This is a genomic window from Prauserella cavernicola, from assembly GCF_016595675.1.
GTDB classification, from domain to species: Bacteria; Actinomycetota; Actinomycetes; order Mycobacteriales; family Pseudonocardiaceae; genus Prauserella_A; species Prauserella_A cavernicola.
Window position 1 is genome coordinate 170,341 of sequence record NZ_JAENJH010000001.1, and the last position, 54,687, is coordinate 225,027.

Consider the following 54,687-nt stretch of genomic DNA (forward strand, 5'->3'; position numbering starts at 1 on the left):
TCGAGCATCACGCGCAGCCCCCGTGGTCGAAGATCCAGATCCACGGTGAGGGCAGGACGCCGTGGGCGGTAGGGCCGTTGGACCCGGCAGTTGCGGTGCCTCACCTGCCCGTGACCGAGGGCGGGAGCGCGAAGTGGACGGTCTCGGTGGTGAGCTCGCGTTCGGCGACGGTCACGGGGCCGAGCCCGCCGAGGGCGGTGAGCACGTCGTCCACGAGCTTCGGCGGCGCCGAGGCACCGGCCGTCACGCCCACGACGCCCGCACCGGCGAGCCAGGATGGCTCGACGTCGCCCGCGTCGTCGATCAGGTGCGCCCGCGTGCCGTGCCGCTGTGCCAGCTCGACGAGCCGGGCCGAGTTGGACGAGTTCGCCGAGCCCACCACGAGCACCAGATCGGACTCGCGGGCGATGGCGGCGAGCGCGCGCTGACGGTTGGTGGTGGCGTAACAGATGTCGTCGGAGACGGGGCCTCGCAGCGCGGGGAAGCGGGCCCGCAGCGCGTCGACGACCTCGGCGGTCTCGTCCACCGCGAGCGTGGTCTGCGTCAGGTACGACACGCGCTGCGGGTCGGGCACCTCGAGCCGGGTGGCCTCCTCGGCGTTCTGCACGAGCACGGTGCGCGACGGTGCCTCGCCGAGCGTGCCCTCCACCTCCTCGTGCCCGTCGTGCCCGACGAGCACCACCGTGTCGCCGCGCGCTGCGAAGCGCCGGGCCTCCGCGTGCACCTTCGTCACGAGCGGGCACGTCGCGTCGATGACGTCGAGGCGCCTGCGCGCGGCCTCGGCGCGCACCGCGGGGGACACGCCGTGCGCGGAGAACACCACCGTCGCCCCGTCCGGCACGCCGTCGAGCTCGTCCACGAACACCGCGCCGCGCCGCTCCAGGCCGTGCACGACATGACGGTTGTGGACGATCTGCTTGCGCACGTACACCGGTGCTCCCCGGTCGGCGAGCACACGCTCCACGATCTCGATCGCCCGTTCCACCCCGGCGCAGAACGAGCGGGGCGCGGCGAGCAGAACGGTGCGAGGGCCCGCGGCCGCCAGGCACGCCGCCATCGCCGCGCCCGCCGCCGACACCACCTCGGCGGGCACCCCGTTCTCACGGGTGGCTGCCAGGCCGAGCCCCGCGTGCCGCCCGTCCCGCGCGGGCAGAAGGGCGCACAGGATCAGCTCGTGGTCGCGGTGGCGGGACGTGTGGTCCAGCCACATCCGGTCGCGCACCGCCGGCACGCCGCGCCTGCGCAGCTCACCGGCCAGCAGCACAGAGGCGGGGCACGGCACCGGTGGACCTCCGGGGGTGAGCAGCTCGTCGGCCACGAGCACCTCGTCGGCGCCCGGCCCGCCGGGCCGGTTCGCCGCCATGATGCTCTGCGCTGCGGTGAAGGGCATCGGTTCGCGCTCCTCGGTGTCGTCGGCGCTGTCGTTCGCGGTGCGGTGTCAGTGGTCGCGCTGGGTGACGAGCCGGGCGAGCGCGCCCAGCTCGGCCGTGGCTCTCGGCACGACCCCGGCGGTGGTGAGGTCGCGCCACGCCTGGTCCAGCAGCGCGTCGGCCCGCGCCTGGCACCAGCCGCGCCCGCCGGCGGCGGCGATCAGCTCCGCCGCCCGCACCAGGTCGTCGCCCTCGATCGGGTCGGAGCCGGCGTAGAGCCGCGCCAGCTCGCCGCCCGCCGCCGTGCCGGAGGTCAGCGCGGCCACCACGGGCAGGGACTTCTTGCGGTTGCGCAGGTCCGAGTACGCGGGCTTGCCGGTGACGGCCTCCGTGCCCCAGATGCCCAGCAGGTCGTCGACGATCTGGAACGCCAGGCCCAGCCGCTGCCCGAAGCGGCCCACCAGCGACACCTGCTCGGCCGGGGCGCCGCCCGCGAGCGCACCGAGCGCGCAGGCGCAGCCCAGTAACGCGCCCGTCTTCTGCTCGGCCATGCGCGCGCACTCCGGCAGTGTGACGTCGGTGCGGTCCTCGAAGTCGAGGTCGGCGTGCTGGCCGGCCATCAGGTCCTGCACGGCCGCCCCCAGCGTCCGCGCGGCTTCGCTGCCCGCACCACCCGCGACCAGCACCTCGTAGGCCAGCGCCAGCAGTGAGTTTCCGGCCAGGACCGCCGGGCTGGCCCCGAAGACGCTCCACGCGGTGGCCCGGTGCCTGCGCGTGACGTCGCCGTCCATCACGTCGTCGTGCAGCAGCGAGAAGTTGTGCACCAGCTCCACGGCGACCGCAGAGGGCAGCGCGCGGCCCGCCCTGCCGCCGACGGCCTCGGCCGCCAGCAGCACCAGCGCGGGCCGCAGCGCCTTGCCAGCCGGTGCGGACGCCTCGGTGCCGTGCTCGTCCCACCAGCCGAGGTGGTAGCCGCCGAGATGCCGCATCGGGGGCGGCAGCGTGTTCACCGCGTCCCGCAATTCGGGGTCCACAGTGGACCTAGTGTCGGTCAGGATCTCCGTGGTGGTGCGGATGTGCACCGCCGTCGGGGTGGCCATGGCTCACCGTCCGATCTCGACGTGCTCGAGCACGCCCAGCGCGTCGGGGACCAGTACGGCGGCGGAGTAGTAGGCGCTGACGAGGTAGGACAGGATCGCCCTGTCGTCGATGCCGGTGAAGCGCACCGACAGCCCCGGCCGGTACTCGTCCGGGATTCCGGTCTGCCGCAGCCCGATCACGCCCTGGTCGTCGGCGCCGGTGCGCATCGCGATGATCGAGCTGGTGCCGGTGCGCGAGACGGGGATCTTGTCGCACGGAAGGAGCGGGACGCCGCGCCACGCGGCGACGGCCGTGCCCTCGATCGCCGCCGGTTCCGGGTAGACGCCGCGCCGGGTGCACTCCCGCCCGAACGCGGCGATCGCGCGCGGGTGGGCGAGCAGGTAGCGGGTCTTGCGGCGCCTGCTGATCAGCTCGTCCAGGTCGTCCGGCGTGGGCGGGCCGGTGCGGGTGTGAATGCGCTGGCGCAGGTCGGCGTTGTGCAGCAGGCCGAAGTCCGGGTTGGTGACCAGGTCGGCCTCCTGGCGCTCGCGCAGTGCCTCGATGGTGAGCCGCAGCTGCTGGTCGAGCTGGTTCATCGGCTGGTTGTAGAGGTCGGTGACGCGGCTGTGGACGCGCAGCACGGTCTGGGCCACGGCGAGCTCGTACTCGCGCGGGACGGTCTCGTAGTCGGCGAACGTACCCGGCAGCGCGATCTCGCCCTCGTGCCCGGAAGCCAGCTCGATCGAGGCCTCGCCCTGCTTGTTGTGCGCGGGCGGCTCCTGCTCGCGCACCGTGTCGAGGTGGGCCCGCAGCGCCGGAGCCGCGTCGGCGACCTCGGCCACCGCCTGTCGCGACAGCGCCAGCACGGTGCACGGCGTGACGGCCTTGACGGTGACGTCCCAGACGGCCGCCGGATCCGCGAGCGAGCGCTCGCCGACGACCTGGCCGTCGGCGAGCACGTCGAGCACGGTCTCGCCGCCGTACTCGCCGGTGCCGATGGTGCTGACCTTGCCGTGCGCGAGCACCAGCACCTCGCCGGTCTCGCGACCGGCCTCGGCGAGCACGTCGCCCCGCTGGTACTCGCGCTGGTCGAACCGGTTCGCGAGCGCGGCGAGCACCGCCTCGTCGGCGACCCCGCGCAGGGCGGGCAGCTCACGCAGCTCGGCCGCGATCACCGAGACCTCGGAGCCGGTGTTGACACACGTGAGCAGGCCGTCGCCGAGGGTGTAGGTGAGCCGCCGGTTGACCCGGTAGGCGCCGCCGGTGGCCTCCTCCCACGGCAGCACGCGCAGCAGCCAGCGCGGCGAGATGCCCTGCATCTGCGGCACGGACTTGGTGGTGGTGGCCAGGTTGCGCGCCGCGCGTGGCGCGAGGCTCTGGCGCGGGGCGGCCTCGTCGGTGATGGTCACCGGAGCTCCTCCTCGGGGTCGGTGGTGTGGCGGCTGGTCAGCTCTCCCGGCCGAACTCTGCGCCTTCGAGCACGCCGAGCGCGTCCGGCACGAGCACTGCGGCCGAGTAGTAGGCCGTGACGAGGTAGGACGTGACGGCCCGGTCGTCGACGCCCATGAAGCGCACGGACAAGCCGGGCCGGTACTCGTCGGGCAGCCCGGTCTGGTGCAGGCCGACCACTCCCTGGTTCTCCTCGCCGGCACGCACCAGCAGGATCGAGCTGGTGCGGGTGCGGCTCACCGGGATCTTGTTGCACGGGAAGATCGGCACGCCCCGCCACGCGGGCACGCTGTTGCCTGAGACGTCCACACTGGACGGATAGAGCCCCCGGCGGCTGCACTCCCTGCCGAACGCGGCGATCGCGCGCGGGTGGGCCAGGAAGAACGTGGGTTCCTTCCACACCAGGGCGAGCAGGTCGTCGAGGTCGTCGGGCGTCGGCGGTCCCGAGCGGGTCGGCCTGCGCATCGCGGGGTCGGCGTTGTGCAGCAGTCCGAAGCCGCGGTTGTTGACGACCTCGTTCTCCTGGCGCTCGCGCAGTGCCTCGATGGTGAGCCGCAGCTGCTGGTCGAGCTGGTTCATCGGCTGGTTGTAGAGGTCGGTGACGCGGGTGTGCACGCGCAGCACCGTCTGGGCGACACTCAGCTCGTACTCGCGCGGACGGAGCTCGTAGTCCACGAAGGTGCCCGCGAGGGCCACCTCGCCCTCGTGCCCCGAGGTCACCTCCACCGACGCCTCGCCGTGCTCGTTGGCCGCCGCGACGACGCCGTCCCGCACGCTCTCGACGTGGCCGCGCAGCTCGGGGGAGCGCTCCAGCAGCTCCTCGAACGCGGCCCGTGGCAGTGCCAGCGCCGTGCATGCCGTCACCGCCTTGGCCGTGAACTCCCACAGCGCGTCCGGCTCGGTCAGGCACTCCTCGCCGAAGTACTCGCCGCCGGCGAGCACGTCGAGCACCACATGGTCGCCGTACTCGCCAGGTCCGATCCGGTTCACCTTGCCGTGCGCGATCAGCACCACCTCGTCGGCGCTCGCGCCGAACTCGGCGATCACGTCGCCGGCCGCGTACTCGCGCTGCTCGAACCTGTCCGCCAGCGCGTCCAGCACGGCGCTGTCGGGACACTCCCGGAGCACGGCGAACTCCCGCAGCTCCGGAGTGACCACGCGCAGATCGCCCGCCGTGCCCGTGAAGGTCACGCGCCGGTTGCCGACCACGCACGTGAGCCGCCGGTTGACGCGGTACACCCCACCCGCGGCCTGCACCCAGGGCAGCAGGCGCAGCAGCCAGCGCGAGGAGATGCTCTGCATCTGCGGCTCGGTCTTGGTCGTGGTCGCCAGGTTGCGTGCCGCGGCCGTGCCGAGGCTGAGCTGGGCGTCCTGCTCGGCCCCGGGGCCGGGTTCTGTCACCGTCACAATTCACACCACCATTTCTGTGCGCAGTGAGGAAGGTTTCGTAATTGGGATTTCGCAACCGGCGTGAATGTCGAATCGAATGCCGATGGAAAAGACACTATCAGCGGGCGTCGCGGACCGTACAGTCGCCCGAAGGTGCAGTTACGAAACGCCCCGGATGAATCAACGGAAAAGATCGAAAATGCTCCCTCCGTTCGAGGGCTTGCGGTGCTGTGCTGAGTAGAGCCGCACCCCGGGTGGCGGCGTGTCGTCGCGCCGGATGCCAGATGGCTGGGCCGAGCGGGCGAGTTCCGATCGACGATCGGTGAGCGCGCTGGGCCGGGCGGGTCGCGCTCGGGGGTCTGTCAGGGCTTGTCACGCCGGGTGAGTGCACGTGCGGCACTGCGCTGTTCGGGTCCTCCCGTGCCCGGCTCGTCGCCGATTCGGCGGCTGTCGACTATTACCTACCGAGTTATTCCGGTTCGTTCTTGTGCTCCCGGGGTCCGGTAATTAGCCTTCGGATATCGCTTTCCGTTGAGGAAGGAAATCCGTGTTCAATGTGTACATCGCCGGTTTGCTGTGGGTCGCCGGTGCCGTCGCGCTCGGCGCGGGAATCGCATTTCTGGTGCGCCGGATCGGGCTGGACGAGGGCCGTCCCGACAACAACGAGGCGGCCGGGCAGGTGTTCACCATCGTCGGCGGGCTGCAGGCGGTGCTGGTGTCGTTCGTGCTGATCTCGCTGTTCGACGGCGTCACGCAGGCCGGTGAGGGCGCGAGCACGGAGTCGCACTCCCTGGTCGCGATGGCGTGGGCGGCGGACGCGCTGCCCGAGCCCGCGCGCTCCGAGGTGCTCGGGCTGGCCAGGGACTACACGGACACCGTGATCGAGCGGGAATGGCCGCAGTTGCAACGCGAACAGGAGGTGGACGGTCCCGGATGGACACAGCTCGACGAACTGCGGGCCGCGATCGCGGGAGCGCGCATCGACACCGGCGACGAATGGGAGGCGGGACGCAAGGCCGAGGCACAGACCCAGCTGGTGGCCGTGTACGAGGAGCGCGAGGCCAGGGTGGCCGAGTCCACCGACCGTGGGCTCGGGCCCGTGGTGTGGTTCGTACTCGGGCTCGGCAGCTTCATCACGGTGGTGCTGTCCAACCTCTTCGGCGGCACGAAGCTGATGACGCACATGATCCTCGTGACCACACTCGCGGGCATGATCATGCTGCTGCTGTTCGCGATCTACCAGCTGCAGAACCCGTTCGGCGAGGACGCGAAGCTGGGGCCGGAGGCGTTCGAGCTGGCCCGCGAGCGGCTGGGCTGACGGCGTGTCGAGCCGCTTGCCGCTCGGGCTCGCGGTGCTGGTCCTGCTGGGCGGGAGTGCGCCGCCGCTCGCGGGAGCCGGGCCCGATCCGGAGCCGTGGTGCCCGAGCCTGCGCGTGGAGAACCGGTGGACTGGCGGGCCCTCGCGGCTGAGCCGGGTCGACCTGCCCGGTGGTGAGGTGACGCCCCTTCGCGTGCTCGAGTACTCCGTCAACGCGATCGGCTACGCACGCGAGCAGGAGCTGGTCTACGGCGTGGCGGGGCGGCACGTGGTGGTGTTCGACCGGGTCGGCAGGCTCACCGTCGCCGGGCGGGCTCCGGTGGAGCAGTGGGGTGGCCTCGTCGCGCCCAGGGCCGCAACGGTCGTCGGAAACCGTTGGTACGTAGCAAAGAACCACACTCTGTACACAGTGGACGTCGATCGGGGTAGTCCGGGATTCCTGCGCGTGACCGGCGAGGTGCGGCTGTCCTCCCGAGCGGCGGGCGAGCTGGACGATCTCGACGCCGACCCGCGCACGGGACTGCTCTACGGCGTCGGACCCGGCTATCCGCGCAGTGTGGTGGTGCGCGTCGATCCCCGCACCGGAGCCACTGCGGTGGTGGACACGCCCGCACTGCCGCCGGGCACGTCGTGGGGTGCGGTCTCGTTCGGTCCCGACGGCGCGCTGTACGCACTGGCCAGCCTGGCGGGCGGGCGCGCCAGGCTCTACCGGATCCCGCTCACCGACGCCGGTCCGGTCGCCGAGGTGTCGTCGGGTCCTGCCCTGCGCGCCTCCGACGCCACGGGCTGTCTCCTGATCCCGGAGCCGGCCCCACCGCCTTCACCGCCCCCGCCGACCACTCCGCCGTCTCCGACCCCGACTCCGACTCGGACTCCGACGCCAGGCCCGAGCCGCACGCCGACACCCACCCCGACTCCCACGATGAGTCCGGCGCCGTCGGTGTCGCGGCCGCCGCCCGCGACACCACCCGAGACCCCGGAGCCGCCGCCCCCGGCTCCGGCGCCGCCTCCGGCGGGGGCCGCACCTCCTCCGCCCCCGCCGGAGGACACGGCGACCGACCTGCTCACGCCGACAGAGGAGAAACGCCGGTGGGCACTGACGATGCTGCTCATCGCGTTCGGTGCGGGAGCCGCCGCGCGCGGGCTGCGCCGCCGCTGAGCGCCGCGGCTCAGAACCGGCGCTTGGCCTCCGAGGCGGCGGCACCGGTCATGAGCTTCTGGAGCAGGCCGATGAGCGTCGTGCGTTCCTCGTGGCTCAGCGACTCGGCCCAGGCCTGCTCGCGTTCGTTGTGCGCCTGGTAGTCCTGGGTGATCGTGTCGTGGCCCGCCTCGGTGAGCTCCAGCAGCACGGCCCTGCGGTCGTGTTCGGCCTGCCGCCGCTCCACGAGCCCGCCCTTCTCGAGGGTGTTGACGAGTGCGGACACGGCCGCGCGGCTCATCCCGGAGAGCTGCGCGGCGCGTTTGGACTCCAGCGGGCCCGCCAGCCACAGCACGAACAGCACGCGGAAACCCGGCCAGCTCAGCCCGCGTGGCCGGTGCACGGCCGACTCGAGGTCGTAGACGAGCGCGCTCGTGAGCCGGTGCAGCGTGAGCACGAGTCGCATCGCCTCGGGATCCACGGCGCCCAGCTCGCGGGTCGTCTTCGCCACCGCGAAGTCCACGAACGACAGGAAGTCGAGCTCCTCGGCGCTTGCCGGGTTGGCGGTCATGGCGTTCAGGCTAGGCCCTTGCCGCGTCGTCGCGATCGGCGCTACGCTCGCCGACGAGCCGATAGTCAAAGCTTTGATCAAGGAGGCTCCGTGTCCCGGAAGGCATTCGCGTCGTCGGCGGACCTGGGGGAGAAGGAGCAGACTCTCGAGGTACTGGCCGACGGCGTGTACGCGCTCACGGCCGAGGGCGACCCCAATGTCGGAGCGATCGAGGGCGAGGACTTCCTCGTGTGCTTCGAGGCGCTCGCCACCCCCGTCGCCGCGAGGGACTGGCTCGCGACGCTGCGCGAGCACACCGGCAAACCCGTTCGCTATCTCGTGCTGTCGCACTACCACGCCGTGCGCGTGCTGGGGGCCTCCGCGTTCGACGCCGACGTGATCGTCGCGCACGAGAACACCCGGGCGCTCGTGGCCGAGCGCGGTAAGCAGGACTGGGAGAGCGAGTTCGGCCGCATGCCCCGGCTCGCCAAGCAGGCCGACTCCGTGCCCGGGCTCACGTGGCCCACGCTGACGTTCTCCGACCGGCTGACCATCGACCTCGGCGGCGATCGCGGGGACCTGGTGCTGCAGTACTGCGGGCGCGGGCACACCGAGGGCGACATCGTGGCGTGGCTGCCGAGGCATCGGATCCTGTTCGCGGGTGACCTCGTGGAGGCCCAGGCCGCGCTCTACACCGGCGACGCGTTCCACCGCGAGTGGGCGGAGGGCACGCTCGACCGGGTGCGGGCCTTCGGCGCCGACGCGCTGGTGGGCGGACGTGGCGCGGTCAGCCGCGGCCGCGAGGCCGTGGAGGAGGCGATCGAGCAGACCCGGCACTTCCTGCGGGTGATGATCGACGAGGTCGGCGCCGTGCACGCCCGGGGTGGCACCCTCAAGGACGCGTTCGAGCGCACGCACGCCGCGCTGCGCGGCCGTTACGGGCGCTGGCCGATCTTCGAACACTGCCTGCCCTTCGACGTCTCGCGCCTGTGGGACGAGCTCTCCGGTATCGAGCGCCCCGTCATCTGGACCGCCGCCCGCGACCGCGAGGTCTGGGACCAGCTGCAGGGCTGAGGCGATGGACCCGGTCGCGGTCGTCGGGAACGGGCCGGTCGGTCAGACGGCGGCCCTGCTGCTGGCGCGGTGGGGAATCCCGGTGCTGCTGCTGGACCGCAGGGCGCGCCGTGACCGGGCGGGGTCACGGGCGATCTGCCAGCAACGCGACGTGCTGGACGTGTGGGAGACGGTGGGCGCGGGAGCGCGCATCGCCGCCGAGGGCGTCACGTGGACCACGGCGCGCACGTTCTACCGCGACGCGGAGCTATTCGCCTACACGCTGCCCGACCACGGCCGGTCCCGCTTCCCACCGTTCGTGAACCTCTCGCAGGCCCGCACCGAGCAGATCCTCGACGAGTGCGTCGCGGCGCAGCCGCTGATCGACGTGCGCTGGTCCCACGAGGTCACCGGGCTGGCGCAGGACGAGCGCGGCGTCGACGTGCGGTGCGGCGATGAGGCATTGCGGGCGTCCTACGTGCTGGCCTGTGCCGGGGCACGCGGTGACGCGATCAGAAGTCTGCTCGGCGTCTCGTTCGCCGGGACGTCCTTCGCCGACCGCTTTCTCATCTGCGACATCCGCACCGACCTGCCGGACTGGCGCACCGAGCGCCGGTTCTACTTCGATCCACAGTGGAATCCGGGCAGGCAGGTACTGATCCACCCGTGCCCCGGCTCGACGTTCCGCATCGACTGGCAGGTGCCCGGCGACTACGACCTCGGCGCCGAGGAGGCCGGCGGCGCCCTCGAACGCAGGATCAGAGCGATCATCGGTGAACGGGACTTCGACCTGGTCTCCGGTCGGTGTACCGGTTCCAGTCGCGGGTCGCCGACCGGCTGCGCCGGGGCCGGGTGCTGCTCGCGGGCGACTGCGCGCACCTGCTGTCGCCGTTCGGGGCGCGCGGGCTGAACTCGGGTGTCGCCGACGCGGAGAACGCCGCGTGGAAGCTGGCGTTCGTGCTGCGTGGGTGGGCGCCCGAGTCGCTGCTCGAGTCCTACCACGTTGAACGGCACGCGGCGGCGCTGGAGAACCTCGACGTCACCGGCGCCACCATGCGGTTCCTCGTGCCCGGCACCGACGCCGAGCACGTCCGCAGACGCGCGGTGCTCGACCGGGCGGTCACCGACCGGGCCGCCTGGTCCGACGTGGACTCCGGCCGGCTCTCGGAGCCGTTCTGGTACGTGGACTCTCCGCTGACCACCCCGTGTGCCGCCCGGCCGTTCGCGGGCAGGCCACCTCGCGGGACGCTGCCCCGGCCGGGGCCGGGCGTCCTCGTGCCTGACGCACCGGTCCGCGCCGCGGACGCGCGGCGGTTCCGCGAGCTGGTGAGCTCGGGTGTGCTGGTCCTGACCACCGCGGGTGTGGACACCGCCGCGGTGACGGCGGCCGCCACGGAGCCGTGCGCGCCCGTGCGGGTGCTCGATCTCGCCGCGCTCGACCACACCGGTGCGCTCGGCGAGGCGCTCGACGCCCGGCCCGGCGAGGTGTGGGTGGTGCGTCCCGACGCCCACGTCGCGGCCGTGCTCACCGACCCGGCCGGGGTCGCCCCGGCGCTGCGCCGAGCGCTCGGCACGCCGGTCAGCGCGGCAGACGACGCCAGATCGGGCGCGGGAGCAGGCGCATGACCGCGAAGGCGGCCCGCAGGATCCCGGGCACCCACACCACACCGCGGCCCTTGCGCAGGGCGGCGACCGTCGCGTCGGCGACCTGGTCCGGCGTCGACGAGAACGGCGCGGGCGACATGCCCTCGGTCATCCGCCCGACCACGAACCCCGGACGCACGAGCAGCAGCCGCACGCCGCTGCCGTGCAGTGCGTCGGCGAGCCCGGAGGCGAACCCGTCGAGCCCCGCCTTGGCCGAGCCGTACACGTAGTTGGCACGCCGCACCCGGATGCCGGCGACGGAGGAGAACACCACGAGCTCACCGCTGCCCTGACGGCGCAGCAGGTTCGCCACGTGGGTCAGCACGCTCACGTGCGCGGTGTAGTCGGTGTGCACGATCGCCAGCGCGTGCTCGGGGTCCTGCTCGGCGCGCGCCTGGTCGCCGAGGATGCCGAACGCCGTCACCACCGTGTCCACGGGTCCGTGCGCGGTCACGAGGTCACCGAGTACCTCGCCGTGCCGGGAGACGTCGTCGGCGTCGAACTCGACCCGGGTCACCGTCGTGGCGCCCGCGTCCCGCACCGCCTGCTCCTCGGCGTCGAGGTCTCCGCTGCGCCGCGCCGCGAGCACGACGTGGCGCGCGCCCCGTGTCGCGAGCCTCGTCGCCACCGCCAGGCCGATCTCACTGCGTCCGCCGAGGACGACAACCGTTCCGCTCATGCCGTGCAGTCTGCTAGACGGGTGTCGGGATGGTGCACAGGACTTGCGCGAACCCGCTGGCGTCCTTGTCCTTCGCCGTCACCCGCGACACCACGGCGCCGTCCACGCGGATCTCGCACGTCACCGCCCTGCCCTTCGGCTCGGCGCTGGCCGCCGCGACGGTGATGCCGAGGTGCCCGTTGCCGCCCGCGGGTTCGGTGAACGCGTGCTCGAAGGGCTCGCCGCGCAACGCCACCTGCGTTTTCGCGCCACCGCGCGCGACGCGCATGAGCGTGTCGTCGGGACCCGACACCATGATCCGGATCTCGTGCGGTTGCTGCGGGGCGCGCTTCGGCGGTGCCACTGCCTGACGCCGCTGTGGCGGCGCGAAGGCCGCGCTCGCCGAACCGGTCGCCAGCAGGGCGACCGCGATCAGGATGGCGAGTGCCGCGCGCACCACGGGCGCGCTCCCTTCGCTCGGGTTCGGGTGCAGGGATTGTCGCATCCGCCGCGGCGGATTCAGCCGTGCCCCGTCAAGGATTCCACGTCAGGGTGACGATGTCGTCGCCGGAGGACCCGAGATCCTGTTCGGCCGTCGCGTTCGCCTCGCGCAGTGCGTCCGCGACCTCGCCGGCGCGCGCCCTCGGCAGGCACAGCCGTCGCCGCGTGATGTCGGTGAGCGTGGCGAAGTCGGGGTGGCCGGACGACGCCGAACGCTCCCGCCGCCACCGCCGGATCCGCGGCTCGATGCCGAGTTCGCGCAGCACCGCGACGGCGTCCTCGGCGGTGGGCCCCTCGGGCCGCACCATGCCGTGGAAACGCAGCCACAGCGGGTTGAGCGAGGTGAGCGGGTGCACGTCGGCCAGTTCCACCACCACGAGCCTGCGCGCGTGGCCGGTGAGCGCGGTGACGAACGGGACGACGTCGGGCACGTTGTAGAGCACGTGGTGGCACACCACGACGTCGGCGGGCTCGACCTCGCCCGCGACGTCGGGCCACGTGCCCGCGACCCGCAGGGCGGGCACGCCGAGCGCGGCGGCCCGGTTGGCGAACTCGGCCAGCAACGTCTCGTCGCCGTCGACGGCGGTGATGTGCCTGGCGCGCGCCGCGAGCGGCAGGCTCGCGGCACCGGCGGCGGCGCCGACGTCGAGCACCGAGCCGGGCGGGTCGAGCGCCGACCACGCCGCGGGGAACGACTCGCCCTCCGGCTCCGCGACGAGCACGTCCGCGCGCCGCGAGAACACGTGCCGAGGCAGCACCCACGGCGAGTCCTCGGCGGCGTCCATAATGGGTTGGGGAATCCGCCAGGCCTCGAGCTGCTCTCGCCAGCGTCGCGTCGCGTCCATCGTGGGCGTCACTGTAAGCCGTCTACGATCGGCGCATGTCCGACCGCCTCTACTTCCGGCAGCTGCTCGCGGGCCACGACTTCGCCGTGGGCGACCCGATCGCCACCCAGATGCGCAATTTCTCCTACCTGATCGGCGACCGCGAGACCGGCGAGGCGGTGGTGGTCGACCCCGCGTACGCGGTCGACGACCTGCTCGCCACGCTCGCCGCCGATGACATGCGGCTCACCGGCGTGCTCGCCACCCACCACCATCCCGACCACGTCGGCGGAGACCTGATGGGCTTCTCGCTGCCGGGGCTGGCCGAGCTGCTCGCCCGCCAGCAGGTTCCGGTGCACGTCAGTGGCGCCGAGTCGGAGTGGGTGCGGCGCACCACCGGAGTCTCCGACACCGACCTGGTGACACACGACCACGACGACCTGCTCGAGGTGGGCGCCGTCGGCATCCGCCTGCTGCACACCCCCGGCCACACGCCGGGCAGCCAGTGCTTTCTCGTGGGCGACCGGCTCGTCGCGGGCGACACGCTGTTCCTCGAGGGCTGCGGGCGCACCGACTTCCCCGGCGGCGACAACGACGCCATGTTCCGCAGCCTGCAGCAGCTCGCGGGGCTCGCGGGCGACCCGGTGGTCTACCCGGGGCATTTCTACGCGGCCGCGCCGTCGGCGCCGTTGTCGGACGTGCGGCGCGAGAACTTCGTGTTCAGGGCCAGCTCCCTGGAGCAGTGGCGGGCGATGTTCGGCTGAGGTTCGGCCGGGCCTCCGGGGGCTCAGCGCAGGCCGAGCACCCGGTCGATCGCGATCTCGATGACCACCCGCTGCGGGTTGACGCGCGGCGGCCGCTGGTAGCGCACCTCGAAACGCTCCTCGGCGTCCCGCACCGACTCGGCGTCGTCGCGGACCACGGCCAGCCCCTCGAGCGTCGACCAGCGCCTGCCGTCGACCTGGGTGACCGCCGCGCGGGCACCCTCCTGCGCCGCCCTGCGGACGTTGCGCGCCTTCACGCTGCCGCGCGAGCACGTGACCCTGGCGATCTCCAGCGTCTCGTCCACGGTCACGCAGACGGGCACGACGTGCGGGCTGCCGTCCGCGCGCAGGGTGGTCAGGGTGCCCAGGTGGCGTTCCCGCCAGAAGTCGATGAGGTCGTCGCTCGGCATGCGCTCAGCTAAGCACGCCCGCTCGCGGCGATGAACGTGTCGGGGTCGGCGACGATCGTGCGCACGGCCGACGCGGCCGCACCGCGCACGGCGGCCTCGGTGCCCAGCGGCGAGCACAGGACGTCAATGGGCGACCACGGCGCGCCGAGCACGCGGCGCGTGAGCTCCTCCCGCAGCGGTTCGGCCAGCCACGGGTGCAGCCGGGCGTAGGTGCCGCCGAGCACCACGGCGGGCACGTCGAGGAGGTTGAGCACGCTCGACAGCGCCGTGCCGAGCGGGCGAGCCGCCGCACGCACCGCCGCGACGGCCTTGCGCTCGCCCGACTCCAGCGCGCCCAGCAGCGACGGAAGATCCGGTGCCGCGGCGCGCTCGAGGATCGCCTCCTGCGCCGCCAGCCGCTCCAGGCAGCCGCGCGCGCCGCACGAGCACTCCGGCCCGCGCGAGCTCACGGGGAAGTGCCCGAGTTCGCCGCCGAAGCCTCGGGTGCCGTCGTAGAGTTCGCCGCCGAGCACCAGGCCCGCGCCAATGCCGATCTCGCCGGAGACGTGCACGAAGTCGCGGACGCCGTCGTGTCCACCGGCCTGCAGTTCGGCGTACGCGGCGAGATTGGCCTCGTTGCCGACCAGCACCTCCACCGACTCGAGCCCGGCCCGCGCGCGCAGTTCGGCAGGCACGTCCACGTCCTGCCAGCCGAGGTTCGGCGCGCGGCGCAGCAGCCCGGTCGAGGCCTCCACGAGCCCGGGCACGGCCACCCCGGCGCCGCCCACCACGACGCCGCGCCGCGCCGCCTCGGCCAGCGCGGCCGCGACGGCCTTCGCCACGCGTCCGAGCACGCGGCCGGGGGACTGGGCGCGGTTGGCGGCGGGGGAGACCCGGGACCACCGGACCTGGCCGGTGAGGTCCACCAGGCACGTCGCCACGTGGTCGACGGCGATCTCGACGCCCAGCCCGTGCGGCCCGTCCGGATTCAGCGATAGCGAGGTGCCGCGCCGGCCGGGTCCGTCGCGGCGCTGCGGCCCCTCGTCTCGTACGAGCGAGGCCGCGGCGAGTCGATCGACGAGCGTGGAGACGGTGGCCTTGGTCAGCCCGGTGCTCGCGGCGACGCCGGCGCGGGACAGCCCGGATGACTCGGCGATGGCGCCGAGCACGAGGGCGCAGTTGTGCCTGCGGACGGTGTGCTGACCTGCGGGCCGGGGGTGGATCACCAGCCGATCATAATAGTTCAGCCGGTGAACGAAAGTCTTGACCCGTCACGTTCGTGCTCGATAAGTTCAGTCGCCAAACTATTGGGCTGCTCTGGAGGACAACGTGGTCGTGCGACCGGTTCGCGAGGACAAGTTCAGCTTCGGGCTCTGGACGGTCGGCTGGCAGGCCGTCGACCCGTTCGGCGGCGCCACGCGGGGTCCGCTCGACCCGGTGGAGGCCGTGCACAAACTCTCGGAGCTCGGCGCGTGGGGCATCACCTTCCACGACGACGACCTGATCCCGTTCGGCAGTAGCGACTCCGCGCGCGAGGCGCAGATCAAGCGGTTCCGCGCCGCCCTCGACGACACCGGGCTCGTGGTGCCGATGGTGACCACGAACCTGTTCGGTCAGCCGGTGTTCAAGGACGGCGCGCTCACCAACAACGACCGCGACATCCGTCGGTACGCATTGCGCAAGGTGATGCGCAACATGGACCTCGCCGCCGAACTGGGCGCCTCGACCTATGTGCTGTGGGGCGGCCGGGAAGGCTCCGAGACCGATGCGGCGAAGGACGTGCGCGCGGCGTACGACCGCTACCGCGAGGGCATCGACACGCTCGCGCAGTACGTCCTCGACCAGGGCTACGGCCTGCGGCTGGCCCTCGAGCCCAAGCCGAACGAGCCGCGCGGCGACATCTTCCTGCCCACGATCGGCCACGCGCTGGCGTTCATCTCGCAGCTGGAGCACCACGAGATGGTGGGGCTCAACCCTGAGGTGGGGCACGAGCAGATGGCCGGGCTGAACTTCGTGCACGGCATCGGGCAGGCGCTGTGGCAGGACAAGCTGTTCCACATCGACCTCAACGGCCAGCGCGGGCCGCGCTACGACCAGGACCTGATCTTCGGCCACGGCGACCTGCTGTCGGCGTTCTTCCTCGTGGACCTGCTCGAGAACGGTGGCTACGACGGTCCCCGGCACTTCGACTACAAGCCGCTGCGGACCGAGGACGCCGACGGTGTCTGGGCGAGCGCGGCCGCGAACATGAGCAGCTACCTGCTCCTGCGCGAGCGGGCGCGCGCCTACCGTGCCGACCCGCGGGTGCGGGAGGCGCTGGCGGCGTCGCGCGTGCCAGAGCTGGCGACGTCCACGCTCGCGCCGGGCGAGACGCCCGCGGACCTCAAGGCCGACCGCTCCGCGTTCGAGGACTTCGACGCCGAGGCGGCGGGCCGCCGCGGCTACGGCTTCGCCGCCCTCTCGCAACTGGCCTTCGAACACGCGGTAGGCGCCGCCTAACCCGCGAGTCCCCCGCCCAGGCGCGCGAGTCCCCCGCTCGGGTGCGTGAGTTGCCCGCTCGGGGTGCGTGAGTTGCCCGCCCAGGCGCGCATTCCCCGCTCGGGCGCGCGAGTTGCCCGCTCGGGCGCGCGAGTTGCCCGCTCGGGCGCGCGAGTCATGCACTCGGGTGCGCGAGTCATGCGTTCTGGACGCCGAGTAGTGCGGTGGGGACGCGAGTCGTGAGCCAAGCCTCGCTAGTCGTGCACTCAGGCCCGCAGTCGTGCACTCAGGCCCGCAGTTGTGCGCTCAGACCCGCGAGTTGTGCGCTCCGGCCCGCGCGGTGCGCTCGCGCTGCCGCCAGCACCCACCCGGCTCACGCGCGTTCATGCTGTGACCGGATGCCCAGTTGTGCCGTTGTCGGCCCGCTGCGGATCCTCCACCGCGGGCGGGAGCCAGCCATCGGGCTCGAGACAGCGGCTCAGGGGGCCGCGCCGATCGCCCCGAGCCGCGGAACCCGTCGGCGAGAGCAGCGAATTCGCGTGCCAGAAAGGGGAACTCGCACACGGGAGCGGGGGACTCGCGGTCTGGAGCGGGGGACTCGCGCACAGGAGCGGGGGACTCGCGGGTCGGGTGGGCGGCGCGCGGCGGCCTGGGGGTTACGGGAGGGTGCGGGAGAGGGCCAGGGCCGCCGTGCGGACCGCCGGGGCGACCCGGTCGGGTCGCAGGCGGCTCGTCCAGCCCGACAGCGAGATCGCGGCGCGTGCCGCGCCGTCGGCGCCCCGCAGCGGGCTCGCCACGCACACCACCCCGGCGCCGGACTCCTCGCGGTCGTAGGCGAGCCCCTCCTCGCGGACCCGGGCGAGCTGCCTGCGCAGGATCCCCGGCCCTGACACGGTCCGCTCACTCACCCGAGCCAGCCCCGCCCCCAGCACCGAGTCCACAGTGGACTCCGGGGAGAACGCCAGTATCGCCTTGCCCACGGCCGTCGCGTGCGCCGGGAACCGGCCGCCCACCCGCGAGGGCAGGGCGGGCGCGTCGGGGCCGCGCAGGATGTCGAGGTAGACCACCTCGGTGCCCTCCAGCACCGCGAGGTGCACGGTGTTGCGCGTGGCCTCCCGCAGGTCCTCCAGGTACGGTCGCGCCGCGTCCACCAGCCCGCGCTGCCGCACCGCGAGCTGCCCGATCTCGAACAGTTTCAGCGCGAGCCGCACGCCGGAGCCCTGGCGTTCGAGCAGTCCGGTCGTCACGAGGTGCCCTGTGAGCCGGTGGACGCTCGACTTGGGCAGGCCCGTCCTGCGCGCCAGTTCGGACACGCCGAGCGCGTCGTCGCCGGGGGCGAACGCGGTGAGCAGCGCCGCGAGGCGTGCGGCGGTGGAGGCGTCGGAGGAATCGGAGGCGATGGCGGCGTTCCGGTCAGCGGGACACATACATTGATAATCCCTCATGCCGTGGAGGAGCGTCCCAGGCCATGAGCGAAGCCAGAGCGGTGGCCGCGATCGTCGGCCCCGGCAACATCGGCACCGACCTGCTCGCGAAGCTGCGCCGCAGCGAGCGGATCGACGTGCGGTACATGGTCGGCATCGACCCGGACTCCGACGGTCTCACCCGCGCCGAGGCACAGGGCGTGCGCGCCTCGTCGGGCGGCGTCGACTGGTTGCTCGCCCAGGACGAGCTGCCCGACCTGGTCTTCGAGGCGACGTCGGCGAAGGCCCATCTCGCCAGCGCGCCGCGCTACGCCGAGGCCGGCATCCAGGCGATCGACCTGACGCCCGCCGCGGTCGGCCCGTTCACGTGCCCCGTCGTGAACCTGCCAGAGCAGCTCGACGCGACCAACCTCAACATGATCACCTGCGGTGGCCAGGCCACGATCCCGATCGTGCACGCGGTCTCGTCGGTCACTCCGGTTCCCTACGCCGAGATCGTCGCCTCGGTCTCGTCGCGCTCCGCGGGCCCCGGCACGCGCGCCAACATCGACGAGTTCACCGAGACCACCGCGCATGGTCTGGAACAGGTCGGCGGCGCGGCCAAGGGCAAGGCGATCATCATCATCAACCCGATGGACCCGCCGATGATCATGCGCGACACGGTGTTCTGCGCGATCGACCCCGACGCCGACCGCGACGCGATCAGCGAGTCGATCCACCGCACGGTCCGCACGGTCCAGACCTACGTGCCCGGCTACACGCTCAAGGCCGACCCACAGTTCGACGACCCTCGCCCTGACTGGAACGGCAGGGCGAGGGTCGCGGTGTTCCTCGAGGTGGCGGGCAACGGCGACTACCTGCCGACCTACGCGGGCAACCTCGACATCATGACGGCCGCGGCCGCGCAGGTGGGCGAGCTGCTCGCCGGCCGGGTCATCGAGAACAGGGCGGTGCGGGCATGAGCGAGCGGGTCCGGCTGGTCGACACCACCCTGCGCGACGGCAGCCACGCGATGGCTCACCAGTTCACCGAGCGGCAGGTGCGCGACACCGTGCGCGCGCTCGACGACGCGGGCATCTCGCTGATCGAGGTGACCCACGGCGACGGGCTCGGCGGCTCGACGTTCAACTACGGCTTCTCGCGCGTCGACGAACGGGAGCTCATCGCCGCGGCCGTGGACGAGGCGACGCGCGCGACGATCGCCGTGCTGCTGCTGCCGGGGCTGGGCACGGTCACCGATCTCAAGGCCGCGGCCGACCTGGGTGCGGGCGCCGTGCGCATCGCGACGCACTGCACCGAGGCCGACGTCTCCATCCAGCATTTCACGGCGGCGCGCGACCTCGGCCTGGAGACCGTGGGCTTTCTGATGCTGGCGCACATGTCCGAGCCGGAGGCGCTCGCGAAGCAGGCCAGGATCATGGTCGACGCGGGCTGTGAGTGCGTGTACGTGGTGGACTCGGCGGGCGCGCTGATCCTGGAGGACGCCTCCGACCGCGTCGCCGCACTGGTGGCCGAGGTCGGCGACCAGGCGCAGGTCGGCTACCACGGCCACCAGAACCTGAGCTTCGGCGTGGCCAACTCGGTGCTCGCCTACCGTGCGGGTGCCCGGCAGATCGACGGCTCGCTGGCGGCGCTGGGCGCGGGGGCGGGCAACTCGCCGACCGAGGTGCTCGCGGCCTCGTTCGAGCGGCTCGGCATCGAGACGGGCGTCGACAAGGACGTGCTCATGAACGCCGCCGAGACCGTGGTGAAGCCCTACATCACGCGGCTGCCGGTGATGGACCGCTCGTCGATCGTGCAAGGCTTCGCCGGGGTGTACTCCAGCTTCCTGCTGCACGCCGAGCGCGCCGCGCAGCGCTACGGGGTTCCCGCCCACGAGATCCTGTACCGGGTGGGGGAGCGGCGTTTCGTCGGCGGCCAGGAGGACATGATCATCGACATCGCGTTGCAGCTGGCCGAAGAGAACGCGTGATCAGCTGTGCAGGGCGTCGGCTCCGAGCACCAGGCGCACGCAGTGCGCGACCAGGCGCTCGCGGCTGACGTCCAGACCACCGCCGAGGTAGGCGGTGAAGAGGTTGGCGAGCCCGCCGACGAGGGCGGTCGCGGTCATCGCGCGGTCGCCCTCGTCGACCGTGGCGGAGAGCTGGTCGCGGACGAGCTCGGCGAACATCGGGATCCGTTCGACCCCGCGCCGGGTGAGGGCGGGATCGGCGAGCGGGGCCAGCAGCAGGACGTGGCCCTTGCGGGGGTCGTCGATGATGAGCGAGACGAACGCGGTGACGGCGGCCTCGGCCCTGGTCGCCGTGTCGGACGCGGCGGTGCCGACGGCGTCGACGAGCGCCAGGTGCGCCTCGGCGACGACGCTCTCGTAGACGGCGAGGATGAACTCGTCGCGGTCGCCGAAGTTCTCGTAGAAGTAGCGCTCGGTGAGCCTGGCCCGGCGGCACACCGCCCGCACGCTCACCGCGCCGCTGCCCTCGGCGCCCAGCAGGTCGAGCCCCGCGTCGAGCAGCTGCCGGTGCCGGGTTGCCCTGCGATCGGTCAGCGTGGTCCCGGCCCAGGTGCGGCCCTCGACGGTCATCGCGACGTCCCTCAATTGACTACGTGTGTTGTCAATCCTAACCTGACAACATATGTAGTCACTTTGGGGGTGGAACATGACGCGGCCCGAGCCACTGGGACCCGACTCGTTGACCTGGCGTTATTTCGGCGACTGGCGCGGGCTGCTCATCGCGCTGTGGGCGGGATCCATGCAGAACATGCATCCCGAACTCGGTGCGGGCGTGGAGGAGCACTCGCGGTTCTTCGCCGAACGCTGGGAGCGGCTCTTCCGGTCGCTGTACCCGATCGGCGGCGTGATCTACGACGGCGACCGCGCGCAGGAGACCGCGCTGAAGGTCCGCGGCTACCACGACACGATCAAGGGCGTCGACAAACACGGCCGCCGCTACCACGCGCTGAACCCGGACACGTTCTACTGGGCCCACGCCACGTTCTTCGTCAGCACCCTGCTGATCGCCGAGAACTTCATGGGCGGGCTCACCGAGCGGCAGAAGCGCACGCTGTTCGACGAGCACGTGCGCTGGTACCGGATGTACGACATGTCCATGCGCCCGGTCCCGAAGACGTGGGAGGAGTTCGGCGAGTACTGGGACCGCATGTGCCGCGAGGTGCTGGAGGACAACAAGGCCACCCGCGACGTGCTCGACATCAAGGCGATCGCCAAGCCCGCGGCGGTGTCGTGGCTGCCGGATCCGCTGTGGCGCGTGGTCCGGATCCCGGTGACGCGCGGCTTCGTGTGGCTCACCGTCGGCCTGTACGACGAGCCCGTGCGCGACCTGCTCGGCTACCGGTGGAGCGCCCGCGACGAACGGCTGCACCGGCTGGCGGGCAAGGCGATCAACGCGGTGTTCTCGCTGGTGCCGTTCGAACGCCGCTACCACCCGAGGGCCCGCGCGGGCTGGCGGCGCGCGCTCGGCAAGGACCCCGCCGGCACGCCGCTGGTGGAGACACCGGCGCGTAACCTACCGCCTGTCGAGGAACGCGACTCGCCGACGCACTATTCGCCGGCCTGACTGTCGAAGGAGACGACGTGAAACTGGGCTACCACATCGGTTACTGGTCCTCGGGACCGCCGGAGGGCGCGCTGGAAGCGATCCGCACGGCGGAGGACCTGGGTTTCGACTCGGTGTGGACGGCCGAGGGCTACGGCTCCGACGCGCTCACCCCGCTCGCGTGGTGGGGAGCGTCGACCTCGCGGGTCACGCTCGGTACCAACATCGTGCAGATGTCGGCGCGCACGCCCACCGCCACCGCGATGGCGGCGATGACGCTCGACCACCTCAGCGGTGGCCGGTTCGTGCTCGGCCTCGGGGCGTCCGGCCCGCAGGTGGTGGAGGGCTGGTACGGCCAGCCGTACCCCCGGCCGCTGGCCCGCACGCGCGAGTACGTCGACATCGTGCGCAAGGTCGTCGCCCGCGAGGCGCCCGTGACCCACGACGGCAGGCAGTACCAGTTGCCACTGGACGGCGGCACCGGGCTCGGCAAGCCGCTCAAGGCCACCGTGCACCCACTGCGCACGCACATCCCGATCTACCTCGCTGCGGAGGGCCCGAAGAACGTCGCGCTGTCGGCCGAGATCTGCGACGGCTGGCTGCCACTGTTCTTCTCCCCGCGTACCAACGAGTTCTACCGCGCGGCGCTGGACGAGGGCTTCGCCCGGCGCGCGGAACCGGCCAGTGAGTTCGAGGTGGCCGCGTCGGTGCCAGTGATCGTGCACGACGACGTCGAAGTGGCGGCGCAGGCCATCAAACCCGCCCTCGCGCTCTACATCGGCGGCATGGGCGCGAAGTCGGTGAACTTCCACCACGACGTCTTCGCGCGCATGGGATACGGGGACGTGGCCGACAAGGTCCAGGACCTCTACCTCGCCGGCCGCAAGGACGAGGCGACCGCGGCGATCCCGACGCGGCTCGTGGAGGACACGGCGCTGATCGGCCCGCCCGCGAAGATCCGCGACGAGCTGGCCGAATGGGAGGAGTCCGTGGTGACGACCCTGCTGGTGCGCGGCGACGCGAGGACGTTGCGCCGGGTGGCCGACGTGCTGTCCTGAACCGGCCCGCCTCACCGGCGTTCACCCAGGAGTGGAACGATTCCCCCACCTGACCCGCTGGCGAGGAGGACCATGTCGGCCCTGGGGACGCGGACCCGTCTCGGGTACTCGCTCGGCTCGTTCGTCACCGGCGCGTTCGGCACGGTGCCCGGACTGCTGTTGCTGCCGTACCTGACCGACACGATGGCGGTGCCCGCGGCGGCCGCGGGTGCGATCGTGCTCCTGCCCAAGGCGTGGGACGTGCTGTTCAACCCCGTCGCGGGCCGCATCTCCGACGCCGGGCTCGCGAAGCGGGGCCACCGGCGGCGCGGGCTGTTGATCGGCGGACTGGTGCTGGCGGTGTTCTTCGCGGCTCTGTTCGCTCACCCCGGATTCTCTAACGTGGGCCTGGACTCCGCCTACGTGGTGCTGATGTTCTTCGTGTGCGCCACGGCGTTCGCCTTCTTCCAGGTGCCGTTCAACGCGCTGCCCGCAGAGCTGACCGAGGGCTACCACGAGCGCACCAGGATCACGACGTGGCGCATCGGGGTGCTGGCGCTGGCGATCCTCGTGTCGGGTGCCGTGGCGCCCGCGATCGCGAGTTCGATCGGCGGGATCGACGGCTACCGCGTGATGGGCGTGTTCGTCGGCGTGCTCATCGTCGCGGGCACGCTCGCGGTCTACTTCGGGACGAAGAACGCGCCGGCGGGCAAGCTGCTGCGGCCGAGCCCGACGTGGCGCGAGCTGTTCGCCACAATGCGGGTGTGGAAGCCGTTCCGCTGGCTGCTGGGCGTCTACTTCGTCCAGTCGCTGGGCGTGGCGACCCTGCTGGCCGGAGTGAGTTACGTGGCCCGCTACGTGCTCGGCGACCCCGGGCTGCAGTCGATGTTGTTCGCGGGTTTCGTGGGCCCGGCACTGCTCGTGATGCCGCTGTGGGACCGGCTGGGCCGCTCCGGTGGCAAGCTGCTCGGCTTCCGGGTCGCCACGGTCGCGTTCGCCGTCGCGTTGCTGGGCCTGGTGTTCGCGCAGACGCTGCCCACGGCCGTGGTGTTCGTGTTCGTCGCGCTCGCGGGCGTCGGCTACGCGGGCATCCAGGTGTTCCCGCTCGCGATCCTGCCCGACCTCATCTCGGCCGAGGAGGAGCGCACCGGCGCCACGCGGGCCGGGGTGACGGCGGGAGTATGGACGGCGGCGGAGACGCTCGGGCTCGCACTCGGGCCCGGCCTGTTCGGGCTCGTGCTGGCCTCCGGCGGTTATCTGTCCAGTGTGGACTCCTCGGCCGCGCAGCCGGACAGCGCGGTCACCGCGATCACCTTCGGCTTCTCCGCCCTGCCCGCGGTGCTCATCCTGCTCGGTATCCCGTTGCTGCGGCGCAGCGTGCTCGACACCGACCGCCGCCGGGGCGCGGAGTCGGCGTCGTGAGCGGGTGGGACGTGCTCGCCGAACTGGCGGCCCTGCGTGAGGCGGACCTGCCGACCCACGGCGGGCGCACGCTCGCCTACGTCTACGACAGCGGGATCGCGGGGCTCGGCGACCTCGGCGCGCGGGCCCACGCGCTCGCGTCGTCGGCCAACGGGCTCGATCCCACCGCGTTCCCGAGCCTGCTGCGCCTGGAGAACGACCTCGTGGCCGCCACGGCGCGGCTGCTCGGCGGCACCGCCGACACCGTGGGGTCGGTGACCTCGGGCGGGACCGAGTCGTGCCTGCTGGCGGTGCTCGCCGCGCGCGAGGGCCGGTGGGACGTCGCCGCGCCCACCATGGTCCTGCCCACCACCGCGCACGCCGCGTTCCACAAGGCCGCGCACCTGTTCGGCGTCCGCACGGTGGACGTGCCGGTGGATCCGGAGACCTTCCGTGCCGATCCCGCCGCGATGGGCGCGGCGATCGGCGACGACACCGTGCTCGTGGTGGCGAGCGCCCCGTCCTACGCCCACGGCGTGGTGGACCCGGTCGCCGAGATCGCCGCGGCGGCCTCGGCCAGGGGAGTCCGCATGCACGTGGACGCGTGCATCGGCGGCTGGGTGCTGCCGTACCTGCGCCGACTCGGCGCCGAGGTGCCGCCGTTCGACTTCGCCGTCGACGGCGTCACCAGCATCTCGGTGGACCTGCACAAGTACGCCTACTGCCCCAAGGGCGTGTCCGTGCTGCTGCACGCCGACGCGAGCCTGCGCCGGGGCCACTACTTCGCGAGCGCGGACTGGCCCGGCTACACGATGCTCAACACCACGCTGCAGTCCACGCGCTCCGGTGGCCCGCTCGCCGCGGCGTGGGCGGTGCTGCGTCACGTCGGCGACGAGGGCTACGAACGCCTCGCGCGCGACACGCTCGCCGCCGTCGCCGAGATCCGCGCGGGGGTGTACGAGATCGAGGGCCTGCGTGTGCTCGGCTCGCCGGACTCGACGCTGCTGGCGCTCGCGCGCGACACCGGGCGGGCGTTCGACCTGTTCACCGTCGCCGACGAGATGACGGCCCGCGGCTGGTACGTCCAGCCGCAGTTCGCCCACGGCCCGTCGCCGGTGAACCTGCACCTGACCATCACCGCCGCCAACCGGGGCAGCGAGCCGGAGTTCCTCGCCGACCTCGCCGCCTCGGTCGCCGCGGCACGGGAGGCGGGCCCGGTCGTGGTCGGCGAGGACCTGGAGCGCCTGATCGCCGAGCTCGACCCGGACCAGCTGACCCCCGAGCAGTTCGAGGGCCTGCTCGCCGGAGCCGGGCTGACCGGCGGCACCGGGCTGCCCACCCGGATGGCGCCGATCAACTCGCTGCTCGCCGCGGCGCCCGCCCCCTTGCGGGAACGCCTGTTGCTCGAGTTCCTCGGCCTGCTCTACACGCCCGGCCGGTAACCGGTCCCGATCAGCGAGGTCGCGTCGAGCTCGTCGATCCCGGCCTCGCGCAGACCATCGAGGAACCTGACGCGCACCCGCTCCAGCGCATCGGGTTCGAGCCCCGCCACGAAGCCGCGCATCGCGGCACCGAGCAGGAACGTCCACGCGTCGTCGGGATGCAGCGGCTGGGTGTAGCGCACCTGCCGCACCGTGACCTCGTCCAGCCCGAGCGAGGACAGCCACCCGGTGAGCTTGTCCGCGGTGTCCACCCGCTCGCTCGCGTTCGGCCTGCCCTCCTGCCCGGCCAGCTCGGGGCGTTCCGGCAGCGCGGCCGCCCGGCCCACGGGCACGATCCGCGACATGCCACCGGCCAGCCAGCTGCTGACCACGAACCGACCACCCGGCCGCAGTTTCCCGACCAGCGTGCGCGCGCCCTCGTCCAGGTCGGGGAAGAAGAACACGCCGTAGGCCGACTGCACCACGTCGTAGGGCCCGCCGTCGTGGGCGAGCACGTCACCGGTGGTGAACTGCGCCTGGGCCAGGCCCAGCGCCTCGGCCTCGCGGGCGCCCTGCTCCACGAGCCGCTCTGCCAGGTCCACTGCGTGCACGACGCCGGCGGGGCCGACGGCGCGCGCCGCGGGCAGGGCCGAGGCGCCCGCACCGCAGCACGCGTCGAGCACCCGCTCGCCGGGCTCCGGTCGCGACACCGTCGTCAGGATCTCGCCGAGCGGGCGCCACAACCTGCCCGACCACAGGGCGAACTCGTCGTGGGCGGCGCTGAACACCGCCCCGACCGATCCGGCGCTCACCGGCCGAACCGCTGGAAGTGATTGACGAGGTTGCGCGGCACGAGCATGCGCTCGCCGTCGACGACGATCGGGACGAGATCGGGTGGCGTGGCCTTCCACCGGGCCCGGCGCGAGCGGGTGTTGGAGCGCGAGGTCTTGCGCTTGGGAACGGCCATCAGCGCCTGCCCTCCCGCGTGCCGTAGCGGCGGTGGAACTTCTCGACCTGGCCCGCGGAGTCCATGATCCGGCGGGTGCCGGTCCAGAACGGGTGCGACCACGCGCTGACCTCGACGACCACGAGCGGGTACGTGTTGCCGTCGCTCCACCGCACGGTGCGCTCGGAGGTGATGGTGGAGCGGGTCAGAAACGCGTCGCCGGTGGCGGAGTCCTGGAAGACCACGGGATGGTAGTCGGGGTGGATGCCGGGTTTCACGGTGTGTCGTCCTTTCCGGAGTTGGTGTTGACGTCGAATCGCCCGGGGTCGGGTTCGGTGTCCTCGCACGGCTCGGAGTGCCACTGGCCGAACGGGTCGGGGTAGCGCGCCCACGCCTGCCTGCCCTCGGCGAGCTCGGCGTCGGTGAGCAGCGCGGAGCGCAGGGCGTGCTCGATCTCCTCGGGATCGGCCTGGTGCGTCACGATCACGAGCTCCTGCGCGCGATCACCCCAGACCGGATCCCAGCGCAGGGACGCGAGCGTGCGCCGCTCGGGCGAGACCTCGTCCCACGCGGGGCCGTCGGGGGAGTCCAGCCACGGCCCGGCGTGGCCGATGCCGAGACCACCGCCGGCCGACTCCAGCCAGAACGCCACGTCCGGCTGGCTCGCCACCCACGCGCGGCCCCGGGTGCGCACGACTCCGTCGAGCAGGAGGTCGATCGCGTCGTGCAGCCGTTCGGGATGGAACGGGCGCTGTGCGGTGAAGGTCAGCACGCTGACGCCGCAGTCCGGGTGCAGCGGCGGTTCTCCGTGTACGAGGGCGTCGTGCGGATCGGCTGGCACGCCGCGCCGGGCGTGGGCGGGCACGGCGTCGAGGAGCGTCAAATCGTCCACTGCGGACAGTTCGAGCAGCGGCGCGGAGGGTGCGACGCGTTCGAGGACGGCGCCGGTCTTGGCGGCGGTCCACGCGTCGGGTGGGCTGCCCGCGAGCACGAGCACGTCGGCGAACTCCACCTGGGCCAGTGCCAGCTGGGCGAGGGTGCGCTCGTCGTCGGGAGCGCCTCGCAGCCCGCGTTCCTCGAGCGTGTCGTCGCCGGTGGCGTCGGCGAGCCAGGTCGCCAGGTCCACGGTGGCGAGCACGGCGCGCACGTCGACGTCCTCGACGACGGGCCGGTCGCCGACGAGCACGTGGTGCAGCTCCCAGCAGACCCGTTCCGGCTCCATCGCCTCGTCGAGGCGCACGACGATCCGCCGCACGCCGGGCGTGGCGGAGAGCTTGCGCAGCAAGGGAAGCAGGTCGTGGCGCAGCGTGCAGGACACGCAGCCGTGGTCGAGCTCGAGTGTCACCAGCTGGTCGCGGGGGCCGAACTGCAGCCGCCGGTGCACGATCCCGGCCGCGACGTTGCGCAGGTCGTGGTGCACCACGGCGGTGCCGCGGTCGGCGCGGAACTTCTCCGCGACGTGCCTGCCCGCCGAGGGGGACAGGCCACTGATCAGGACGAGGGGCACGCGGTGCTTGTCGGTCACGTGTTGTACTGTAAATGACAATCATTTTCGATAACAACAGGGAGGGCATGTGTCGGCGATCTGCCAGGTCACCGGACGGACACCGGGCTTCGGCAAACAGGTCTCGCACTCGCACCGCCGCACGTCGCGGCGCTGGAACGTCAACGTGCAGACGCGCAGGTACTGGGTGCCGAGCGAGAACCGCTGGGTCCGCCTGCGCGTGTCGGTCAAGGGCATGAAGACGATCGACAAGCGCGGCATCGACGCCGTGGTGGCGCAGCTGCGCGCGCGGGGGGTGACGCTCTGACATGGCCCGCAACGACGTCCGGCCGATCATCAAGCTCCGCTCCACCGCCGGAACCGGCTACACGTACGTGACGAGGAAAAACCGGCGCAACGACCCCGATCGCATGGTGCTGCGCAAGTACGACCCGGTGGCCCGGCGCCACGTCGACTTCCGGGAGGAGCGCTGATGGCCAAGAAGTCCAAGATCGCGCGCAACGAGCAGCGCAAGGTGATCGCCGCCCGCCACGCCGAGCGCAGGGCTGAGCTCAAGGCCACGATCCGCTCGCCTCGGGTCACCGCGCAGGACAAGGCGGCCGCGGTCTCGGCACTGCAGGCGATGCCGCGCGACGCGAGCCGCACCCGCATCCGCAACCGCGATGCCGTCGACGGCAGGCCTCGCGGCTACTTCCGCGCGTTCGGCCTGTCCCGGATCCGGCTGCGGGAGATGGCGCACCGGGGTGAGCTGCCCGGCGTGAGCAAGTCCAGCTGGTGACCGGCGAGAGGATTCCGATGGCGAAGTACGACCGGGCCCGTCCGCTCAAGCGCAAGCGGAACCTGCTGCGGGCCGAGCGAGTGGAGCGCGTCGACTGGAAGGACGTCGACCTGCTGCGCAAGTTCATCTCCGACCGGGGCAAGATCCGCGCGCGCCGCGTCACGGGCCTGACCCCGCAGGAGCAGAACGAGGTGGCCACGGCGATCAAGAACGCCAGGGAGATGGCGTTGCTGCCGTATCCCTCGTCCCGGCGAGGGTGAGCCGTCCGCCCTGTGATGTTGGCCGCGTGGCCCCGGTGCGGCCGGTGGCGGGACGGCGCCGTGGAGGCGACGTCCCGCCACCGGTGACGGCCCCGGTGCGGCGTGCCGGGACCAGGAAAGGCCTGTTCGCGGCCAGGCACGGTGCCGTCGAGACACGTCGTCACGGCGGGTCCGGCGCCCGGCGGCGTGCCTCAACCCTGCGCGCGCGGCCGCCCGCGCCGCGCGGCATGCTGTGCGCATGGCGGACGAGCAGCACTACCTGGTCGGGCTCGACCTCGCGGGACGCCGCGTGGTCGTCATTGGCGGCGGCACGGTCGCGCAGCGACGGCTGCCGCGCCTGACCAGCGCGGGTGCCGTGGTGGAGCTGATCTCGCCGGAGACCACCCCGTCGGTGAGCGCGATGGCCGACGCGGGCGAGGTCACGTGGCACCGCCGCGGCTACCGCGACGGCGACCTCGACGGCGCCTGGTACGCGCTCGCGCTCACCGACGACCCCGAGGTCAACGCCGCGGTGTGCGCGGAGGCCGAACGTTCGCGGGTGTTCTGTGTGCGCGCCGACGCCGGGCCCGAGGGCAGCGCCGTCACTCCCGCCTCCGGAGGCCACGACGGGCTGCTGGTCGGCGTCCTCTCGGGCGGCAACCCGCGCCGGTCGGCCGCGGTGCGCGACAACCTGCTCGACGGACTGCGTGCGGGCACTGTCGCCGACCCCGGTGACGACGTCGAGACCGAACCCGGCGGTGTGGCGCTGGTGGGTGGCGGCCCGGGCGATCCGGAGCTGATCACGGTCCGGGGCAGGCGGCTGCTGGCCAGGGCCGACGTCGTCGTGGTCGACCGCCTCGCGCCGCGCGAGCTGCTGGACGAGCTGGCCCCGCACGTCGAGGTGATCGACGCGGCCAAGATCCCGTACGGCCGGGCGGCCAGCCAGGACGTGATCAACCGGGCGCTCGTGGACAACGCCAAGGCGGGCAGGTTCGTCGTCCGGCTCAAGGGCGGCGACCCCTACGTCTTCGGCCGCGGCTACGAGGAGGTCCTCGCCTGCGCCGAGGCCGGCGTGCCCGTCACGGTCGTTCCGGGTATCACCAGCGCGTTCGCCGTGCCCGCCGTCGCCGACGTGCCCGTGACCCACCGTGGTGTCGCGCACGAGGTCGTGGTGGTGTCCGGGCACGTACCGCCGGGCCACGAGAAGTCGCTCGTCGACTGGGACGCGCTGGGCAGGCTCACCGGCACCATCGTGCTGATGATGGGCGTCGAGCGGATCGAGCTGTTCGCGAACGCGCTGATGGAGGCGGGCAGGCCCGCCGACACGCCGGTGGCGATGATCCAGGACGGCACGATGCGCACGCAGAAGGTGGTGCGCTCGACGCTGAAGGAGATCGCCGCCGACGCCGCGGCGGCGGGGATCGCGCCGCCCGCGGTGACCGTGATCGGCCCGGTGGCCGACGTCGGTCAGCGCGCGTAGCGGCCGCGGACGAACCCGGTGATCGCCTCGGTGAGGCGGGCCGGGTCGGAGCGCAGCTCCACCGGGCTGCGCGCCCGGACGAACTCCGCGTTCGGCAGGTCGTCGGCGAGTGTGTCGGCGTCGCCGAAGGGGTGGATCGGGTCGCCCTGGTGCCCGATCACCAGTGCGGGCACCAGGATCTCCCCTCGGACCGAGCGAGGTGGCGCGATGCGCCCGAAGAACACCCCGTGCAGCAGCGCCGCCATTCCGGCCGGCTGCTGCTCGAGCGTGTCGGTGACGACGTCGACCCACTGGCTGCCGTGCGGGACGCAGCGGGCCAGCGCGTTCACGGCCCGCACCGTCACCGGAAGGAACCGCGCGGCGAACAACAGGGGCCCGAACGTGAGCAGCCCCGCCACGATGGCATTGTCCAGCACCGGCATCTCGACGATCAGCCCTCGGGACCGCTCCGGCGCCGCGACGGCCACCTCGAGCGCGACGTTCGCGCCCAGCGACGTGCCGCCGATGACCGCGTCGTCGACCCCGAGGTGGTCGAGCAGCGCGAGGGTCTGTTCGGCGAACGCGGGCATCGAGTAGAGCCACGAGTCGCCGGGCCGGTCGGAGTCGCCGTGGCCGAGCAGGTCGAGCGTGACCACCCGAAACCCGTCGGCGGCGAGCTCGCGGGCGAGCGGGGCGTGCATCCGTCTGCTGAACAGGATCCCGTGGCTGAGGACCACCACCTCGGTTCCCGAGCCGAACTCGGTGTAGGCGAGACGATGGCCGCCGTACTCGAAAGAACCCACCAGCTCGATCGGGCGGGTGGGCCGTGGGCGGCGAAGGGGCGGCGACTCGTCGACTGCCGTGACGCTGCTCATGACCTCAGGCTAACGCGACTGGCCGCCTCACCACGGCGTGCGTCAGGATGACAATCATGACCGATTCCGCTGAGATCCCGCAGAACCTGGTGTCGCTCAAGGTCGAACGCGCAGGGCACGTCGCCGAGGTGACGCTGCTCGGGCCGTCGAAGGGCAACGCCATGGGTCCCGACTTCTGGCGGGAGCTGCCGCTGGTGTTCGGTGCGCTGGACGCCGACCCCGAGGTCAGGGCGATCGTGCTCACGGGCAGCGGCCCGCACTTCTCGTACGGTCTCGACCTGCCCGCGATGCTGCCCGGCTGGGCCGAGTATCTAGCGGGTGATGCGCAGGCCGGCCCGAGGACGAAGTTCCTCGCCGAGATCCGCAGGCTGCAGGACGCCGTCAGCTCGGTGGCCGCCACGCGCAAGCCGGTCATCGCCGCGATCGCGGGCTGGTGCATCGGCGGGGGCGTCGACGTCATCGCGTCCGCCGACATCCGGCTGGCCAGCGCGGACGCCAAGTTCAGCGTGCGCGAGGTGAAGGTCGCGATCGTGGCCGACCTCGGCAGCCTGCAACGGCTCGCCGGGATCGTCGGTGAGGGCCACCTGCGGGAGCTCGCCCTCACCGGCCGCGACATCGACGCCGCTCGCGCCGAGAAGATCGGCCTGGTCAACGACGTCTACGCCGACCAGGACGCGATGCTCGCCGCCGCCCGCGAGCTGGCCGCCGAGATCGCGGCCAATCCTCCGCTGGTCGTGCAGGGGGTCAAGGACGTACTGTCCGTCAGCACCGACCAGCGGGTCGAGGCCGGTCTGCGGTACGTCGCGGCGTGGAACTCCGCGTTCCTGCCCAGCAAGGACCTCGCCGAGGCGGTACAGGCATTCATGGAACGGCGGGCTCCTCGGTTCCGGGGCGAGTAGAGGGAGAGAGATCGTGGGCAACGACGCTGCGACGGTTCACCAGCGCTTCCGCGAGGCGCGGGACTACCTCGTCGCGCATCGCGAGGACTACGACACGGCCTATGAGGGCTTCGCCTGGCCGGAGTTCACCGAGTTCAACTGGGCGCTCGACTGGTTCGACGTCGTCGCGGCCGATCCCGTCAACGCCGAGCGCTACGCCCTGTGGATCGTCGAGGAGGACGGCACCGAGGGCCGCTGGACCTATCCGGAGCTGGCGCGGCGCTCGAACCAGGTGGCCAACTGGCTCCGTGAGCAGGGCGTGCGCCGCGGCGACCGCCTGATCCTCATGCTGGGCAACCAGGTCGAGCTGTGGGAGACCATCCTCGCCTCGATCAAGCTCGGCGCCGTGATCATCCCGGCCTCGACGCTGCTCGGTCCCGCGGACCTGCGCGACCGGGTCGACCGGGGCGCCGCGCGGCACGTCGTGATCCGCTCCGCCGACGCGGAGAAGTTCGCCGACGTCGCCGGGGACTACACGCGCATCGCGGTGGGGGAGCCGGTGCACGGCTGGCTCGCCTACGCCGACGCCTACGCCGCGGGCGGCGACTTCGCCCCGGACGCCCCGACCGCCGCGACCGACCCGCTGCTGCTGTACTTCACCTCCGGTACGACCGCGCAGCCGAAGCTGGTGCAGCACACGCAGGTGTCCTACCCCGTGGGGCATTTGTCCACGATGTACTGGATCGGTCTCGAGCCCGGCGACGTACACCTCAACATCTCCTCGCCCGGCTGGGCCAAGCACGCGTGGAGCAACGTCTTCGCGCCGTGGAACGCCGAGGCCACCGTGTTCCTCTACAACTACACGCGCTTCGACGCGGGCGCGCTGATGGCGCAGATGGACCGGTGCGGCATCACCAGCTTCTGCGCGCCGCCCACCGTGTGGCGCATGCTGATCCAGGCCGACCTCACCGCGCTGCGGACGCCGCCGGCCAAGGTCGTGGGCGCGGGCGAGCCGCTCAACCCCGAGGTGATCGAGCAGGTCCGCACGTCGTGGGGCGTCACCATCCGCGACGGGTTCGGCCAGACCGAGACGAGCGTGCAGATCGCGAACTCGCCCGGCCAGGAGGTCACACCGGGCTCGATGGGCCGCGCGGTGCCGGGCTTCTCCGTGGTGCTGGTCGACCCGGTGAGCGGGCAGCCCGCCGACGAGGGCGAGATCTGCCTCGACCTCTCGCAGCGGCCTGCCGGGCTGATGGTGGGCTACGCCGACGACGAACAGCGCACCGCCACCGCGTTCGACGGCGGGTACTACCACACCGGCGACGTCGGCTCGATCGACGAGAACGGCTACATCACCTACGTGGGCCGGACCGACGACGTCTTCAAGGCCTCGGACTACCGGATCTCGCCGTTCGAACTGGAGAGCGTTCTGCTCGAACACGACGCGGTGGCCGAGGCGGCCGTGGTGCCGTCGCCGGACCCCATCCGGCTCGCGGTGCCGAAGGCCTATGTCGTGCTCGCGGACGGGCACGTCCCAGATGCCGCCACGGCCGAGGCCATTCTCACCTTCTGCCGCGAGCAACTGGCTCCGTACAAGCGAATCCGCAGGCTGCAGTTCGCCGAGTTGCCCAAGACCATCTCCGGCAAGATCCGGCGCGTCGAGCTGCGCGGCAAGGAGGACGAGGCAGGGCAGGACCGTCCCGAGGGAGAGTTCCGCGAGGAGGACTTCCCGGGCCTGAAAAACTGATGTACTCACGCACCGTAGTCATCGACTGCTCCGGGCTGCTCCTGTGTGGACGGTCGATGACCAGGGGTTCCGGAACGGCACGGTCTGACCGGGTGAAGATTCGCCTTACCGGCTAACGGATCGCGCGGACGTGCCGATGAAGTGGGGGAGAGACGAACCGGCGGGTTTGACACCAGCGGCCCACCGGTTACCCCCGGCTCGACCCCGAAACCGAGTACAGAGAGCGATGAGTACCGAGAACGCGAACGAGACCACGGGCTCGACACTGACGGAGACCACGCGGACCGGCGCTCCGCCGACCACCCCTTGCACGGTGGTCTGGAGTCACGGCCGCCCCTACGTCCTCGAGAGCGGCCCCGGCAGGCCCCGCTGGATGGGCACCGACCGGCACGGCAGGCCTCAGGTGCTGACCAGGGACGACCTGTGCCGACGGGGCTGGAGTTACCGCCGCTCCTCCTGATCGGCGTGCCGCGGCAACCGATACGGTGAGCGAGTGACCGAGTCGGCGAAAGCCCGCGACCGTGCGGACGTGACGGTGCCGGCCGAGCAGGCCCCCGAGCCGTCGCTGGCCCGCCAGGCGCTGACCATCCCCAACCTGCTGTCCATCCTGCGGCTCGCCGGTGTGCCGGTGTTCCTCTGGCTCCTGCTGGGGCCGCAGGAGGACGGCTGGGCGCTGTCCATCCTCATCGCGGGCGCGTTCACCGACTGGCTCGACGGCAAGCTCGCGCGGTGGCTGAACCAGCAGAGTAGGCTCGGCCAGCTGCTCGACCCCGCGGCCGACCGCCTCTACATCGTCGCCACACTCGTGGCCTTCCTCGTACGCGACATCATCCCGTGGTGGTTCGTCGCCGCGCTGGTCGCTCGCGAACTGATCGTCGGAGTGGCCCTGGTGATCCTGCGGCGCAACGGATTCGCCCCGCCCGAGGTCACCTACGTCGGCAAGGGCGCCACGTTCTGCCTGATGTACGCCCTGCCGTTGCTGCTGCTGATCCAGGGCGACTCGCAGGTCGCCGACATCGTGGGGCCCATCGCCTACGCCTTCACGATCTGGGGCGGCCTGCTCTATCTCTGGTCCGGTGCCCTGTACGTCGTGCAGACCGTCAAGGCCATTTCGCAACGCCACTCCCAGCAGGTTTCCGGGTCCTGACCGTCACGCCGGAGCCACTTCGCCCGTTTATTGCTGTGGAGCCGGCGCAACATCGCGTCCCGGCCTCGGTGCCGTGCGACGATGGCGTCCCACGCTGGAGCGGGAAAGGGGAACGGGGTTGTCGACTCCGGAAGAGCTGCGCTACACCGAAGACCATGAGTGGGTCGCCGCCGGGGAAGGCGAGACGGTGCGTGTGGGGATCACCGAGTACGCGCAGGACCAGCTGGGCGATGTCGTGTTCGTCGACCTGCCCGAGGTCGGTCGCCAGGTGGACGCGGGCGACGCCTTCGGTGAGGTGGAGTCCACCAAGAGCGTCTCCGAGCTGTTCGCCCCTCTCGACGGCGAGGTCGTCGCTGTGAACAACGCGGTTTCCGAGTCGCCCGAGCTGATCAACAGCGACCCCTACGGTGAGGGCTGGCTCATCGAGCTCAGAGTCGATGACGCGAGCAGTCTCGACAGTCTCCTCGACGCCGATGCCTACCAGCGGGTGACCGGAAGCTGATCAGGGGAGCCCCGGCGCCCGCGAGCGGCCAGGCACGGTACGTTGGCAACACCACGTTTTCGAACGACGTCGAAGACGACGACGACACTTCAGTGCGTAAGGAGAGCTCAGGTGAGCACGAACGACGGGCCCGGCGTTCCCCCGGAGCAGTCTCCGGAGCGGACCTCCGTTTTCCGGGCCGACTTCCTGTCGGAGATGGAGGGACAGGAGGCGCCTGCGGCCGAGCCGCAGGACACGGGCGTCGACGCCCTGCCGTCGGGCTCCGCACTGCTGGTGGTCAAGCGCGGCCCCAACGCCGGTTCCCGCTTCCTGCTCGACCGCGACACCACGAGCGCGGGCCGCCACCCCGACAGCGACATCTTCCTCGACGACGTCACCGTCTCGCGGCGGCACGCGGAGTTCCGCCGCGAGGGCGGCGAGTTCGTGGTGATCGACGTCGGCAGCCTCAACGGCACCTACGTCAACCGTGAGCCGGTCGACCAGGCGGTGCTCGCGGGCGGCGACGAGGTCCAGATCGGCAAGTTCCGCCTCGTCTTCCTGACCGGTCCCGGACACGGGGGTCAGGGGGCACAGTGACGGCTGCCGGGCGGCCACAGCGTGACGGGTTGAGCATCGGGGTCGTGCTCGCGCAGCTGCGCAAGGACTTCCCCGACGTCACCATCTCGAAGATCCGGTTCCTCGAGTCCGAGGGACTGGTTCAGCCTGGTCGCACGCCGTCCGGTTACCGCCAGTTCACCGCTCCCGACGTGGAGCGGCTCCGCTTCGTCCTGGCCGCGCAGCGTGATCACTACCTGCCACTCAAGGTGATCAAAGAGCAGCTGGACGCCGCCGACCGCGGGCTCGAGCCCGTGTCACCGGCGCCGAGGATGCCCCGCAAGCTCGTGCCGCTGGGATCACCCGGTCCCGGCGTCGACGTGTCGTCGTTGCCGAGCGCCGGGGACTTCACCACCGAGCGCGAGGTCCGGCTGACCCAGGAGGAACTGCTCGCCGAGGCGGGCATCGGCGCCGGAATGCTGGACGAACTCCAGCAGTACGGGCTGATCCGGCCGGGTCCCGCGGGGTTCTACGACACCGACGCGGTGCAGATCGCGACGACCGTCAAGACCATGACGGAGTTCGGTATCGAGCCGAGGCACCTGCGTGCGTTCCGGTCGTCCGCCGACCGCGAGGTCGGACTGGTCGAGCAGATCGTGGCGCCGGTGTACCGGCATCACGACGCCGACGCCAAGGCTCGCGCCGACGAGCTCGTGCGGGAGCTGGCCGCACTCTCGGTCACGCTCCACACGTTGCTGGTCAAGGCGGGCATCCGGGGTGTGACGGGCGGATAGTCGCCTGACGCTGGGCGGATGTGGTCAACCGCGTTCCGCGTGACGCGCCTGTTACGCCACAGCACGAAGTCTCAACGTTCCCACGCGGATGCCGTACGGTTGGTGCAAGGTTCGCGAAACTGAGCCTGGCAGAAGAAGTTCGTAGCGAGCACAGTGCCTTCAGGACGGGTAGCGTCGACGGTGTCGATGCGAGATCCTCGTGACAGCGCTGCAGGCCGCGCGCAGGAGAGGGAGGCGAAGCCCGATGAGCGAGATGCGCGTCGTCGGCGTACGGGTCGAGCTACCCGCCAATCAGCCGATTCTGTTGCTGCGGGAGACCGAGGGCGAGCGATACCTGCCAATCTGGATCGGCTCGGTCGAGGCCACCGCGATCGCGTTGGAGCAGCAGGGCGTTCGCCCCGCCCGCCCACTGACGCACGACCTGTTGAAGGAAGTCATCGGCGCGCTCGGCCGTGAGCTTCAGCAGGTGATCATCACCGACCTCCGGGAAGGCACCTTCTTCGCCGAGCTCGTGTTCGACGGCGACATCCGGGTGTCCGCGAGGCCCAGCGACTCCGTGGCGCTGGCGCTGCGGGTCGGCGTCCCGATCCATGCCGAGGAAGGCGTGCTCGAGGAAGCCGGTCTGATCATTCCGGATGAGCAGGAGGACGAAGTCGAGAAGTTCCGCGAGTTCCTCGACTCCGTCTCGCCCGAGGACTTCCGGGGCGCCGACACCTGAGTCCTGGGCCGTCCCGTCACGGCCCTGTGGCCTTGGTGAACAGCTCCGCGAGTTCCGCACCGTAGGCCTCGAGATCCAGTTGCGGGTCCCGGCCGAGTCTGGCGGTGACGCCGTTGATGGCCTGACGGATCGCCATCGACATCACCTCGATGTCGAAGTCGCCGAACGCTCCTTCGTTCTGCCCCTGCTTCAGCTGCCGTTCGATACGACCTGTCTCAACTCCTTTCAGCACCAGTTGCAGCAGTGACTGACCATCGCCGGCCTTGGTGCTGATCTCCAGCAGCGCCCGCGCGTGCCGAGGGTGCGTGCCGAGGAACGCGACCTCCGAGCGGATGTAGGCGCGCAGCATCGCGGCCCGTTCCGTGTCGCCGCCCATCCGTTCGTCGAGGAACCGGTCCTGCCGGTCCACGATCGCGCCGATCGTGGCCATGATCAGTTCGTCCTTGGTGCCGAAGTGGTACGAGATCATCCGCGTGCTGCTGAGCCCCGCCCGTTCGACGATCCGCGCGAACGACGTCTTGCCGTAGCCGAGTTCGGCCATCGTCTCGATGGTCGCGTCGATGATCTGTGCCCGGCGGGCCTCTTCCGTGACGGTGAGCCCGAGGCCGCCGCCGAACTCCGTCGATTCGTTGTTTACCTGCATGAGTAAAAAATAACACGGGTGAGTAAATGGAACAAGGAGCAGGGTAAGTCTCGATATCGACTTGAGGGTCCCGCGCGTCGCGTTGACCGACCCCCCGGGCAGGCATACCGTCGAGGAGACGTTGAATCGCGTTGGTGTTATTCGCTCTGACTGGGGCAGGCGGCACTGGCGCGAGTGTCGTACCGGTCGGTCCCGCCCCGGGATCGGCGGTCTTGTTTCGCCGGCTGCCAGGCCGGGCGAGAGGAGGCATGCGTGGTCGAGGAGAGTCCGATCAGAGCCGCCGACGGCGAGCAGGGAGAGTTGTTCCCTGACGCGTCGCTGCCGGACGAGCTGGTTGGCTATCGTGGACCCGCTGCGTGCCAGATCGCCGGCATCACCTACCGGCAGCTCGACTACTGGGCCCGCACCAAGCTGGTGCTGCCCAGCATCCGCACCGCACATGGTTCGGGATCGCAGCGGCTCTACTCCTTCAAGGACATTCTGGTCCTCAAGATCGTGAAGCGTCTGCTCGACACCGGTGTTTCACTGCAGAACATCCGGGTCGCGGTGGAGCATCTGCGGGAGCGCGGCGTGCGCGATCTCGCGAGAGTCACGCTCTTCTCCGACGGCACCACGGTGTACGAGTGCACCTCGCCCGAGGAGATCGTTGATTTACTGCAGGGTGGCCAGGGGGTCTTCGGGATCGCCGTGAGCGGAGCCATGCAGGAGATCAGCGGGACCATCCACGAGTTCCCCGCCGAGCGGGCCGACGGCGGGGAGATCGAGCCCGTGGTCCCCGACGAGCTCTCCGAACGGCGCAAGGCTCGCCGCACGGGCTGACCTGCCGGGGCCACCGCGGTGGCCCCGGACCCGGTCGGTTCAGCCGGGAACCTTGTCGAGGAAGCCGTAGATCCTGCTGATCCGGTCCTCGTCCTCGGTGACGATCACGTCGAAGCCGATCACCACGGGCTCGGCACCGTCCTGACCGAGGTGCCAGGTGAAGCGGGCCGTGTCGTGGTGGCCGTCGACGGCCCCACCGAGGCTGAACGTCAGTCCCGCGAACTGTTCCTGTGCCCCGGCGACGAACGTGTCGACGCCGTCCCAGCCCCGGACGCTGCCGAGTGGATCGGTGTAGGTGGCGTCCTCGGTGAACAGTCGCTCGATCAGTGCCCGTCGCGTGCCGGGCTCGGTGGCGTTCCAGACGTCGAGGTAGCGCTCGGCGAGTGTGCGGTACTCGGGCATGTCGGTGCCTTTCTCGAAACGGGTGACGGTGCGGCCTGCAGGCCGTGTGCCGGCGACAGTGCCGTGGCGCGTGCGGCCCGTCGATTACCTCCTACGTCATGGCCCGAGTGCGGGGCCGACCGTAATCTGACGATCGTGACCACCGTGACGACACTGACCACCCCGCCGACGGCGCGCAGGCGCCCGGTCGGCGAGCTCCTGCGGGAGTGGCGCGACCGGCGTCGCATCAGCCAGCTCGACCTGTCGATCGCGGCCGAGATCTCGACGCGGCACCTGAGTTTCGTCGAGACCGGCAGGGCGAAGCCGAGCCGCGACATGGTGGTGCGCCTCGGTGAGCACCTCGACGTGCCGCTACGCGAGCGCAACCAGCTGCTGCTGGCAGCGGGGTTCGCGCCCGTGTACCCGGAGAGTTCCCTGGACGACCCGGACCTGGCCATCGTGCGTGAGGCGGTGCGCAGGCTGCTGGCCGGGCACGAGCCGTTTCCGGCCGTCGTGATCGACCGTCGCTGGAACCTCGTCGAGGGCAACGCGGGCGTCGCGCTGCTGCTCGCCGGGGTGGATTCGCGACTGCTGAAGTCACCGGCCAACGTGCTGCGCGTGACCCTGCATCCCGACGGCATGGCGCCGAACATCGTGAACCTGGGGGAGTGGCGGGCTCACCTGCTGGGCAGGCTACGGCGCGAGGTCGCCGCCACCGCCGATCCGGAGCTGGCCGCGCTGCTCGACGAGCTGCGCGGGTATCCGTGCGACGACGCGGTGCCCGAGGTCGAGATCCCCGGGCCCGGCGACTTCCTGGTGCCGCTGCGGTTCCGGCACGACGGGGCCGAGCTCTCGTTCTTCAGCACCGTGGCCACGTTCGGGACGCCGTTGGACGTGACACTGGCGGAGCTGTCGATCGAGTCGTTCTACCCGGCCGACGCCGCCACGGCCGAGGTGCTGCGCGGGTTCACGGCTGAGTCAGGCCCGCGGCGGTGAAGTCCCCGCGCTGCTCGGGGGCGAGCAGATAGGCGCGGAAGGACTGGGCGGCGCGCTGCTGGATCGAGTCGATGCCGTCGCCGGCGAGGCTCACGTACGGGAACTCGCCCCGGTCGTTGGTGGCCACCACCTCGGCGCTCGAGCCGACCAGGTCGGGGCGTTCGTCACTGAGCTTGTCGGCCCATGCGGCCGACTCCGGCAGCCACGCCGCGGGCGCGCTGCCACCGAGCGAGGAGTCGTCGCCCTGTCCGAGCAGCGCGTCGAACACGCGGTCGGACTTGGCGGCGTGGACGTCGACGACGATGCAGTGCCCGTGCACCACGGTCCTGGCTTCGTTCCACCGCATGGCGGCCTTGGTCACCGGCTCCGCTGCGGCGGGCGCCACCACGACGCTGAGGTCGGCGTCGCCCTCCTGGCAGTCGGAGGCCTGGGCCTCGGCGCGGGTCGCGAGCGCTCCGTCGGCCCAGTTCCAGCCGAACCAACCCGCGACGAGCAGTCCCACCAGCACCACGCACGCGATCGGCCACGCGGCGACGCGACGTCGCGGGCCCTTGCCGATCACCCGGTGGGTACCGGTGGTGATCCGTGGATCAGGACGTTCGCTAGCGGGTTCCTCGACCCTGCTGTGCCGCCCCATCGCTGTCCTTTCGCGTGCGGGAGCGCTTGACACGCTCCGTGTACGAAGCCAAAACGTTATCACTCTAACAGGTGAGTACCGATGATTCGTGTGATCTCGTCCGCGCGCGCACGATTGGTAGCCCAAGCCGTCCGTGGTCCGGTCAGGACCGGTGAAGCCTGTCGACGTTAACGCAGGTGAGTGATCGAAGTAGGGAGCACACGCGGCCGGTCGCGCGTCAGTGGTCCGGTGGGATCGTGCGCGCCCCGGCCTGGCACCCCCGCGTCGATCGCCGGCCGCGAGTCTAGTCAGCGTGACTACCGACCGTGCTGGCCCCTGCGCTTTTCCGTCATATCCGCTGGGCCATACGTGCTCAGCACGAGCCGGTACCGCTCGATGAGCCGGGCGCGCAGCGGTGCCGCCCGGCGTGCGAACGCGGCCTGGGCGCGCGCGTACTCGGCGCGGCCCTCAGAGGTCTCGATGGCCACGGGGGAGTGCCCGAGCGACGAGAGGTCGTACGGGCTCGCCCGCATGTCGAGCAGCCGGATGTCGGCGGCGAGCGCGAAGCAGTCGCCGAGCAGTTCCGACGGCACGAACGGACCGAGCTTGTACGCCCACTTGTAGAGATCCATGCCGACGTGCAGGCAGCCCGGCTGGTCGAGGTCGCGCTGGGTGTCCCGGGTCGGCTGCAGCTCATTGCGCGGCCGGGCCTCGTCGGTGAAGAACCGGAACGCGTCGAAGTGCCCGCAGCGCACGCCCAGCGACTCCACCACCGCGTCGGTGCCCTGCGATCCGAGTCGCAGCGGCAGTTGCGCGTGCCGCACGTCGCCCGCGGGCAGCCGGTAGACCATGGCCCACTCGTGCAGGCCGAAGCAACTCAGCCGCGGCGCCCTGCTCGCCGTGGCCTCCAGCAGCGACAACACGTACCGCGCCGTGTCGGCGAGTCTGCCGCTGAACGCGCGCGGGTCGACCTCGATGCCCTCGGCCACCTCCTGGTAGCCCTTGCGGTCGAGGAACCGGCGCGCCGACGGCCCGCCGAGCACCACGCCTGGCCCCGGCTGCCACCGCTCCAGGTGCGAGGGCGGGTGCGAGTAGTACGTGAAGAGGAAGTCCAGCACCGGGTGCTTCTCGCCGTGCGAACGGCGGTGCTGGTGCGGCCGCGTCCACGCGCGCATCCTGGCGACGTGCGCGTCCTCGCGCGCACGCCACTCCTGCTCGGCAAGCCACATGGGTTACATGGTGACGTGCGTGCCGTCGCGGACGGTACCCACGTACTCCTCGACGAGATCCTCCAGCGCCACGATGCCCACCACGGCGCCCGCCGCGTCGATCGCCTTCGCCAGGTGACTGCCCTCGCGGCGCATGGCCGAGAGCGCCTTGTCGAGCCTGGCGTAGTGCGGCAGCGCGGTCAGCTTGCGCATCTTGGACTGCGGCACCCGGGTTCCCGGGTCGTCGCCGTCCTGGTCGAGCATGTCCTTGACGTGGACGTAGCTGGACAGCTCGCCCGTGTCCGTGCGCACCGGGTACCGGGAGAATCCCGTGCCGGAGACGGCCTGCTCGACGTCGCCCAGCGTCGGGGACGGTGGCAGGGTGGTGAGCTCGGCCATCGGCACCAGGACGTCGGCGACGGTCTTGTCCGCCGACGACAGCGTCTGGCTGAGCCTGCGGTGCTCGGACTGCTCCAGCAGTCCCTCCCGTCGCGACTCGCTCAGCAGCTCGGCGAGCTCGGCCGAGGTGTAACTCGAGTCGATCTCGTCCTTGGGCTCCACCCGCATCACCCGGAGCACGCCGTTGGCGACGCCGTTGAGCAGCCACAGGAACGGCTTGACCAGCCGCACCCAGGCGACGTGCACGGGAACGAGCCACAGCGCGAGCCGCTCCGGTTCGGCGATGGCGATGTTCTTCGGCACCATCTCGCCGATCAGCACGTGCAGCAACGTGATCGCCACGAGCGTCACGGCGAACGCGACGCCGTGCACGAGGTAGACCGGCAGGGGAATGCCGAGCGCCGCCACCGCGGCCTCCAGCTGGTGGGCGACGGCGGGCTCACCGAACTGCAACAGCAGCAGCGAGCAGACCGTGATGCCCAGTTGTGCGCCCGCGAGCATGATCGAGACGTGCTTGCTCGCGTTGATGACGATCCTGGCGCGGCCCTTGCCCTGCTCCAGCAGCGCCTCGAGCCGGTCGCGTCGCGAGGAGATCAGGGAGAACTCGGCGCCGACGAAGAAGGCGTTGCACAGCAGCAGGACACCGATGAGCGAGATCGCGACCCAGTCGTTCACGGGGTCACCTCCTCGCGGTGCCGCACGCTGACCTCGGCGATGCGGTGCCGGTCCATCGCGGCGACGGCGAGCCGCCAGTCGTCGACGTCGATCGCGTCTCCCGCGTCGGGAATCCGGCCGAGACGTTCCAGGATCAGGCCCGCGATCGTCTCGTAGTCGCCCTCGGGCATGCGGAAACCGGTGACGTCGAGCACCTCGTCGTCGCGCAGCTGCCCGGACACCATCCAGCTGTCGGCGGTGAGTTGCTGCGACGCGGGCTGTTCGCGCACGTCGTGCTCGTCGCGGACGTCGCCGATGATCTCCTCGACGACGTCCTCGAGCGTGACCAGCCCCGCGCTGCCGCCGTACTCGTCGACGACGATCGCGAGCTGGAACCGCGAGTCCCGGAGCCGGTTGAGCAGGGTGTCGCCCGGCAGCGACTCGGGCACGGTCGGCATCGGCCGCATCACCGACGAGATGGTGACGGTGCCGCGTTGGGCGGCGGGGACGGTGAACGCCTGCTTGACGTGTACCGCGCCCTGCACGTCGTCGAGATCCTCGCGGTAGACCGGAAAGCGCGAGAACCCGGTGCGGCGCGAGACCTCGACCAGGTCGTGGATGGTCTCGTCCATGCGCAGCGACTCGACGCGCACGCGCGGGGTCATCAGCTCGCCGGCGGTGCGCTCGCCGAAGCGCAGCGACCGGTCGAGCAGCTGCGCCGTGGAGACGTCGAGCGTGCCGGTCTGCGCACTCGTGCGCACGATCGAGCCCAGCTCCTGCGGCGACCGGGCCGACCGCAGTTCCTCCTGCGGTTCGATGCCCAGCTTGCGCACGACCCAGTTGGCGCTGTTGTTCATGAGAGTGATGAGCCAGCGGAACAGCGCTGAAAAACGCGAGTGGTAGCCGGCGACGGCGCGCGCGGTCTGCAACGGACGTGCCACCGCGAGGTTCTTCGGCACCATTTCGCCGATGACCATCGACAGTGTGGTCGCGAGGAGCAGCGCGAGAACCAGTGAGGCTCCGGACGCCGCGCCCTCGGACACGCCGATGCCGGCGAGCACGGGCTGGATGATGCGGCCCAGCAGTGGTTCGGCGACGTAACCGGTGACCAGCGTGGTCAGCGTGATCGCCACCTGCGCGCCGGAGAGCTGGAACGACAGCGTGCGATGGGCCTTCAGCAGTGTCTTCGACCTGCGGTCGCCGACCTGCCTGACGTTGGACTCGATGGTGCTGCGCTCGAGCGTGGTGAGAGAGAACTCGGCGGCGACGGCGAGACCGGTGCCCACCGTCAACAACACGACAAAAAGGACACCGAGTACGGTGAACAGAACTTCCATCAGCGCGCACCGCTCTCGGCGAGGCGGGCGGGAGAAAGGTAAATCAGGCAGCCGGGTCGCTCACCCGGCCGACTACTGTCACCAGGTGACTGCGCATCGCGCACGAAAGTCGTCACTCCTCATAGGAAACTGCCGAAAAGGGAAAGTGGCGTCATCTTAACCGGGTGAAACACCGGACGTACGGCGGATGTTCCAGCCCGCTCACGACACGGGGACGCCCCGGTGCCGCCGCACGCTCTCCTCGACGAGGTCGAGCACGGGCTCCAGGTCGTCGGCGGGCAGGCCCATCGCGAGGTGCGACACCAGGCCCTCCAGTACGAGTTCCAGATACGCGGCGAGCACGTCGATGCTGATGTCGTCGCGCAGGTTGCCCGCCTGGCGCTGCCACGAGAGCCGCTTGCGGGTGGCGGTGGTGAGCTGTTCCGAGCGCTCGGCCCAGCGGGCGCGGAACTCCGGGTCGGTCCGTAGCCTGCGCGACACCTCGAGCCGGGTGCCGAGCCAGTCGGCGGGGTGCTGGCTGCGGCCCGAGAGCAGATCGCGCATCACCTGCACCAGGCCCTGCTCGGCCACGACGTCGCCCATCCGCGCCGCGTCGTCTTCCGCGAGGGCCAGGAACAGCGATTCCTTGTCGCGGAAGTGGTGGAAGATCGCGCCCCGGGACAGCTGGGTGGCTTCCTCGAGCCGCCGGACCGTGGCACCCTCGTATCCGTGGCGCCCGAAACACGCGCGTGCGCCGTCGAGGATCTGTCGCCTGCGCGCGTCGAGGTGGTCCTGGCTGACCCGTGGCATCCCCCGATCTTGACACCTGGGGGACGGGTTATGCAATCCGTACGTACGTACTGAGAGTCCGGGAAGGGCCCACGAGAATCCTGCGATTGTCGTACCCCGCGTGTAGCGTCGCCAAGGCATGGTCGGTGCGAGTTGATGGCTGGTGATCCGATGACTGCCGTTCGCGTTCCTCCCCATTCCAGACGACACAGACACGACGGTGCCGCCGCGGCCGATGTGGCCGCCCGGAAGGTGGCCAGTCGTGCCGAGGGCGAAGCCTACGTGGCGTCCGTCTGTTTCAAGCACGGTCCGCCACGACTGCTCGGAGTGGAGCTGGAATACCTCGTCCACGACACGGGCGACCCGAGCCGTCCCCTCGAACCCGACCGACTCGCCGCCGCTCTCGGCCCGCATACCCCGCGCACGTTGCGCCAGGACAGCCCGGCACTTCCCTTACCGGGCGGATCGTCCCTCACTCTCGAACCCGGTTGCCAGGTGGAGATTTCCACCGCGCCGCAACCTTCTCTCCGTGACCTGGCCTCGGTGGCCGGTCTGGATCTCGCCTACGTCACCGATCTCCTCGCCCTCGGGGGCCTGCGCCTGCATCCGCACGCGATCGACGCTCACCGCGAGCCGCGCAGAGTGCTCCAGACGGAGCGCTACGCCGCGATGGAGCGCCGCTTCACGCCGATCGGACCGGGCGGGCTCACGATGATGTGCAGCACCGCCGCCGTGCAGGTGTGCCTCGACGCGGGGGAGGCGTCCGACATCCCGGCCAGGTGGGCGGCGGTCCACGCGCTGGGTCCGGTGCTCATGGCCCTGTTCGCCAACTCCCGCGTCCACGCCGGAGCCGACACCGGGCACGCGTCGGCGCGGATGCGCGCGGTGCTGGACACCGAGAACGCGCGCACCTATGCGGCGGGCCCGGACCGCGATCCCGCCGCGGCGTGGGCCACACGGGTGCTCGACACCCCGCTCATGGTCGTGCCGAGGGCCGACGGTCCGTGGGACGCCCCCGACGGCCTCACCTTCGCGGACTGGATCGAGGGACACGGCCCCGCCGACGTCCTGGGTCCGCCGACCACGGCCGACCTCGACTACCACCTGAGCACGATGTTCACCCCCGTGCGGCCGCACGGGTACCTCGAGATTCGCTACCTCGACGCGCAGCCGCCCGCGACGTGGCTGCACCCGGTGGCGCTGCTGACCGCGCTGCTGCATCGTCCATCCACAGTGGACAAGGTGCTGGAGCTCTGCGAGCCCGTCGCCGCGTGCTGGTCCGAGGCCGCGTGCCACGGGCTCGCCGACCCGCGACTGCTGCGCGCCGCCCGTGCGGTGGCCGACCTCGGCTGCGCGGAGCTGACCGCCTTCGACCTGTCCGCCGACACCATCGCCGACATCGCCTACGCCGTGCAGAGGCGCGTGCGCAGGCGGGGAGGGGACCGAGCATGAGCGTGACCAACGAGCCGCCCCACCCGGTGCGGGACCTGAGCCCCGAGGCGCTGCGCGAGCACACCGCGACCGCGCTCGGCCGCGCCCGCGAGCGCAGCGTGGCTCTCACCGACGCCGTCGACGACGGTGAGCTGACCCGCCAGCACTCGAAGCTGATGTCTCCGCTGGTGTGGGATCTCGCCCACATCGGCAGCCAGGAGGAGCTCTGGCTCGTCCGCGACGTCGGCGGGCGGGAACCGCTGCGGCCCGACATCGACGACCTCTACGACGCCTTCCAGCACGCGAGGGCGGACCGGCCGGCGCTGCCGCTGCTGGGTCCCGCCGAGGCGAGGGCCTACGTGAGCGAGGTGCGGGAGAAGTCGTTCGACGTGCTGGAGCGTGCCCCGCTGGAGGGCAGCAGGCTCACCGAGGCGGCGTTCGCTTTCGGCATGATCGCCCAGCACGAGCAGCAGCACGACGAGACCATGCTTGCCACGCACCAGCTGCGCCGCGGCGAGCCGGTGCTGCACGCGCCGGAGCCGCCGCCGCGCCGGATGGGCGCGGTCGCGCCCGAGGTGCTGGTGCCCGCCGGGTCGTTCTCGATGGGCACCTCGGTGGAGCCGTGGGCGCTCGACAACGAACGACCCGCTCACGAGGTCCACGTCGACGCGTTCGCGCTCGACGTGTTCCCGGTCACCAACGGGCAGTACGTGGCGTTCCTCGATGGGGGCGGCTACTCCGATCCGCGGTGGTGGAGCGAGGCGGGCTGGGCCTATCGCAGCGAGCACGACATCAGCGCCCCCCGGTTCTGGCGGCGCGAACCCGGTGGCTGGTGGCGGACCCGGTTCGGCGTCCACGAGCCGGTGCCCGAGGACGAGCCCGTGGTCCACGTGTCGTTCTACGAGGCCGAGGCCTATGCCGCGTGGGCCGGCAAGCGGCTGCCGACCGAACCGGAGTGGGAGAAGGCCGCCCGGTACGACCCCGCGACGGGCCGGTCGCTGCGCTACCCGTGGGGCGACGACGAGCCGGGCGTGGAACACGCGAACCTCGGCCAGCGGCACCTGCGGACCGCCGTCGTGGGCGCCTACCCCGCCGGTGCGTCACCGCTGGGAGTGCACCAGCTGATCGGCGACGTGTGGGAGTGGACGAGCAGCGACTTCAGCGCCTATCCCGGGTTCGCGGCGTTCCCGTACCGCGAGTACTCGGAGGTGTTCTTCGGGCCGGAGTACAAGATGCTGCGCGGCGGTTCGTTCGGCACCGACGCCGTGGCGATCAGGGGAACGTTTCGCAACTGGGACTACCCCATTCGCAGGCAGATCTTCGCCGGCTTCCGGTGCGCCCGCGACCTCCGGCCCGACGAGCGGTCCTGACGGTGTGCAGGCATCTGGCCTATCTGGGGCAGGAGTGCTCGCCCTCGGAGGCGGTGTTCACCGCGCCCCACTCGCTGCTGGTGCAGTCGTACGCGCCGAAGGACATGCGCTACGGCGGCACGGTCAACGCCGACGGGTTCGGCCTCGGCTGGTTCGCCGGCGACGGCGTCCCGGTCCGCTACCGGCGGTCGAGTCCGTTGTGGACCGACACTGATCTGCCGCGGATCGCCGAGACGGTACGGGCGAGGACGTTCGTCGCGGCGGTGCGCTCGGGCACCACGGGAATGCCGGTGACCGACGCCGCGTGCGCACCCTTCGCGGACGAGCGCTGGCTCTTCAGCCACAACGGAGTGGTCCGGGGCTGGCCGGGCTCCGTGGCCGGGCTCGCGGAGAAGCTCGCCGTCACCGATCTGCTGGGCCTCGAGGCACCCACCGACTCGGCGCTGCTGTGGGCGCTGGTGCGCGACCGCCTGCGGGGCGGCGCGGATCCCGTCGACGTCGTGGCCGGACTGGTCACCGACGTGGCCAGAGCGGCGCCCGGCTCGCGGCTCAACCTCCTGCTGGCGGGCGAGGACCTGCTCGTCGGCACGGCGTGGACCCACGCGCTGTCGGTGCGCGCCACCGCGGGATCGGTGCTGCTCGCCTCGGAGCCACCGGACGACACCGCGGGGTGGCGGCCGGTTCCGGACCGCCACCTGGTGGTCGCACGGCGCGGTGATCCGCCCACCGTGGACATCACCCCACTCGACACCCCACACGACAGCGCTGGGGACAGCGCGAGCGACGACGATCGGAGTCAGGCGTGAGCGACGTGGATCTCGACGTCCACCGCAGCGGCGAGGACATCACCGAGGCGCTGCGGCGCGACGTGCGCGAGGGACTCTCGGCGCCGCAGAAGTGGTTGCCCTCCAAGTGGTTCTACGACGCCAGGGGAAGTGAGCTGTTCGAACGGATCACCGAGCTGGACGAGTACTACCCGACCCGGTGCGAGCGCGAGATCCTGCGCCGCGAGGCGGGCGAGATCGCCGCGGTGACGGGAGCGCGCACCCTCGTGGAGCTCGGCTCCGGTTCGAGTGAGAAGACGCGACTGCTGCTGGACGCGCTGAGCGCGCACGGCACGCTGCGCGAGTTCGTGCCACTGGACGTGTCGGAGTCGGCGCTGGCAGAGGCCGCCGAGGCGATCGCGGGCGACTACCCGGACCTGACCGTCCGCGGTGTCGTCGGCGACTTCACCGAGCACCTGGGACTGCTGCCCGGTGAGCGGCCGAGGATCGTGGCGTTCCTCGGCGGCACCATCGGCAACTTCCTGCCCGCCGACCGGGCGAAGTTCCTGCGCTCGGTGCGCGACGTGCTCACCGAGGGGGAGTGGCTACTGCTCGGCACCGACCTGGTCAAGGATCCCGGCACGCTCGTGCGGGCCTACGACGACGCACAGGGCGTGACGGCCGAGTTCAACCGCAACGTGCTGCGGGTGCTCAACGAACGGCTCGGCGCCGATGCCGACCCGGCCGCCTTCGAGCACGTGGCCCACTGGGACGCCGAGCACGAGTGGATCGAGATGCGCCTGCGCGCGACGAGCGACACCCGCGTGCGCATCCCCGGCGCCGACCTGGAGGTGACGTTCACGGCGGGCGAGCACGTGCGCACCGAGATCTCCGCGAAGTTCCGGCCCTCCGGTGTGCGCGCCGAACTGGCCGAGGCCGGGCTGTCACTGGAGCGCTGGTGGACCGACGAGCGCGACCGGTTCGGCGTGTCGCTGTCGCGGGCGGTGGCCTGAGCCCGCCCCGTGATCGAATGAGCGGATGCGCAACCCCCTACCGGCGCTGGCCCGTGCGCTGGGCACGCGTCCGTGGTTGATGAAGCTGGCCGCCGCGGTGGTCTGGGCGGACGCCAGGCTGCACCGGGTGTCGCGGGGGCGCGTCAGCCTCGTCGGGATCGCGGGGCTGCCGTCGCTGCGGCTGACGACGCGGGGCCGTCGATCCGGGCTGCCCCGCGACAACAACCTGCTGTACCTCCCGCACGGCGGCGACTTCGTGGTCACCGGCTCCAACTGGGGCCGCCAGCGCGATCCGGGGTGGACGTTCAACCTCCGCGCCGACCCGCACGTGACGGTTCTCGTGCGCGGCGGGACGGTGAACGCGACGGCCCGTGAGCTCACCGGCGCCGAACACGAGGCGATGTGGCGCGAGCTGCTCGCGTTCTGGCCCGGCTATGCGATGGAGCGCGCCGGGGCCGGTCGCGAACTGCCGATCTTCGTCCTCACACCGGGTGACCCCCCAACGGGCGAAGTCGGCTGAACCAGCCGTTCGCGCACCCCTCCGTCGTGGCTCGTTGTGCCATTCTTCGCCGTGGTGACCGGCGGCAATCGGAGGCGAACGGGTGGGTAAGGCAAGTCGGACGGTGGCTCTGGTCGGCGCACTGCTCGCGGGGATCGCGTTCGCGGGCGTTCCCGCGACGGCGTCCGCGCAGGGGCCGGCGAAGGTCGAGTGGGAGGCGTGCGACGACGCGCGCACGGCACAGGATCCCGGGCCCTACAGCTGCGCGGAGTACCGCGTCCCGATCGATCACGACAACGCCGCGCTCGGCACGCTCGACCTCGCGCTGATGCGCAGGGCGGCGAACAAGCCCGACCAGAAGATCGGCTCGCTGTTCCTCAACCCTGGCGGTCCCGGGGCCTCGGGCACCACGATGGCCATGTCGGCCGAGCACTACTTCGAGCCCGCCGTGCTCGACCGCTTCGACATCATCGGGTTCGACCCGCGCGGGGTCGGCGACTCCACGCCACTGCGCTGCTTCACCACCGACGAGGACGCCGAGGAGGTGCAGAGCAGGCTCGTGTCGGTGCCGACCACGCGCCAGCAGATCTCCGACGCACTGAGCACCTACCGCGACTACGGCCAGTTCTGCGAGCGCAACGCGGGCCCGCTGTTGCAGCACATGTCCACGCGTGCCGTGGCCCGCGACCTCGACCTGCTGCGGCAGGCGGTCGGCGACGACACGCTGAACTTCGCGGGCTTCTCCTACGGCACGCTGCTCGGCGCCACCTACGCGAACCTGTACCCGGACAAGGTGCGCACGATGGTGCTCGACGGCAACGTCGACCCCTCAGCCCGCACCACGGACAGCCTGCGCCACGACCGTCAGCGGGCGGAGGGCTTCGAGCACGCGCTCAACGGCTTCCTCACCGAGTGCGGCAAGGCGGGCAAGGAGTGCGCGTTCGGCGACGGCGAGCCACGCCGCAAGTTCGACGAGCTGCTCGAGAGCATCCGCGCCGAGCCGGTCGACCTGCCGGACGGATCGCCGGTGGATCTCAACGCGTTCGTCGGCGGTGTCGGTGGAGCGCTGTACTCGCCGACCGCTTTCCGTGGTCTCGCGCAGGATCTGCAGGAGCTCTACAGCGTGGTGAAGCCTCCGCCCGGAACCGAGCCGAAGACGGTGCGAGCCGGTGACCTCGACACGCTGCTCAATCCCGAGGACGACCCCCGCCACGACGGGCTGACCGACAGCGAGTACACATCGGACGACGCGTTCTTCGCCGTCAACTGCGCCGACAAGCGGTTCAGTCACACACTCGGCGACCTGCCCGGCATCGCGGGTTCCTGGGAACGCGACGCTCCGCTGTTCGGGCGCTACCAGGCCTTCGCCGACCCGGCGGCGTGCCCGCAGTGGAAGGGCGGCACCGACGCCTACCGCGGTCCGTGGAACGCGGCGACGGAGAACCCGGTGCTGGTGGTGGGCAACTACTACGACCCGGCGACGCGGTACTCGTTCGCGCAGCGGATGGCCGACGAACTCGGCTACGCGCGCCTGCTGTCGGTGGACGCGTTCGGACACTGCAGCCTCGGTTCGGCGTCCGGTGTGGACCGTGCGGTCTCGGACTATCTGGTGAACCTGACGGTGCCGCCGCGCGGCAAGGTCTACCAGCCGGACAGCAGGCCGTTCGAGGCGCCTCAGTAGCGGCGTCGGCGACGCGCGACGGGTGAGCGGCGGCCGGGGTGGCCGTCGCTCACCGCGCCCGGTGTGTCCGATTCGTGATCATCGCGAGGGGAACCGGAACGGCGCGCGGAACCTCTCAGGTGTTGTTCCGATGAAGAAGTGAAACGAGGAAAACGTGTACAAGCGTCGTGTTGCCTTCGCCGCTGCGATGGCGTCCCTTGCCCTCGGTCTGTCCGCGTGCGGAGGCGACGAGGACACCGCAGGTGAGCAGACCACCGAACAGCCCGCCCCGTCGTCGGCCGAGTCGTCGGCCGCCGAGTCGTCGGAGGCGACCGAGCAGGCTGACACCGCCTCTGGCGACATCACCGCTCCCGGCACCGAGCTCAAGATCGGCGAGACCGCGACGGTGCCGTTCGAGTACGGCACCGACAAGAGCGGCACGATCGCCGTCACGGTGACCGCCATCGAGCAGGGCGAGGAAGCCGACCTCGCGCAGTTCGGCGAGCGCGCGAAGGGGCTCGTGCCGTACTTCGTCAAGTACACCGTCGAGAACGTCGACGGCTCCGACCTGGCGTACTCCAACCTTTCCCTGCGTGCCGTGACGGCCGAGGGCCGGAGCACCGGCGTGGTGATCACCGGCGGTGTCGAGGGCAAGTGCGAAAGCGAGACCGCGGACCAGGACTTCACCACCGCCGGCGCGTCGTACGAGACCTGCAGGCTGCAGGCCGGCCAGGCCGGCGTGGAGGTCGCGGGAGCCGAGTTCAGCGAGGGCGACGACTACTCCGACGACCCGATCGTCTGGACCAAGTAAGCCCCGAGAACGAGCACGGTCCGGTTCCTGGAGTCCGGGGACCGGGCCGTTGCTGTGTCGTGGATCGACCGTGCTCGACGGTCGCGTTCGGACTTCGCGCCTCCCATCGGTGTTCGGTGTGGACCGTCACCCCACGGCGCTGCGCACCAGCAGTGCCACGGCGCTGGCCGCGGCCACGGCGAGCACCGCGACCCGGATCGGCCCGCCGTCGAGGAACTTGCGCAGTGGGCCGGACAGGAGAAAACCGGCCAGCAGGAACGGCAACAGCCACAACGTCTGCACGACGTGCGTGAGGTGCACCTGTCCGCCGAGCCCGAGGCCGATGAGGGACACCACCGTGCCGAGCACGAAACCCGCGGCCAGTGTCGCGCGGATGCGCGGGCCCGGGGAGTGCTGGTACAGCAGGGCGACCGGCGGACCGCCGATCGACGCCGCCGTGCCGAACGTCCCACTCGCGACACCGGCGACCAGCAGTGGTCCCGGTCGCGGTTCGGGGCGCCACGACACCACCGACAGCAGCACGCACACCAGCACCGCGACCCCGACCAACGCCGAGAACGGGCGCGGGGCGAGTGTCGCGACCGCGAGCACGCCGAGTGCCGTGCCCGGGACGCGGCCCGCGAGCACCCACCACACGCCGGTCCAGTCGGTGTGGCGGTACTCCCGCAGTATCGTCAGCAGTCCGTGGGTGCTCGACACCAGTAGCAGCGGAACCGGTACCAGCGTCGGATCGAGCAGCGCGACGAGCGGCACCGCGACCAGGTTGAGCCCGTAGCCGACGGCGCCCTGCACCAGCGCGCCCACCAGCACGATCAGTCCGATCAGGACATCCGGCACCGCGTGGTTCCCCTCTCATGACAGTGGCCCGGCTCCCGCGGCGAACGCGGGAACCGGGCCACCACTGTGGACCTTGCCGATCAGCTGCGGGTCATCTTCCGCAGCACGTACTGCAGGATGCCGCCGTTGCGGTAGTAGTCCGCCTCACCCGGGGTGTCGATGCGCACGACGGCGTCGAACTCGACCGTCGAGCCGTCCGCCTTGGTCGCCGTGACGGCGACGGTGCGGGGGGTCTCGCCCTCGTTGAGCTTGGTGATGCCCGCGATGTCGAAGGTCTCGGTGCCGTCGAGACCGAGAGACTTCACCGACTCGCCCTCGGGGAACTGCAGCGGGATCACGCCCATGCCGATCAGGTTCGACCGGTGGATGCGCTCGAACGACTCGGTGATCACCGCGCGGACACCGAGCAGGCTCGTGCCCTTCGCGGCCCAGTCGCGCGAGGAACCGGAGCCGTACTCCTTGCCGCCCAGCACGACCAGCGGGATGCCGGCCTCGGCGTAGTTCTGCGCCGCGTCGTAGATGAACGACTGCGGTGCGCCCTCCTGCGTGAAGTCGCGCGTGTAGCCGCCCTGCACGTCGTCGAGCAGCTGGTTGCGCAGACGGATGTTGGCGAACGTGCCGCGGATCATCACCTCGTGGTTACCGCGCCGGGAACCGTAGGAGTTGAAGTCCTTGCGGTCGATGCCGTGCTCCTGCAGGTACTGGCCCGCGGGGGAGTCGGCCTTGATCGCGCCGGCAGGCGAGATGTGGTCCGTGGTCACCGAGTCGCCCAGCTTGGCCAGCACCCTGGCTCCGCTGATGTCGGAGACCGGCGACGGCTCGGCGGCCATGCCGTCGAAGTACGGAGGCTTGCGGACGTAGGTGGACTCGGCGTCCCACTCGAAGGTCTTGCCCTCCGGCGTGGGCAGCGACTTCCAC

The 54,687-nt window shown here is 71.4% G+C and carries 60 protein-coding genes and 1 pseudogene (2 of these 61 cut by a window edge); 34 read left to right on the forward strand and 27 right to left on the reverse strand.

Annotation, left to right across the window (positions count from 1 at the left end):
• From JHE00_RS00775 to JHE00_RS00795, 5 genes are all read right to left on the reverse strand, one after another.
• Nucleotides 1-8: the 5' end (the start) of a pyridoxamine 5'-phosphate oxidase family protein gene (locus JHE00_RS00775; protein WP_200313703.1), read on the reverse strand. The gene continues 382 nt to the left of window position 1, outside the view; only the first 8 of its 390 coding nucleotides appear in the window; it begins with the start codon at nt 6-8; its stop codon lies off the left edge, out of view.
• 92 nt (nt 9-100) lie between these two features.
• The gene (ispH, locus tag JHE00_RS00780) at nt 101-1,390 is read right to left on the reverse strand and encodes a 4-hydroxy-3-methylbut-2-enyl diphosphate reductase (protein WP_307831762.1); all 1,290 of its coding nucleotides are present in this window, start codon (nt 1,388-1,390) and stop codon (nt 101-103) included.
• Between the two features lie 48 nt (nt 1,391-1,438).
• Complete coding sequence (locus JHE00_RS00785) at nt 1,439-2,470, reverse strand: family 2 encapsulin nanocompartment cargo protein polyprenyl transferase (protein WP_200313705.1); 1,032 nt, start codon at nt 2,468-2,470, stop codon at nt 1,439-1,441.
• A gap of 3 nt (nt 2,471-2,473) precedes the next feature.
• Nucleotides 2,474-3,859, reverse strand: coding sequence for a family 2B encapsulin nanocompartment shell protein (locus JHE00_RS00790; RefSeq protein ID WP_307831763.1), 1,386 nt, complete (start codon nt 3,857-3,859; stop codon nt 2,474-2,476).
• Nucleotides 3,860-3,896: 37 nt separating this feature from the next.
• Nucleotides 3,897-5,306, reverse strand: coding sequence for a family 2B encapsulin nanocompartment shell protein (locus JHE00_RS00795; protein ID WP_200313707.1), 1,410 nt, complete (start codon nt 5,304-5,306; stop codon nt 3,897-3,899).
• A gap of 529 nt (nt 5,307-5,835) precedes the next feature.
• On the opposite strand from JHE00_RS00795, the gene JHE00_RS00800 reads away from it, so the two are divergent.
• Nucleotides 5,836-6,606 carry a bestrophin-like domain gene (locus JHE00_RS00800; RefSeq protein ID WP_200313709.1) on the forward strand — a complete coding sequence of 257 codons (771 nt, stop codon included), beginning with the start codon at nt 5,836-5,838 and terminating at the stop codon, nt 6,604-6,606.
• Nucleotides 6,607-6,610: 4 nt separating this feature from the next.
• Nucleotides 6,611-7,765, forward strand: a complete 1,155-nt coding sequence (locus tag JHE00_RS00805; RefSeq protein WP_200313711.1) for a DUF6923 family protein — start codon at nt 6,611-6,613, stop codon at nt 7,763-7,765.
• A 10-nt stretch (nt 7,766-7,775) separates the two neighbouring features.
• Here the strand turns inward: JHE00_RS00805 and JHE00_RS00810 are convergent, their stop codons facing one another.
• Nucleotides 7,776-8,315 carry a MarR family winged helix-turn-helix transcriptional regulator gene (locus tag JHE00_RS00810; protein WP_200313713.1) on the reverse strand — a complete coding sequence of 180 codons (540 nt, stop codon included), beginning with the start codon at nt 8,313-8,315 and terminating at the stop codon, nt 7,776-7,778.
• Nucleotides 8,316-8,405: 90 nt separating this feature from the next.
• On the opposite strand from JHE00_RS00810, the gene JHE00_RS00815 reads away from it, so the two are divergent.
• A complete protein-coding gene (locus tag JHE00_RS00815) occupies nt 8,406-9,368 on the forward strand; it encodes an MBL fold metallo-hydrolase (RefSeq protein ID WP_200313715.1) in 963 nt (320 codons plus the stop codon).
• 4 nt (nt 9,369-9,372) lie between these two features.
• Nucleotides 9,373-10,973: pseudogene (locus JHE00_RS00820) on the forward strand (FAD-dependent monooxygenase).
• Here the strand turns inward: JHE00_RS00820 and dprE2 are convergent.
• From dprE2 to JHE00_RS00835, 3 genes are all read right to left on the reverse strand, one after another.
• Nucleotides 10,927-11,670, reverse strand: coding sequence for a decaprenylphospho-beta-D-erythro-pentofuranosid-2-ulose 2-reductase (gene dprE2 / locus JHE00_RS00825; protein ID WP_200313718.1), 744 nt, complete (start codon nt 11,668-11,670; stop codon nt 10,927-10,929). The pseudogene JHE00_RS00820 and the gene dprE2 overlap by 47 nt on opposite strands.
• Nucleotides 11,671-11,683: 13 nt before the next feature.
• A complete protein-coding gene (locus JHE00_RS00830) occupies nt 11,684-12,109 on the reverse strand; it encodes a hypothetical protein (protein ID WP_200313721.1) in 426 nt (141 codons plus the stop codon).
• 73 nt (nt 12,110-12,182) lie between these two features.
• The gene (locus JHE00_RS00835; protein WP_200313723.1) at nt 12,183-12,995 is read right to left on the reverse strand and encodes a class I SAM-dependent methyltransferase; all 813 of its coding nucleotides are present in this window, start codon (nt 12,993-12,995) and stop codon (nt 12,183-12,185) included.
• A 35-nt stretch (nt 12,996-13,030) separates the two neighbouring features.
• Here JHE00_RS00835 and JHE00_RS00840 point away from each other — a divergent pair, with 35 nt between their 5' ends.
• Nucleotides 13,031-13,738 carry an MBL fold metallo-hydrolase gene (locus tag JHE00_RS00840; protein WP_200313725.1) on the forward strand — a complete coding sequence of 236 codons (708 nt, stop codon included), beginning with the start codon at nt 13,031-13,033 and terminating at the stop codon, nt 13,736-13,738.
• Nucleotides 13,739-13,761: 23 nt separating this feature from the next.
• On the opposite strand, the gene JHE00_RS00845 is transcribed toward JHE00_RS00840, so the two are convergent.
• Entirely contained in the window at nt 13,762-14,148 is a 387-nt protein-coding gene (locus JHE00_RS00845; protein WP_200313726.1) for a TIGR03618 family F420-dependent PPOX class oxidoreductase, read from the reverse strand.
• A gap of 8 nt (nt 14,149-14,156) precedes the next feature.
• Nucleotides 14,157-15,353 carry an ROK family transcriptional regulator gene (locus tag JHE00_RS00850; protein ID WP_200313728.1) on the reverse strand — a complete coding sequence of 399 codons (1,197 nt, stop codon included), beginning with the start codon at nt 15,351-15,353 and terminating at the stop codon, nt 14,157-14,159.
• 103 nt (nt 15,354-15,456) lie between these two features.
• Between JHE00_RS00850 and xylA the strand changes: the two genes are divergently transcribed.
• Nucleotides 15,457-16,626 carry a xylose isomerase gene (gene xylA, locus JHE00_RS00855; protein WP_200313731.1) on the forward strand — a complete coding sequence of 390 codons (1,170 nt, stop codon included), beginning with the start codon at nt 15,457-15,459 and terminating at the stop codon, nt 16,624-16,626.
• 635 nt (nt 16,627-17,261) lie between these two features.
• On the opposite strand, the gene JHE00_RS00860 is transcribed toward xylA, so the two are convergent.
• On the reverse strand, nt 17,262-18,032 hold the full coding sequence (locus JHE00_RS00860; RefSeq protein ID WP_200313733.1) for an IclR family transcriptional regulator: 771 nt from the start codon (nt 18,030-18,032) through the stop codon (nt 17,262-17,264).
• 41 nt (nt 18,033-18,073) lie between these two features.
• Between JHE00_RS00860 and JHE00_RS00865 the strand changes: the two genes are divergently transcribed.
• Nucleotides 18,074-18,991, forward strand: a complete 918-nt coding sequence (locus JHE00_RS00865; protein WP_200313735.1) for an acetaldehyde dehydrogenase (acetylating) — start codon at nt 18,074-18,076, stop codon at nt 18,989-18,991.
• Nucleotides 18,988-20,001 (forward strand): 4-hydroxy-2-oxovalerate aldolase, encoded by a 1,014-nt coding sequence (gene dmpG / locus JHE00_RS00870; RefSeq protein WP_200313737.1) that lies wholly within the window; start codon nt 18,988-18,990, stop codon nt 19,999-20,001. The genes JHE00_RS00865 and dmpG overlap by 4 nt, the downstream gene beginning before the upstream one ends.
• Here dmpG and JHE00_RS00875 read toward each other — a convergent pair whose 3' ends face one another.
• The gene (locus tag JHE00_RS00875; RefSeq protein ID WP_200313739.1) at nt 20,002-20,610 is read right to left on the reverse strand and encodes a TetR/AcrR family transcriptional regulator; all 609 of its coding nucleotides are present in this window, start codon (nt 20,608-20,610) and stop codon (nt 20,002-20,004) included.
• Between the two features lie 76 nt (nt 20,611-20,686).
• Here JHE00_RS00875 and JHE00_RS00880 point away from each other — a divergent pair, with 76 nt between their 5' ends.
• From JHE00_RS00880 to JHE00_RS00895, 4 genes are all read left to right on the forward strand, one after another.
• Nucleotides 20,687-21,604 carry an oxygenase MpaB family protein gene (locus tag JHE00_RS00880; RefSeq protein WP_200313741.1) on the forward strand — a complete coding sequence of 306 codons (918 nt, stop codon included), beginning with the start codon at nt 20,687-20,689 and terminating at the stop codon, nt 21,602-21,604.
• Nucleotides 21,605-21,621: 17 nt separating this feature from the next.
• Nucleotides 21,622-22,641 carry an LLM class F420-dependent oxidoreductase gene (locus JHE00_RS00885; protein WP_200313743.1) on the forward strand — a complete coding sequence of 340 codons (1,020 nt, stop codon included), beginning with the start codon at nt 21,622-21,624 and terminating at the stop codon, nt 22,639-22,641.
• A gap of 72 nt (nt 22,642-22,713) precedes the next feature.
• Nucleotides 22,714-24,042 carry an MFS transporter gene (locus tag JHE00_RS00890; protein WP_200313745.1) on the forward strand — a complete coding sequence of 443 codons (1,329 nt, stop codon included), beginning with the start codon at nt 22,714-22,716 and terminating at the stop codon, nt 24,040-24,042.
• A complete protein-coding gene (locus JHE00_RS00895; RefSeq protein WP_200313747.1) occupies nt 24,039-25,463 on the forward strand; it encodes a pyridoxal phosphate-dependent decarboxylase family protein in 1,425 nt (474 codons plus the stop codon). Before JHE00_RS00890 ends, JHE00_RS00895 begins: the two co-directional genes overlap by 4 nt.
• Here the strand turns inward: JHE00_RS00895 and JHE00_RS00900 are convergent.
• From JHE00_RS00900 to mrf, 4 genes are read right to left on the reverse strand one after another with little or no spacing between them, the layout of a single operon-like run.
• On the reverse strand, nt 25,445-26,254 hold the full coding sequence (locus JHE00_RS00900; RefSeq protein ID WP_200313749.1) for a class I SAM-dependent methyltransferase: 810 nt from the start codon (nt 26,252-26,254) through the stop codon (nt 25,445-25,447). The two genes, JHE00_RS00895 and JHE00_RS00900, sit on opposite strands and share 19 nt — an antisense overlap.
• Entirely contained in the window at nt 26,251-26,409 is a 159-nt protein-coding gene (gene rpmF / locus JHE00_RS00905; RefSeq protein ID WP_200313751.1) for a 50S ribosomal protein L32, read from the reverse strand. Before rpmF ends, JHE00_RS00900 begins: the two co-directional genes overlap by 4 nt.
• Nucleotides 26,409-26,666: a type B 50S ribosomal protein L31 gene (locus JHE00_RS00910; RefSeq protein WP_200313753.1), complete on the reverse strand. Its 258-nt coding sequence runs from the start codon at nt 26,664-26,666 to the stop codon at nt 26,409-26,411. The genes rpmF and JHE00_RS00910 overlap by 1 nt, the downstream gene beginning before the upstream one ends.
• Entirely contained in the window at nt 26,663-27,913 is a 1,251-nt protein-coding gene (gene mrf / locus JHE00_RS00915) for a ribosome hibernation factor-recruiting GTPase MRF (RefSeq protein ID WP_200313755.1), read from the reverse strand. The genes JHE00_RS00910 and mrf overlap by 4 nt, the downstream gene beginning before the upstream one ends.
• A gap of 49 nt (nt 27,914-27,962) precedes the next feature.
• On the opposite strand from mrf, the gene rpmB reads away from it, so the two are divergent.
• The 5 genes from rpmB to cobA all read left to right on the forward strand — a co-directional run bounded on the left by rpmB (nt 27,963) and on the right by cobA (nt 30,389).
• Nucleotides 27,963-28,199, forward strand: coding sequence for a 50S ribosomal protein L28 (gene rpmB, locus JHE00_RS00920; RefSeq protein WP_200313757.1), 237 nt, complete (start codon nt 27,963-27,965; stop codon nt 28,197-28,199).
• A gap of 1 nt (nt 28,200) precedes the next feature.
• On the forward strand, nt 28,201-28,365 hold the full coding sequence (gene rpmG, locus JHE00_RS00925) for a 50S ribosomal protein L33 (protein ID WP_200313759.1): 165 nt from the start codon (nt 28,201-28,203) through the stop codon (nt 28,363-28,365).
• A complete protein-coding gene (gene rpsN / locus JHE00_RS00930) occupies nt 28,365-28,670 on the forward strand; it encodes a 30S ribosomal protein S14 (RefSeq protein WP_200313761.1) in 306 nt (101 codons plus the stop codon). Before rpmG ends, rpsN begins: the two co-directional genes overlap by 1 nt.
• 17 nt (nt 28,671-28,687) lie before the next feature.
• Nucleotides 28,688-28,930, forward strand: coding sequence for a 30S ribosomal protein S18 (rpsR, locus tag JHE00_RS00935; RefSeq protein ID WP_200313763.1), 243 nt, complete (start codon nt 28,688-28,690; stop codon nt 28,928-28,930).
• 238 nt (nt 28,931-29,168) lie between these two features.
• Complete coding sequence (cobA, locus tag JHE00_RS00940; RefSeq protein ID WP_200313765.1) at nt 29,169-30,389, forward strand: uroporphyrinogen-III C-methyltransferase; 1,221 nt, start codon at nt 29,169-29,171, stop codon at nt 30,387-30,389.
• Here the strand turns inward: cobA and JHE00_RS00945 are convergent.
• Nucleotides 30,377-31,243: an alpha/beta fold hydrolase gene (locus tag JHE00_RS00945; protein WP_200313767.1), complete on the reverse strand. Its 867-nt coding sequence runs from the start codon at nt 31,241-31,243 to the stop codon at nt 30,377-30,379. The two genes, cobA and JHE00_RS00945, sit on opposite strands and share 13 nt — an antisense overlap.
• A 56-nt stretch (nt 31,244-31,299) precedes the next feature.
• Here JHE00_RS00945 and JHE00_RS00950 point away from each other — a divergent pair, with 56 nt between their 5' ends.
• The 8 genes from JHE00_RS00950 to JHE00_RS00985 all read left to right on the forward strand — a co-directional run bounded on the left by JHE00_RS00950 (nt 31,300) and on the right by JHE00_RS00985 (nt 37,563).
• Entirely contained in the window at nt 31,300-32,142 is an 843-nt protein-coding gene (locus JHE00_RS00950; RefSeq protein WP_200313769.1) for a crotonase/enoyl-CoA hydratase family protein, read from the forward strand.
• 13 nt (nt 32,143-32,155) lie between these two features.
• A complete protein-coding gene (locus JHE00_RS00955) occupies nt 32,156-33,868 on the forward strand; it encodes an AMP-binding protein (protein ID WP_200313772.1) in 1,713 nt (570 codons plus the stop codon).
• A 226-nt stretch (nt 33,869-34,094) separates the two neighbouring features.
• Entirely contained in the window at nt 34,095-34,328 is a 234-nt protein-coding gene (locus JHE00_RS00960) for a hypothetical protein (protein ID WP_230422769.1), read from the forward strand.
• A 33-nt stretch (nt 34,329-34,361) separates the two neighbouring features.
• Nucleotides 34,362-35,015 (forward strand): cardiolipin synthase ClsA, encoded by a 654-nt coding sequence (gene clsA, locus JHE00_RS00965; protein ID WP_372440335.1) that lies wholly within the window; start codon nt 34,362-34,364, stop codon nt 35,013-35,015.
• Between the two features lie 118 nt (nt 35,016-35,133).
• Nucleotides 35,134-35,517 (forward strand): glycine cleavage system protein GcvH, encoded by a 384-nt coding sequence (gene gcvH / locus JHE00_RS00970; RefSeq protein ID WP_200313774.1) that lies wholly within the window; start codon nt 35,134-35,136, stop codon nt 35,515-35,517.
• Between the two features lie 111 nt (nt 35,518-35,628).
• Nucleotides 35,629-36,093, forward strand: coding sequence for a glycogen accumulation regulator GarA (gene garA, locus JHE00_RS00975; RefSeq protein ID WP_200313776.1), 465 nt, complete (start codon nt 35,629-35,631; stop codon nt 36,091-36,093).
• Nucleotides 36,090-36,845, forward strand: coding sequence for a transcriptional regulator FtsR (gene ftsR / locus JHE00_RS00980; protein ID WP_200313778.1), 756 nt, complete (start codon nt 36,090-36,092; stop codon nt 36,843-36,845). The genes garA and ftsR overlap by 4 nt, the downstream gene beginning before the upstream one ends.
• A gap of 244 nt (nt 36,846-37,089) precedes the next feature.
• Nucleotides 37,090-37,563 (forward strand): bifunctional nuclease family protein, encoded by a 474-nt coding sequence (locus JHE00_RS00985; RefSeq protein WP_110335629.1) that lies wholly within the window; start codon nt 37,090-37,092, stop codon nt 37,561-37,563.
• A 16-nt stretch (nt 37,564-37,579) separates the two neighbouring features.
• Here JHE00_RS00985 and JHE00_RS00990 read toward each other — a convergent pair whose 3' ends face one another.
• Nucleotides 37,580-38,206, reverse strand: coding sequence for a TetR/AcrR family transcriptional regulator (locus JHE00_RS00990; RefSeq protein ID WP_200313780.1), 627 nt, complete (start codon nt 38,204-38,206; stop codon nt 37,580-37,582).
• A gap of 252 nt (nt 38,207-38,458) precedes the next feature.
• On the opposite strand from JHE00_RS00990, the gene JHE00_RS00995 reads away from it, so the two are divergent.
• A complete protein-coding gene (locus JHE00_RS00995; protein ID WP_200313782.1) occupies nt 38,459-39,025 on the forward strand; it encodes a MerR family transcriptional regulator in 567 nt (188 codons plus the stop codon).
• Between the two features lie 39 nt (nt 39,026-39,064).
• On the opposite strand, the gene JHE00_RS01000 is transcribed toward JHE00_RS00995, so the two are convergent.
• Entirely contained in the window at nt 39,065-39,427 is a 363-nt protein-coding gene (locus JHE00_RS01000) for a nuclear transport factor 2 family protein (protein ID WP_200313784.1), read from the reverse strand.
• Nucleotides 39,428-39,571: 144 nt separating this feature from the next.
• On the opposite strand from JHE00_RS01000, the gene JHE00_RS01005 reads away from it, so the two are divergent.
• Entirely contained in the window at nt 39,572-40,402 is an 831-nt protein-coding gene (locus tag JHE00_RS01005; RefSeq protein WP_200315721.1) for a helix-turn-helix domain-containing protein, read from the forward strand.
• Here the strand turns inward: JHE00_RS01005 and JHE00_RS01010 are convergent.
• The 5 genes from JHE00_RS01010 to JHE00_RS01030 all read right to left on the reverse strand — a co-directional run bounded on the left by JHE00_RS01010 (nt 40,374) and on the right by JHE00_RS01030 (nt 45,405).
• Nucleotides 40,374-41,039 carry a substrate-binding domain-containing protein gene (locus JHE00_RS01010; protein ID WP_200313786.1) on the reverse strand — a complete coding sequence of 222 codons (666 nt, stop codon included), beginning with the start codon at nt 41,037-41,039 and terminating at the stop codon, nt 40,374-40,376. The two genes, JHE00_RS01005 and JHE00_RS01010, sit on opposite strands and share 29 nt — an antisense overlap.
• 296 nt (nt 41,040-41,335) lie before the next feature.
• Nucleotides 41,336-42,247 carry a 3-methyladenine DNA glycosylase gene (locus JHE00_RS01015; protein ID WP_200313788.1) on the reverse strand — a complete coding sequence of 304 codons (912 nt, stop codon included), beginning with the start codon at nt 42,245-42,247 and terminating at the stop codon, nt 41,336-41,338.
• 3 nt (nt 42,248-42,250) lie between these two features.
• Complete coding sequence (locus tag JHE00_RS01020) at nt 42,251-43,300, reverse strand: hemolysin family protein (RefSeq protein ID WP_200313791.1); 1,050 nt, start codon at nt 43,298-43,300, stop codon at nt 42,251-42,253.
• Nucleotides 43,297-44,616 (reverse strand): hemolysin family protein, encoded by a 1,320-nt coding sequence (locus tag JHE00_RS01025; RefSeq protein WP_200313793.1) that lies wholly within the window; start codon nt 44,614-44,616, stop codon nt 43,297-43,299. Before JHE00_RS01025 ends, JHE00_RS01020 begins: the two co-directional genes overlap by 4 nt.
• A 201-nt stretch (nt 44,617-44,817) precedes the next feature.
• Complete coding sequence (locus JHE00_RS01030; protein ID WP_200313795.1) at nt 44,818-45,405, reverse strand: TetR/AcrR family transcriptional regulator; 588 nt, start codon at nt 45,403-45,405, stop codon at nt 44,818-44,820.
• Nucleotides 45,406-45,555: 150 nt separating this feature from the next.
• On the opposite strand from JHE00_RS01030, the gene JHE00_RS01035 reads away from it, so the two are divergent.
• The 7 genes from JHE00_RS01035 (at nt 45,556) to JHE00_RS01065 (ending at nt 52,932) form a co-directional block, all read left to right on the forward strand.
• Complete coding sequence (locus JHE00_RS01035; protein ID WP_200313797.1) at nt 45,556-46,836, forward strand: glutamate-cysteine ligase family protein; 1,281 nt, start codon at nt 45,556-45,558, stop codon at nt 46,834-46,836.
• Nucleotides 46,833-48,185 (forward strand): ergothioneine biosynthesis protein EgtB, encoded by a 1,353-nt coding sequence (egtB, locus tag JHE00_RS01040; protein ID WP_200313799.1) that lies wholly within the window; start codon nt 46,833-46,835, stop codon nt 48,183-48,185. The genes JHE00_RS01035 and egtB overlap by 4 nt, the downstream gene beginning before the upstream one ends.
• 2 nt (nt 48,186-48,187) lie before the next feature.
• Nucleotides 48,188-48,991: an ergothioneine biosynthesis protein EgtC gene (gene egtC / locus JHE00_RS01045; protein ID WP_200313801.1), complete on the forward strand. Its 804-nt coding sequence runs from the start codon at nt 48,188-48,190 to the stop codon at nt 48,989-48,991.
• Nucleotides 48,988-49,962, forward strand: coding sequence for an L-histidine N(alpha)-methyltransferase (egtD, locus tag JHE00_RS01050; RefSeq protein WP_200313803.1), 975 nt, complete (start codon nt 48,988-48,990; stop codon nt 49,960-49,962). Before egtC ends, egtD begins: the two co-directional genes overlap by 4 nt.
• A 25-nt stretch (nt 49,963-49,987) precedes the next feature.
• A complete protein-coding gene (locus tag JHE00_RS01055) occupies nt 49,988-50,482 on the forward strand; it encodes a nitroreductase family deazaflavin-dependent oxidoreductase (protein ID WP_200313805.1) in 495 nt (164 codons plus the stop codon).
• Between the two features lie 82 nt (nt 50,483-50,564).
• On the forward strand, nt 50,565-52,142 hold the full coding sequence (locus JHE00_RS01060; RefSeq protein WP_307831764.1) for an alpha/beta hydrolase: 1,578 nt from the start codon (nt 50,565-50,567) through the stop codon (nt 52,140-52,142).
• A 187-nt stretch (nt 52,143-52,329) separates the two neighbouring features.
• On the forward strand, nt 52,330-52,932 hold the full coding sequence (locus JHE00_RS01065; RefSeq protein WP_230422771.1) for a hypothetical protein: 603 nt from the start codon (nt 52,330-52,332) through the stop codon (nt 52,930-52,932).
• Nucleotides 52,933-53,058: 126 nt separating this feature from the next.
• Here the strand turns inward: JHE00_RS01065 and JHE00_RS01070 are convergent, their stop codons facing one another.
• Together JHE00_RS01070 and acnA are read right to left on the reverse strand one after the other, a co-directional pair.
• Nucleotides 53,059-53,769, reverse strand: coding sequence for a sulfite exporter TauE/SafE family protein (locus JHE00_RS01070; protein WP_200313810.1), 711 nt, complete (start codon nt 53,767-53,769; stop codon nt 53,059-53,061).
• A gap of 80 nt (nt 53,770-53,849) precedes the next feature.
• Nucleotides 53,850-54,687: the 3' end of an aconitate hydratase AcnA gene (gene acnA / locus JHE00_RS01075; protein WP_307831765.1), read on the reverse strand. It continues 1,973 nt past the right edge of the window; 838 of the gene's 2,811 nt are visible here — the last part of the coding sequence; its start codon lies beyond the right edge, outside the window; its stop codon occupies nt 53,850-53,852.

Excerpts from the sequence above, each read along its gene's own strand:
- ispH (WP_307831762.1), bottom strand. The coding sequence starts at position 1,390 with ATGCCCTTCACCGCAGCGCAGAGCATCATGGCGGCGAACCGGCCCGGC.
- JHE00_RS00785 (WP_200313705.1), bottom strand. The coding sequence starts at position 2,470 with ATGGCCACCCCGACGGCGGTGCACATCCGCACCACCACGGAGATCCTG.
- JHE00_RS00810 (WP_200313713.1), bottom strand. The coding sequence starts at position 8,315 with ATGACCGCCAACCCGGCAAGCGCCGAGGAGCTCGACTTCCTGTCGTTC.
- dprE2 (WP_200313718.1), bottom strand. The coding sequence starts at position 11,670 with ATGAGCGGAACGGTTGTCGTCCTCGGCGGACGCAGTGAGATCGGCCTG.
- JHE00_RS00835 (WP_200313723.1), bottom strand. The coding sequence starts at position 12,995 with ATGGACGCGACGCGACGCTGGCGAGAGCAGCTCGAGGCCTGGCGGATT.
- JHE00_RS00840 (WP_200313725.1), top strand. The coding sequence starts at position 13,031 with ATGTCCGACCGCCTCTACTTCCGGCAGCTGCTCGCGGGCCACGACTTC.
- JHE00_RS00845 (WP_200313726.1), bottom strand. The coding sequence starts at position 14,148 with ATGCCGAGCGACGACCTCATCGACTTCTGGCGGGAACGCCACCTGGGC.
- JHE00_RS00860 (WP_200313733.1), bottom strand. The coding sequence starts at position 18,032 with ATGTGTCCCGCTGACCGGAACGCCGCCATCGCCTCCGATTCCTCCGAC.
- JHE00_RS00865 (WP_200313735.1), top strand. The coding sequence starts at position 18,074 with ATGAGCGAAGCCAGAGCGGTGGCCGCGATCGTCGGCCCCGGCAACATC.
- dmpG (WP_200313737.1), top strand. The coding sequence starts at position 18,988 with ATGAGCGAGCGGGTCCGGCTGGTCGACACCACCCTGCGCGACGGCAGC.
- JHE00_RS00875 (WP_200313739.1), bottom strand. The coding sequence starts at position 20,610 with ATGACCGTCGAGGGCCGCACCTGGGCCGGGACCACGCTGACCGATCGC.
- JHE00_RS00880 (WP_200313741.1), top strand. The coding sequence starts at position 20,687 with ATGACGCGGCCCGAGCCACTGGGACCCGACTCGTTGACCTGGCGTTAT.
- JHE00_RS00890 (WP_200313745.1), top strand. The coding sequence starts at position 22,714 with ATGTCGGCCCTGGGGACGCGGACCCGTCTCGGGTACTCGCTCGGCTCG.
- rpmF (WP_200313751.1), bottom strand. The coding sequence starts at position 26,409 with ATGGCCGTTCCCAAGCGCAAGACCTCGCGCTCCAACACCCGCTCGCGC.
- rpmG (WP_200313759.1), top strand. The coding sequence starts at position 28,201 with ATGGCCCGCAACGACGTCCGGCCGATCATCAAGCTCCGCTCCACCGCC.
- rpsN (WP_200313761.1), top strand. The coding sequence starts at position 28,365 with ATGGCCAAGAAGTCCAAGATCGCGCGCAACGAGCAGCGCAAGGTGATC.
- rpsR (WP_200313763.1), top strand. The coding sequence starts at position 28,688 with ATGGCGAAGTACGACCGGGCCCGTCCGCTCAAGCGCAAGCGGAACCTG.
- cobA (WP_200313765.1), top strand. The coding sequence starts at position 29,169 with ATGGCGGACGAGCAGCACTACCTGGTCGGGCTCGACCTCGCGGGACGC.
- JHE00_RS00945 (WP_200313767.1), bottom strand. The coding sequence starts at position 31,243 with ATGAGCAGCGTCACGGCAGTCGACGAGTCGCCGCCCCTTCGCCGCCCA.
- JHE00_RS00950 (WP_200313769.1), top strand. The coding sequence starts at position 31,300 with ATGACCGATTCCGCTGAGATCCCGCAGAACCTGGTGTCGCTCAAGGTC.
- JHE00_RS00960 (WP_230422769.1), top strand. The coding sequence starts at position 34,095 with ATGAGTACCGAGAACGCGAACGAGACCACGGGCTCGACACTGACGGAG.
- JHE00_RS00985 (WP_110335629.1), top strand. The coding sequence starts at position 37,090 with ATGAGCGAGATGCGCGTCGTCGGCGTACGGGTCGAGCTACCCGCCAAT.
- JHE00_RS00990 (WP_200313780.1), bottom strand. The coding sequence starts at position 38,206 with ATGCAGGTAAACAACGAATCGACGGAGTTCGGCGGCGGCCTCGGGCTC.
- JHE00_RS01000 (WP_200313784.1), bottom strand. The coding sequence starts at position 39,427 with ATGCCCGAGTACCGCACACTCGCCGAGCGCTACCTCGACGTCTGGAAC.
- JHE00_RS01010 (WP_200313786.1), bottom strand. The coding sequence starts at position 41,039 with ATGGGGCGGCACAGCAGGGTCGAGGAACCCGCTAGCGAACGTCCTGAT.
- JHE00_RS01015 (WP_200313788.1), bottom strand. The coding sequence starts at position 42,247 with ATGTGGCTTGCCGAGCAGGAGTGGCGTGCGCGCGAGGACGCGCACGTC.
- JHE00_RS01025 (WP_200313793.1), bottom strand. The coding sequence starts at position 44,616 with ATGGAAGTTCTGTTCACCGTACTCGGTGTCCTTTTTGTCGTGTTGTTG.
- JHE00_RS01030 (WP_200313795.1), bottom strand. The coding sequence starts at position 45,405 with ATGCCACGGGTCAGCCAGGACCACCTCGACGCGCGCAGGCGACAGATC.
- JHE00_RS01035 (WP_200313797.1), top strand. The coding sequence starts at position 45,556 with ATGACTGCCGTTCGCGTTCCTCCCCATTCCAGACGACACAGACACGAC.
- egtB (WP_200313799.1), top strand. The coding sequence starts at position 46,833 with ATGAGCGTGACCAACGAGCCGCCCCACCCGGTGCGGGACCTGAGCCCC.
- JHE00_RS01055 (WP_200313805.1), top strand. The coding sequence starts at position 49,988 with ATGCGCAACCCCCTACCGGCGCTGGCCCGTGCGCTGGGCACGCGTCCG.
- JHE00_RS01065 (WP_230422771.1), top strand. The coding sequence starts at position 52,330 with ATGGCGTCCCTTGCCCTCGGTCTGTCCGCGTGCGGAGGCGACGAGGAC.